Annotated in this window: 53 protein-coding genes and 1 tRNA gene (2 of these 54 only partly in view); 34 read left to right on the forward strand and 20 right to left on the reverse strand. The window is 67.6% G+C overall.

Annotation, left to right across the window (positions count from 1 at the left end; translation table 11 throughout):
- On the reverse strand, nt 1-74 hold the 5' portion of the coding sequence (locus tag J2P76_RS17150) for a glycoside hydrolase family 15 protein (protein ID WP_207408880.1). It extends 1747 nt beyond the left edge of the window; 74 of the gene's 1821 nt are visible here — the first part of the coding sequence; its start codon is at nt 72-74; its stop codon lies beyond the left edge, outside the window.
- A 5-nt stretch (nt 75-79) separates the two neighbouring features.
- Nucleotides 80-898, reverse strand: a complete 819-nt coding sequence (locus tag J2P76_RS17155) for a glucose 1-dehydrogenase (RefSeq protein ID WP_207408881.1) — start codon at nt 896-898, stop codon at nt 80-82.
- 341 nt (nt 899-1239) lie between these two features.
- On the opposite strand from J2P76_RS17155, the gene J2P76_RS17160 reads away from it, so the two are divergent.
- The 15 genes from J2P76_RS17160 (at nt 1240) to J2P76_RS17230 (ending at nt 15829) form a co-directional block, all read left to right on the forward strand.
- Nucleotides 1240-2154, forward strand: coding sequence for a helix-turn-helix domain-containing protein (locus J2P76_RS17160; protein ID WP_207408882.1), 915 nt, complete (start codon nt 1240-1242; stop codon nt 2152-2154).
- 164 nt (nt 2155-2318) lie between these two features.
- Nucleotides 2319-3290, forward strand: coding sequence for a Bug family tripartite tricarboxylate transporter substrate binding protein (locus tag J2P76_RS17165; protein WP_207408883.1), 972 nt, complete (start codon nt 2319-2321; stop codon nt 3288-3290).
- A 24-nt stretch (nt 3291-3314) separates the two neighbouring features.
- Nucleotides 3315-5000: a thiamine pyrophosphate-binding protein gene (locus J2P76_RS17170; protein ID WP_207408884.1), complete on the forward strand. Its 1686-nt coding sequence runs from the start codon at nt 3315-3317 to the stop codon at nt 4998-5000.
- 50 nt (nt 5001-5050) lie between these two features.
- Entirely contained in the window at nt 5051-6043 is a 993-nt protein-coding gene (locus J2P76_RS17175; RefSeq protein ID WP_207408885.1) for a TRAP transporter substrate-binding protein, read from the forward strand.
- Nucleotides 6044-6113: 70 nt separating this feature from the next.
- Nucleotides 6114-7394, forward strand: coding sequence for a TRAP transporter large permease (locus J2P76_RS17180; protein WP_207408886.1), 1281 nt, complete (start codon nt 6114-6116; stop codon nt 7392-7394).
- Nucleotides 7391-7909 carry a TRAP transporter small permease gene (locus J2P76_RS17185; RefSeq protein ID WP_207408887.1) on the forward strand — a complete coding sequence of 173 codons (519 nt, stop codon included), beginning with the start codon at nt 7391-7393 and terminating at the stop codon, nt 7907-7909. The genes J2P76_RS17180 and J2P76_RS17185 overlap by 4 nt, the downstream gene beginning before the upstream one ends.
- A gap of 52 nt (nt 7910-7961) precedes the next feature.
- Nucleotides 7962-8285 carry an NIPSNAP family protein gene (locus tag J2P76_RS17190; protein WP_207408888.1) on the forward strand — a complete coding sequence of 108 codons (324 nt, stop codon included), beginning with the start codon at nt 7962-7964 and terminating at the stop codon, nt 8283-8285.
- A gap of 10 nt (nt 8286-8295) precedes the next feature.
- On the forward strand, nt 8296-9150 hold the full coding sequence (locus J2P76_RS17195) for an SDR family NAD(P)-dependent oxidoreductase (RefSeq protein ID WP_242697397.1): 855 nt from the start codon (nt 8296-8298) through the stop codon (nt 9148-9150).
- Between the two features lie 111 nt (nt 9151-9261).
- Nucleotides 9262-10011: a GntR family transcriptional regulator gene (locus J2P76_RS17200; RefSeq protein ID WP_207408889.1), complete on the forward strand. Its 750-nt coding sequence runs from the start codon at nt 9262-9264 to the stop codon at nt 10009-10011.
- Complete coding sequence (locus J2P76_RS17205) at nt 10008-11222, forward strand: CaiB/BaiF CoA transferase family protein (RefSeq protein WP_207408890.1); 1215 nt, start codon at nt 10008-10010, stop codon at nt 11220-11222. Before J2P76_RS17200 ends, J2P76_RS17205 begins: the two co-directional genes overlap by 4 nt.
- 39 nt (nt 11223-11261) lie before the next feature.
- The gene (locus J2P76_RS17210; RefSeq protein ID WP_207408891.1) at nt 11262-12815 is read left to right on the forward strand and encodes an acyl-CoA carboxylase subunit beta; all 1554 of its coding nucleotides are present in this window, start codon (nt 11262-11264) and stop codon (nt 12813-12815) included.
- Nucleotides 12816-12840: 25 nt separating this feature from the next.
- Nucleotides 12841-13830, forward strand: a complete 990-nt coding sequence (locus tag J2P76_RS17215; RefSeq protein WP_207408892.1) for a Bug family tripartite tricarboxylate transporter substrate binding protein — start codon at nt 12841-12843, stop codon at nt 13828-13830.
- A gap of 42 nt (nt 13831-13872) precedes the next feature.
- The gene (locus J2P76_RS23760) at nt 13873-14094 is read left to right on the forward strand and encodes a biotin/lipoyl-binding carrier protein (protein ID WP_347565328.1); all 222 of its coding nucleotides are present in this window, start codon (nt 13873-13875) and stop codon (nt 14092-14094) included.
- A gap of 109 nt (nt 14095-14203) precedes the next feature.
- Nucleotides 14204-15091 carry a LysR family transcriptional regulator gene (locus tag J2P76_RS17225; protein ID WP_207408893.1) on the forward strand — a complete coding sequence of 296 codons (888 nt, stop codon included), beginning with the start codon at nt 14204-14206 and terminating at the stop codon, nt 15089-15091.
- A gap of 75 nt (nt 15092-15166) precedes the next feature.
- Nucleotides 15167-15829 (forward strand): GntR family transcriptional regulator, encoded by a 663-nt coding sequence (locus J2P76_RS17230; RefSeq protein WP_207408894.1) that lies wholly within the window; start codon nt 15167-15169, stop codon nt 15827-15829.
- A 32-nt stretch (nt 15830-15861) separates the two neighbouring features.
- On the opposite strand, the gene J2P76_RS17235 is transcribed toward J2P76_RS17230, so the two are convergent.
- The 3 genes from J2P76_RS17235 to J2P76_RS17245 are packed head-to-tail and all read right to left on the reverse strand — an operon-like array spanning nt 15862 to nt 18474.
- The gene (locus J2P76_RS17235; protein ID WP_207408895.1) at nt 15862-16539 is read right to left on the reverse strand and encodes an RraA family protein; all 678 of its coding nucleotides are present in this window, start codon (nt 16537-16539) and stop codon (nt 15862-15864) included.
- 31 nt (nt 16540-16570) lie between these two features.
- On the reverse strand, nt 16571-17539 hold the full coding sequence (locus J2P76_RS17240) for a Bug family tripartite tricarboxylate transporter substrate binding protein (protein ID WP_207408896.1): 969 nt from the start codon (nt 17537-17539) through the stop codon (nt 16571-16573).
- A gap of 50 nt (nt 17540-17589) precedes the next feature.
- A complete protein-coding gene (locus J2P76_RS17245) occupies nt 17590-18474 on the reverse strand; it encodes an NAD(P)-dependent oxidoreductase (RefSeq protein ID WP_207408897.1) in 885 nt (294 codons plus the stop codon).
- Between the two features lie 197 nt (nt 18475-18671).
- On the opposite strand from J2P76_RS17245, the gene J2P76_RS17250 reads away from it, so the two are divergent.
- The 5 genes from J2P76_RS17250 to J2P76_RS17270 all read left to right on the forward strand — a co-directional run bounded on the left by J2P76_RS17250 (nt 18672) and on the right by J2P76_RS17270 (nt 23423).
- A complete protein-coding gene (locus J2P76_RS17250; protein WP_207408898.1) occupies nt 18672-19649 on the forward strand; it encodes a VTT domain-containing protein in 978 nt (325 codons plus the stop codon).
- A 66-nt stretch (nt 19650-19715) separates the two neighbouring features.
- A complete protein-coding gene (locus J2P76_RS17255; RefSeq protein WP_207408899.1) occupies nt 19716-20426 on the forward strand; it encodes an HXXEE domain-containing protein in 711 nt (236 codons plus the stop codon).
- A 146-nt stretch (nt 20427-20572) separates the two neighbouring features.
- A complete protein-coding gene (locus tag J2P76_RS17260) occupies nt 20573-21565 on the forward strand; it encodes a Bug family tripartite tricarboxylate transporter substrate binding protein (protein ID WP_207408900.1) in 993 nt (330 codons plus the stop codon).
- A gap of 59 nt (nt 21566-21624) precedes the next feature.
- The gene (locus tag J2P76_RS17265; protein ID WP_207408901.1) at nt 21625-22125 is read left to right on the forward strand and encodes a GNAT family N-acetyltransferase; all 501 of its coding nucleotides are present in this window, start codon (nt 21625-21627) and stop codon (nt 22123-22125) included.
- A gap of 62 nt (nt 22126-22187) precedes the next feature.
- Nucleotides 22188-23423: an MFS transporter gene (locus J2P76_RS17270; RefSeq protein WP_207408902.1), complete on the forward strand. Its 1236-nt coding sequence runs from the start codon at nt 22188-22190 to the stop codon at nt 23421-23423.
- 105 nt (nt 23424-23528) lie between these two features.
- On the opposite strand, the gene J2P76_RS17275 is transcribed toward J2P76_RS17270, so the two are convergent.
- Nucleotides 23529-23603: transfer RNA gene (locus J2P76_RS17275), tRNA-Arg, on the reverse strand.
- Nucleotides 23604-23811: 208 nt separating this feature from the next.
- On the opposite strand from J2P76_RS17275, the gene J2P76_RS17280 reads away from it, so the two are divergent.
- A complete protein-coding gene (locus J2P76_RS17280) occupies nt 23812-24705 on the forward strand; it encodes a c-type cytochrome (protein ID WP_207408903.1) in 894 nt (297 codons plus the stop codon).
- An 84-nt stretch (nt 24706-24789) separates the two neighbouring features.
- Here the strand turns inward: J2P76_RS17280 and J2P76_RS17285 are convergent, their stop codons facing one another.
- The 4 genes from J2P76_RS17285 to J2P76_RS17300 all read right to left on the reverse strand — a co-directional run bounded on the left by J2P76_RS17285 (nt 24790) and on the right by J2P76_RS17300 (nt 29534).
- Nucleotides 24790-26313, reverse strand: a complete 1524-nt coding sequence (locus J2P76_RS17285) for a 3-hydroxyacyl-CoA dehydrogenase (RefSeq protein WP_207408904.1) — start codon at nt 26311-26313, stop codon at nt 24790-24792.
- Nucleotides 26314-26352: 39 nt separating this feature from the next.
- Nucleotides 26353-27582: a CaiB/BaiF CoA transferase family protein gene (locus J2P76_RS17290; protein WP_207408905.1), complete on the reverse strand. Its 1230-nt coding sequence runs from the start codon at nt 27580-27582 to the stop codon at nt 26353-26355.
- A gap of 134 nt (nt 27583-27716) precedes the next feature.
- Nucleotides 27717-28865 carry an acyl-CoA dehydrogenase family protein gene (locus tag J2P76_RS17295; RefSeq protein WP_207408906.1) on the reverse strand — a complete coding sequence of 383 codons (1149 nt, stop codon included), beginning with the start codon at nt 28863-28865 and terminating at the stop codon, nt 27717-27719.
- Nucleotides 28866-28913: 48 nt separating this feature from the next.
- On the reverse strand, nt 28914-29534 hold the full coding sequence (locus tag J2P76_RS17300) for a TetR/AcrR family transcriptional regulator (RefSeq protein ID WP_207408907.1): 621 nt from the start codon (nt 29532-29534) through the stop codon (nt 28914-28916).
- A gap of 151 nt (nt 29535-29685) precedes the next feature.
- On the opposite strand from J2P76_RS17300, the gene J2P76_RS17305 reads away from it, so the two are divergent.
- Both J2P76_RS17305 and J2P76_RS17310 read left to right on the forward strand, forming a co-directional pair.
- The gene (locus tag J2P76_RS17305) at nt 29686-30678 is read left to right on the forward strand and encodes an NAD(P)H-dependent flavin oxidoreductase (RefSeq protein WP_207408908.1); all 993 of its coding nucleotides are present in this window, start codon (nt 29686-29688) and stop codon (nt 30676-30678) included.
- The gene (locus J2P76_RS17310) at nt 30675-31436 is read left to right on the forward strand and encodes an enoyl-CoA hydratase-related protein (protein ID WP_207408909.1); all 762 of its coding nucleotides are present in this window, start codon (nt 30675-30677) and stop codon (nt 31434-31436) included. Before J2P76_RS17305 ends, J2P76_RS17310 begins: the two co-directional genes overlap by 4 nt.
- Before the next feature lie 126 nt (nt 31437-31562).
- Here J2P76_RS17310 and J2P76_RS17315 read toward each other — a convergent pair whose 3' ends face one another.
- Complete coding sequence (locus J2P76_RS17315) at nt 31563-32396, reverse strand: enoyl-CoA hydratase/isomerase family protein (protein WP_207408910.1); 834 nt, start codon at nt 32394-32396, stop codon at nt 31563-31565.
- A gap of 81 nt (nt 32397-32477) precedes the next feature.
- On the opposite strand from J2P76_RS17315, the gene J2P76_RS17320 reads away from it, so the two are divergent.
- From J2P76_RS17320 to J2P76_RS17330, 3 genes are all read left to right on the forward strand, one after another.
- Nucleotides 32478-33332, forward strand: coding sequence for an NAD(P)H-hydrate dehydratase (locus J2P76_RS17320; protein ID WP_207408911.1), 855 nt, complete (start codon nt 32478-32480; stop codon nt 33330-33332).
- A 96-nt stretch (nt 33333-33428) separates the two neighbouring features.
- Nucleotides 33429-33662 (forward strand): hypothetical protein, encoded by a 234-nt coding sequence (locus tag J2P76_RS17325; RefSeq protein WP_207408912.1) that lies wholly within the window; start codon nt 33429-33431, stop codon nt 33660-33662.
- Between the two features lie 270 nt (nt 33663-33932).
- Nucleotides 33933-35552, forward strand: a complete 1620-nt coding sequence (locus tag J2P76_RS17330; RefSeq protein ID WP_207408913.1) for an ABC transporter substrate-binding protein — start codon at nt 33933-33935, stop codon at nt 35550-35552.
- A 130-nt stretch (nt 35553-35682) separates the two neighbouring features.
- Here J2P76_RS17330 and J2P76_RS17335 read toward each other — a convergent pair whose 3' ends face one another.
- On the reverse strand, nt 35683-36591 hold the full coding sequence (locus J2P76_RS17335) for a LysR family transcriptional regulator (RefSeq protein WP_242697398.1): 909 nt from the start codon (nt 36589-36591) through the stop codon (nt 35683-35685).
- A 307-nt stretch (nt 36592-36898) separates the two neighbouring features.
- Here J2P76_RS17335 and J2P76_RS17340 point away from each other — a divergent pair, with 307 nt between their 5' ends.
- From J2P76_RS17340 to J2P76_RS17375, 8 genes are read left to right on the forward strand one after another with little or no spacing between them, the layout of a single operon-like run.
- A complete protein-coding gene (locus J2P76_RS17340) occupies nt 36899-37882 on the forward strand; it encodes a succinylglutamate desuccinylase/aspartoacylase domain-containing protein (RefSeq protein ID WP_207408914.1) in 984 nt (327 codons plus the stop codon).
- Nucleotides 37883-37941: 59 nt separating this feature from the next.
- Entirely contained in the window at nt 37942-39564 is a 1623-nt protein-coding gene (locus J2P76_RS17345) for an ABC transporter substrate-binding protein (RefSeq protein WP_207408915.1), read from the forward strand.
- Nucleotides 39565-39606: 42 nt separating this feature from the next.
- Nucleotides 39607-40584, forward strand: coding sequence for an ABC transporter permease subunit (locus tag J2P76_RS17350; protein WP_207408916.1), 978 nt, complete (start codon nt 39607-39609; stop codon nt 40582-40584).
- A 4-nt stretch (nt 40585-40588) separates the two neighbouring features.
- Complete coding sequence (locus J2P76_RS17355; RefSeq protein WP_207408917.1) at nt 40589-41509, forward strand: ABC transporter permease; 921 nt, start codon at nt 40589-40591, stop codon at nt 41507-41509.
- Nucleotides 41506-42489 carry an ABC transporter ATP-binding protein gene (locus J2P76_RS17360; protein WP_207408918.1) on the forward strand — a complete coding sequence of 328 codons (984 nt, stop codon included), beginning with the start codon at nt 41506-41508 and terminating at the stop codon, nt 42487-42489. The genes J2P76_RS17355 and J2P76_RS17360 overlap by 4 nt, the downstream gene beginning before the upstream one ends.
- Nucleotides 42486-43487: an ABC transporter ATP-binding protein gene (locus J2P76_RS17365; RefSeq protein ID WP_207408919.1), complete on the forward strand. Its 1002-nt coding sequence runs from the start codon at nt 42486-42488 to the stop codon at nt 43485-43487. The genes J2P76_RS17360 and J2P76_RS17365 overlap by 4 nt, the downstream gene beginning before the upstream one ends.
- A gap of 12 nt (nt 43488-43499) precedes the next feature.
- Nucleotides 43500-44402, forward strand: a complete 903-nt coding sequence (locus J2P76_RS17370) for an alpha/beta hydrolase (protein WP_207408920.1) — start codon at nt 43500-43502, stop codon at nt 44400-44402.
- Between the two features lie 35 nt (nt 44403-44437).
- Complete coding sequence (locus tag J2P76_RS17375) at nt 44438-45568, forward strand: M20 family metallopeptidase (protein ID WP_207408921.1); 1131 nt, start codon at nt 44438-44440, stop codon at nt 45566-45568.
- 79 nt (nt 45569-45647) lie between these two features.
- Here the strand turns inward: J2P76_RS17375 and J2P76_RS17380 are convergent, their stop codons facing one another.
- The 8 genes from J2P76_RS17380 to atpA form a co-directional block, all read right to left on the reverse strand.
- Nucleotides 45648-47705: a UvrD-helicase domain-containing protein gene (locus J2P76_RS17380; RefSeq protein ID WP_207408922.1), complete on the reverse strand. Its 2058-nt coding sequence runs from the start codon at nt 47703-47705 to the stop codon at nt 45648-45650.
- 3 nt (nt 47706-47708) lie between these two features.
- Nucleotides 47709-49790 (reverse strand): primosomal protein N', encoded by a 2082-nt coding sequence (locus J2P76_RS17385; RefSeq protein ID WP_207408923.1) that lies wholly within the window; start codon nt 49788-49790, stop codon nt 47709-47711.
- A gap of 351 nt (nt 49791-50141) precedes the next feature.
- Nucleotides 50142-51215, reverse strand: coding sequence for a uroporphyrinogen decarboxylase (hemE, locus tag J2P76_RS17390; RefSeq protein WP_207408924.1), 1074 nt, complete (start codon nt 51213-51215; stop codon nt 50142-50144).
- Between the two features lie 96 nt (nt 51216-51311).
- Entirely contained in the window at nt 51312-52133 is an 822-nt protein-coding gene (locus J2P76_RS17395) for a helix-turn-helix domain-containing protein (RefSeq protein ID WP_207408925.1), read from the reverse strand.
- A gap of 238 nt (nt 52134-52371) precedes the next feature.
- Nucleotides 52372-52797: a F0F1 ATP synthase subunit epsilon gene (locus J2P76_RS17400; protein WP_207408926.1), complete on the reverse strand. Its 426-nt coding sequence runs from the start codon at nt 52795-52797 to the stop codon at nt 52372-52374.
- Between the two features lie 9 nt (nt 52798-52806).
- A complete protein-coding gene (gene atpD, locus J2P76_RS17405) occupies nt 52807-54207 on the reverse strand; it encodes a F0F1 ATP synthase subunit beta (RefSeq protein WP_207408927.1) in 1401 nt (466 codons plus the stop codon).
- Nucleotides 54208-54250: 43 nt separating this feature from the next.
- A complete protein-coding gene (gene atpG / locus J2P76_RS17410) occupies nt 54251-55156 on the reverse strand; it encodes a F0F1 ATP synthase subunit gamma (RefSeq protein ID WP_207408928.1) in 906 nt (301 codons plus the stop codon).
- Nucleotides 55157-55255: 99 nt separating this feature from the next.
- A protein-coding gene (gene atpA, locus J2P76_RS17415) for a F0F1 ATP synthase subunit alpha (protein ID WP_207408929.1) crosses the window boundary here: on the reverse strand, nt 55256-56297 show its 3' portion. The gene runs 500 nt beyond the window's last position; 1042 of the gene's 1542 nt are visible here — the last part of the coding sequence; the start codon falls outside the window, past its right edge; its stop codon occupies nt 55256-55258.

A 56297-nucleotide genomic window follows, 5' to 3' on the forward strand; every position in this document is an offset into this window, starting at 1 on the left:
GAGCCGTCGCGCCCCACCAGCGCGGCCGACAGCATATTGCCGATCAATCCGTAGTCTTCAATGGGCTTGGACATCGCGCTCAGCCCGCACCGCGGAATGCGGGATAAAGCGTCATGCCGCCATCGACGAACAGCGTCGAGCCCGTGACGTAGTCGGACGCGTCGCTGGCCAGCCACGCCACTGCCCGCGCCACATCGTCCGGCTCGCCGATGCGCCCGTACGGGATCAGCTTGAGCAGCGACGCCAGGCTTTCCGGGGTGTTCCATGCCGGCGCGTTGATGGGCGTGCGGATCGCGCCCGGCGCCACCGAATTGACGCGGATTTTCATGGGCGCCAGCTCTTGCGCCAGCGACTGCATCAGCAGCGACACGCCGCCCTTGGACGCGGCGTAGTTGGCCTGGAACGCCCAGGGGATGACTTCGTGCACCGAACTGATGAAGATGATTTTGCCCGCCGCGGCGTCGGGCGGCGGCTTGGGCTGGCGATCCAGGAACGCGCGCACCGCGGCGCGCGAACACAGGAACTGCCCGGTCAGGTTGACGTCGATGACCTGCTGCCATTGCGCCAGCGTCATGTCCTGGATGGCGGCCGGCTGTTCGATGCCGGCATTGTTGACCAGGATGTCCAGGGCCTGGAAGTTGTCGCGGGCTGCGCGGAACAGCTGCTCCACGTCGGCTTCGCGGCTGATGTCGGCGGCGGCTGCAACCGCCGTGCCGCCGGCGTCGGCAATGGCCTCGACCACTTCGGCGGCGCGCCGCCGGGAGTCGGCCCCGGGGCGATGGTTGACCACCACGCGGGCGCCCGCCGCCGCCAGTTCCAGCGCGATACCGCGCCCGATGCCCGAATTGGCGCCGGTCACGATGGCGACCCGCCCCGACAAATCCACTACATGCCGCACGCCGCTCTCCTTGCGGCGCGCGGGCTGTGCTGCCGGCTCCGCAGGCGCCGCCTGTCGATAGCCAGACTCCAGCTTAGACCCGGATACGGCCCCCTACAACCCGCGCCAGGTTTCGGGTTGCTGCAAAATTTTTATGAGTGCAGGCGGGCGCAGCGGGGCAAGCAAAAAAAAGCCCCGGCAATGCCGGGGCAATCACTTCAAGACTCTGCTCAGGCCGCTCTGACCTGGTAGCGGGATCAAGTATTTCACAAATAGGAATAAATATCAATATCAATTACCATGAGATGGTACAGTTTTCGCCCCGAAGGCACGACCGCAGACCAACCTGAGCCTACGCAGACATGATCCGGGCGCCCGATGCCGGCCACGGCCACACCGCTGCTGCTGCAGACTTCCCCACGTTCGAATCGACGGACTTCGCGGGCGAAGGGTCGTTCTATTTCGACCTGGTCAGGCTGCAGAGCCGGCCGGAGATCCCGCGCGGCTTCCCGCATCGCCATGCCTACTATCACATCCTGTGGATGACGCGCGCCCAGGGCACGCACATGCTGGACTTCCAGCATCTCGACGTGCGCGACCGTTCGGTGTTCTTCCTGGCGCCCGGCCAATTGCATGCCTGGAGTTCGTCGGTGGCGCCGCAAGGCTATGTCATGAACATCAGCACGGCGTTCTTCACGCACATGTTCCCGCGCGCCGACGACATCGCCAAGTTTCCCTTCTTCCACCCCACCAGCGGCAGCCCGGTGCTGTATCTCAGCCCCGCGCAGCATGACGGCATGCTGCCGCTGCTGCAGGCCATGGAGCAGGAAATGCAGGCGCGCCAGCTGGGCCGCTACGACGTGGTGCGCTCGCACCTGCTGATCCTGCTGACCCAGTTGCGCCGCCTGTATCCCGTCGACGAACGCACGCTCACCGCGGGGCCCAGCTATCCGCTGGTCAAGCGCTTCACCCTGCTGATCGAAGAACGCTACCTGTCGTTCGGCAGCATCCGCGATTACGCCGACGCGCTGTGCGTCAGCGAGCGGCAGCTCAACGAAGCGGTCAAGCGCACCATGGGGCGCACGGCCGGCCAGCTGATCCAGGACCGCGTCGTGCTGGAAGCCAAGCGGCTGCTCATCAATACCGAGTCCGGTATTGCGGGCATCGCGTTCCAGCTCAACTTCGAGGACCCGGCCTACTTCACCCGCTTCTTCAAGAAGCACACTTCGCTGACGCCGGGCGAGTTCCGCCGCAACTACCTGAATCTGCGCGACTGACCCCGCAAAAAAGTGCAATTCAAGCACTGATCCGTCCTAACGGTTGCGCGCCCACCCTGCGTACAGTGTGCTCCATACCGGATGCGCCGCGGCCCCTGGCGGCGCCGCATCCGCACATGTGGACAACACGGCCAGCCAAGCATGGCCGGACATAGGAGACATCCATGAACCAGACCCTGGCGCGCCTGCTGCGCCCCGCGCTGGCCGGCGCGCTGGCCCTGTCGTGCGGCATGGCGGCGGCTTTCCCCGACCGGCCGGTACGCATCCTGGTGCCGTTTGCCGCGGGCGGCGCCACCGACGTCATCGCCCGCACCGTGGCCCAGGAAATGGCCGTGAAGCTGGGGCAGCCCGTCATTGTCGAGAACCGCGCCGGCGCCAACGGCAACATCGGCGCCGGCGCCGCCGCGCGCGCCGACGCGGACGGCTACACGCTGCTGATGGCCACTTCCAGCCACGCCATCAACGCCACCCTGTACCGCCACCTGGACTACAGCCTGACCAAGGACTTCACCGGCCTGTCCAACCTGGCATCGGTGCCCCTGCTGCTGGTGGTCAACCCGCAGGTGCCGGCCGGCACGGCCGCGGAAATGTCGGCCTACCTGCGCAAGAACGGCGACCGCCTGGCCTACGCGTCCGGCGGCACCGGCACCGCGGCGCACCTGGCCGGCGCGCAATTCAATTCGCTGTCGGGCGGGCACGCCACGCATGTGCCGTACAAAGGCGGCGCGCCGGCCCTGAACGACCTGATCGGCGGCCAGGTGCAGTTCATGTTCGCCAATCTGCCCGAAGTGCTGTCGCAAGTGCAGGGCGGCCGCCTGAAGCCGATCGCCGTCACCGGCCAGCAGCGGCACGCCGCGCTGCCCGACGTGCCGGCTTTTGCCGAAACACAGTTCCCCGAAATGACCGCGCGTTCCTGGTTCGGCCTGTTCGTGCGCGCCGGCACTCCGCCCGACGTGGTGCAACAGCTGTCGGACGCCATCACCGCCAGCGTGGCCGCGCCGGCCGTGCAGGACAGGCTCAAAGAGCTGGGCGCCGATCCGGTGGGCGACGGCCATGCCGCCTTCCAGCCGTACGTAGAGCAGGAAGTCGAGCGCTGGCGCGCGCTGGTGCAGGCTTCCGGCGCGTCGGTCGACTGACGCGGACAGGGGCGCGGCGCAACTATGAGCGACCATTCCTCACTCCGCACCGGCGGGCAGCTGATTGTCGATGCATTGCTGGCCCAGCGCACCGACACCGTATTCTGCGTGCCGGGCGAAAGCTACCTGGATGTACTGGACGCGCTGTATGCCCAGCAGGCCGCCATACGCGTCATCACCTGCCGGCACGAAGGCGCGGCCGCATTCATGGCCGAGGCCCACGGCAAACTGACGGGCCGCCCCGGCATCTGCCTGGTGACACGCGGCCCGGGCGCCACCAACGCCAGCATCGGCGTGCACACCGCCTTCCAGGACTCCACGCCCATGATCCTGCTGGTGGGCCAGGTAGGCCGCGACATGATCGAGCGGGAAGCCTTCCAGGAAATCGATTATCGGCGCATGTTCGGCCCGTTCGCCAAATGGGTGGCCCAGATCGATGAGGCGGCGCGCGTGCCGGAATTCATGGCGCGCGCCTTCGCCGTGGCGCAGTCGGGCCGGCCCGGTCCGGTGGTGCTGGCCCTGCCCGAAGACATGCTGACCGAATCGGCCTTTCCCGTGGAAACCGCTCAGGCGGAGATCCCGGAAGCGCATCCGGCGCCCGGTGCGATGCGGCGCCTGCACACGCTGCTTGCCGGCGCGCAGCGCCCGCTGATGCTGCTGGGCGGGCCCGGATGGGGGCCGGCCGGGCGCGAAGCCATTGCGCGCTTCGCCACCCAGCACGACCTGCCCGTGGCCTGCGCCTTCCGCCGGCAGGACTTGTTCGACAATCGCCATCCCCATTACGTGGGCGAAGTGGGCATCGGCGTGAACCCGGCGCTGGCCCGGGCCGTGCGCGATGCCGACCTGCTGATTGCCGTAGGGACGCGCCTGGGAGAAATCGTAACCAGCGGCTATACGCTGCTCGACGTGCCGGTGCCGCGCCAGCGCCTGGTGCATGTGCTGAACTCGGCCGAAGAACTGGGCCGCGTATACCAGGCTCACGTGCAAATACTGAGCAGCATGAATGCCTTTGCGCAGGCGGCGGCCGCCCTGCCTCCGGTGAACGCCGCGCCCCGCCAGGCATGGCGCGGGACACTGCGCGGCCACTATGACAGCTACGTGGCCCGCGCGCCCCGCCAGGCGCGGCTGGATCCGGCCGAGGTCATCATCGCGCTGCGCGACACCCTGGCCCCCGACGCCATTCTTACCAATGGCGCCGGCAATTACAGCGCCTGGGCGCACCGCTATTACCAGTTCTCGCGCGCGCATTGCCAGCTGGCGCCCACCAGCGGCGCCATGGGCTATGGCGTTCCGGCCGCCATCGCCGCCAAGCTGCGCCATCCGGAGCGCCAGGTCGTGTGCCTGGCGGGCGACGGCTGCTTCCTGATGACCTCGCAAGAGCTTGCCACCGTGCGCCGCCACGGACTGGCCATCGTATTCATCGTCTTCAACAACGGCATGTACGGCACCATACGCATGCACCAGGAAACCAACTATCCCGGCCGCCCCGTGGGCACCGACCTCTGCAATCCCGACTTCGTCATGTATGCCCGGTCGTTCGGACTGCATGCCGAGCGGGTCGACCACAGCGCGGCATTCGCGCCTGCGCTGCAGCGGGCGCTGGCGGCCCCTGGCGCGGCGCTGATCGAGCTCGACATCGAGCCCGAGATCCTGACGCCGCGCGCCACCCTGACCGAGCTTCGCGAGCGGGCCTTGAGAGCCGCAGCATGAGCGTGCCGCCGCGGGCGGCGCGCAATCACCACAAGAGAAAGGAGACTGAAATGCACGCAACACCCTATCGCCCCGTGGCCCGCCTGCTGGCCGCGGCGGGGCTGGCCCTGTCGGCCGTGGCCGGCGCGCAGGCCGCCACCACCCTCAAGCTGGCGCATTTCGCCGCGGAATCGCACCCGGCCCATATCGCCGCCCTGCAGTTCAAGAAAAACGTCGAAGCGCGCACCCAGGGCGAGCTGCTGATCGAGCTGTATCCCGCCAACCAGCTGGGTTCGCCCCCGGACCAGCTGGAGCAGACTTCGGTGGGTGTCATCGACATGAACCTGCCCACCCAGGGCGCCCTCGACAAATACGAAAAGGCCTTCGCCACCGTCATGACGCCGTACGCCTTCGCCAGCTATGCGGACGCGCACCGGGTGCTGGACGGCCCGTTCCATGACTGGGTGGCGCCGCGCCTGGAGAAAAAGGGCCTGGTGCTGCTGTCCACCTGGGAATACGGTTTCCGCAATGTCACCAACTCCAGGCACCCGATCAACACGCCCGCCGACATGCAGGGCCTGAAGCTGCGCACGCCGCCCGAGCTGCAGATCATCGCCGCGCTCGAGGCCGCGGGCGCATCGACCACGCAGATCGCCTTTCCCGAACTGGTGGCCGCGCTGAACCAGGGCGTGGTCGACGGGCAAGAGAACCCGATCGGCGTGATCTATCACTTCAAGCTCTATGAAGTGCAGAAGAACCTGGCCCTGACCCAGCACGTATACAACAGCATGACGCACGTCATCAGCCGCGACAGCTGGCAGAAGCTGACGCCGGACCAGCAAGCCGTGGTGCGCGAGGAAAGCCGGTCCGCCGGCCTGCTGATGCGCAAGCTGGTGGCCGAACAGGAAGCCGCCGAGATCGCCAAGATCGAAGCCGCCGGCGTCGCCGTCACACGCCCCGACATCGCCAAGTTCCGCGCGGTCATGCAGCCCGCCTATGACCGTGTGGCCGAGTACGCCGGCCAGGAAAACATGAAGACATTCCTGGACATGCTGTCGAAATGAACCCTGCGCGGCGCGCGGTGGCGGCGCCATGCCGGGTCGCCCGCCGCGCGCCGGCATCGAGAGACTTTTTATGCAAGCCATTTTCGTCGTGGGCGGGCTGCTCGCCCTCATCCTGTTCGGCGTGCCCATCGCCGTGGCGCTGGGCGTGACGGCAATCATCAGTTATTTGCTGGCGGGCGAGACGCAGGCGCTGACCATGATCGCCCAGCGCATGTTTTCCGCCTCGTCGGGCTTCACGCTGCTGGCCATTCCCTTCTTCATCCTGGCCGGCGCCCTCATGAACACGGGCGGCATCACCGACCGCATCTTCCGGTTCGCCCATGCCCTGGTCGGGCACTTCACCGGCGGCCTGGCACAGGTCAACGTCGTAGGCAGCCTGATCTTCTCGGGCATGTCGGGCACGGCCGTCGGCGACGCCGCGGGCATGGGCCAGGTCGAAATCAAGGCCATGAACGATGCCGGGTTCACCCCCAGGTTCTCGGCCGCCGTCACGGCGGCCTCGGCGACCATCGGGCCGGTATTCCCTCCCAGCGTGCCCATGGTCATCTTCGGCGGCCTGACCGGCGTGTCGGTGGTGCAATTGTTCATCGCCGGGATCGTTCCCGGCCTTTTGCTGACCGCCTCGCTGATGATCGCCATCTGGTTCATCTCGCGGCGCCGCGGCTATCCGGTCGAGCGCCGCGCCAGCCTGCGCGAGCTGCGCGAATCGTTCATGGGCGCGCTGCTGCCCATGCTGGCGCCCGTCATCATCATCGGCGGGCTGGCCAGCGGCTACTTCACGCCCACCGAGGGCGGCGTGATCGCCGTGTGCTACTGCCTGGCGCTGGGCCTGTTCGTCTACAAGGAGATCCGCGTATCCGACTTGCCCGGCGTGCTGTGGACCACGCTGCAGCACACCATCCGCGTGCTGTTCATCATTGCCGCGGCGGGATTCCTGACCTGGTTCCTGGTGCACAAGCGCATTCCCGACGCCATGATCCAGGCCATCATGTCCGTGTCGACCGTGCCCTGGGAAATCACCGCGCTGATCATCCTGGTGCTGGTCGCCATCGGCCTGTTCCTGGAGGGCGTGGCCGTCATCATCATTACCGTGCCCATTTTCATGCCCATCGTCGCCCAGATCGGCATGGACCCCGTGCAGTTCGGCATGCTGATGGTCATGTGTTCGATGATCGGCCTGCTGACGCCTCCGGTCGGCATTCTTTTGTTCGCGGTCAGCAGCGTATCCGGCGTGAAGGTCGGCGAAATCGTCGCCGAGCTGTGGCCGCTGCTGATCGCCATCGCCGTCATCACGCTGATGGTGGCCTACTGGCCGGCAGTATCGCTGTGGCTGCCAAGGAACCTGCTATGAACGAATTGCTCATCCGCCTGGACCGCATCCTGGGCCTGGCGCTCCGCGTTTTCTCCATGGCCTGCCTGGTCGCCCTGACGCTGCTGCTGGCCGCCAACATCATCAGCCGCGCAACCGGCCTGTATTCCCTGCACTGGTTCGATGAGGTCGTCACCACCCTGTTCGCCTGGCTGGTGTTCATCGGCGCCAGCGCGCTCTGGCGCGAGCGCGACCACTTCGCTATCACGCTGCTGTCCGACTACCTGGCCGGCGGGCGCGGCGAATGGCTGCAACGCCTGGTCATCGCCGTGCTGGGGCTGCTGTTCGCCGGCGTGCTGCTGGTGTACGGCAGCCTGTTCGTGTCGCGCAGTTCGGCCACCACGCCCGTGCTGGAACTGCCGCAAGCCTGGGCCTATGCCTGCCTGCCGATCGCGGGCCTGCTGATGACCGTGTACGCGCTGCGCGATATCTGGTGCGCCATCCGCGCTGCCTGGCCCGGGCCCCGGCCTGCCGCGCCCCAGGCGCACGCGCAATAAACGGCCGGCGTCCTCTGTCCGCTTCCACACACATCCAAACCGGAGAACTTCCATGCTTTACGATCTTAGAACCTACACTTGCCATCCCGGCAAAATCAAAAAGCACCTGGCGTTGTACGCCGAGCACGGCTACGAGGTGCAGCGCCGCCACCTGGGCCAGCCGCTGGCCTACATGCAGACCGAAACCGGCGACGTCAACAGCTATGTCCACATCTGGGTCTACCAGAACGCCGCCGACCGCGCGGCCAGGCGCGCCTCTTTGCAGGCCGACCCGGAATGGACCCAGTACCTGGCCCGCAGCAGCGAGGCCGGCTACCTGCTGGCGCAGCGCAATCAGCTGATGACCGACGTGCCCTTCTTCACCCCCAACCCCTGAGGCGCCGGGCATGGGCCGCGCCCGTGCCGCGCTTTCACTATCGCCACTACCGATCATGCAGAACTACCGCCAACTTTTCGACCTGACCGGAAAAATCGCCGTGGTGCTGGGCGCCGGATCCGGCATCGGACAAGCGTCCGCCCAGGCCCTGGGCGCGCTGGGCGCCCACGTGGTGTGCGCCGACCGCGACGCGGCAGCCGCCCAGGCCACCGCCGGGCAGATCGCCCAGGAGGGCTCGGCCGAATGGCTGGCCACCGACGGCGCCAGCGGCGCCGACATCAGCGCGCTGGCCTCGCACACGCTGGCCGGGCACGGCCGCGTCGATATCGCCGTCAGCACGCCCGCGCTGAATATCCGCAAACTGATCGTCGATTACACAGAAGATGAATTCGACCAGGTTGCCAACCTGAACCTGAAAGGCGCCTTCCGTTTCCTGCGCGCTTTCGGCGCGCCCATGATGAAACAGGGCAGCGGCAGCCTGGTGCTGTGCTCGTCGATGCGCGCCGTCACCATCGAACCCGGCCTGGGCATCTACGCCGCCACCAAGGCCGGCATCGCCCAGATGATCAAGGGCTTTGCCGCCGAGGCCGGCGCCTATGGCGTGCGCGTCAATGCGGTGATGCCGGGCGTGATCGAAACCCGCCTGACGGCGCCGCTGAAAGAGCGCCGTGATATTTACGATACCTACGCATCCCACACCGTGTTCAACCGCTGGGGCCAGGCCTCCGAAGTGGGGGCTGCCGTGGCCTTCCTGGCTTCGGATGCGGCCAGCTACGTCACCGGCACCTCGCTGGCCGTCGATGGCGGCTGGACGGCCATCGACGGCCCTCCCACGGGGCTGACGGCCACGCGCCCTTCTGAATAAGCAGGGCCCTGCCCCGGCCGCGCACGGCCGGGGCAGGGCCGTATCGATCGTAGTATTGTTAACAATCTTATTGTGGTCTAAGATGGGCGAAAACATCCTGCGTCCATCCCCGTGCCCAAGCCCAGCCAACTTCTTACCGACCTGGAAAACGCCGTCGCCTTCCGCCTGTTCGAAGGCCGCCAGCAGTCCCCCACCCTGACGGTGCCCGAACAGATCGCGGCCCAGGTGGGCGACGCCATCATCAAGGGCAAGCTGCTGCCCGGCCAGGCCCTGAATGAACAGCGCCTGGCCGATTCTTTCGAAGTCAGCCGCGGGCCGGTGCGCGACGCGATCCGCATCCTGGAACGCGAGGGCCTGGCCACCATCTATCCGCGCCGCGGCGCCGTGGTCACCGATCTCAGCGTGGACGAAGTGCGCGACATCTTCGAAATCCGGGTCGGCCTGCTGGAAATCGTGGCGCGCAAGATCGCCGCCCGCCACACTGCCGAATACCTGGCCACCCTGCGCGCCGGCATAGAAAAGCTGGAGGCCCTGGCACGCCTGGAAGACGACCAGGGCCGCTACGCGGAAACCTCGTATCGCCTGTCCATCCTGTCGGTGCGCAACTGCAGCAACCCGCGCCTGACCCAGATGCTGACCGCGCTGTCGCTGCAGACGCTGCGCTATTCCTACATCAGCCTGGCCCCCATCCAGCGGCGGCAGGCCTCGGCCGTGCTGTGGCGCAAGGGGCTCGATGCGCTCGAGCGCGGCGACACCAAAACCTACATCGCCATCTCGCGGCAGCGGGTCGAAGAATCCGGCGCGGCGGTGGTGCGCCGCCTGTCCGACAGCGCCCAGCAACCCATGCGGAGACGGGCATGAATGCGCCCTCGCCCGGCCCGCTGGCCGGCCTCAAAGTGGTGGAAATCTGCTCCACTATTGCCGGCCCGGCCTGCGCCCGGCTGCTGGCCGACTTCGGCGCCGAAGTCACCAAGGTCGAGCCGCTGGAAGGCGACGGCGTGCGCCAGATGGGCAAGCACGTCGACGATGTATCGCTGTACGCGGCCACCATCCTGCGCGGCAAGCGCTCGGTGTCGCTGGACCTGAAATCCGACCAGGGCCGCGCCATCACGCGCGCGCTGATCGACCGGGCCGACATCCTGGTCGAAAACAACCGCCCCGGGGTCATGGAACGCCTGGGCCTGGGCTACGACACCCTGTCGGCCAGCAACCCCGGACTGGTCATGGTGCGCATCAGCGGCTATGGCCAGGATGGCCCCTATGCCAGCCGGCCGGGCTACGGCGCCATCTGCGAAGCCTTCGGCGGCGTGCGCCACATGACCGGCGACCCCGACCGTCCCCCCGCGCGCGTGGCGCTGGCCACCACCGACTACCTGACGGCCGTGTACGCGGCGTTCGGCGCCATGATGGCCATCCATGAACGCGGCCGCACCGGGCTGGGCCAGGTCGTGGACGCGGCCCTGTACGAAACCTCGTTCAGCCAGATGGAACCCTACGTCCCGGCCTTCGAGAAACTGGGCTTCGTGCCCAAGCGCGTGGGCCCCAACCTGCCCACCATGGCGCCCAACAGCCTGTACCCCAGCGCCGACGGCGCCTGGGTGCTGATCGCCGCCAACAGCAACATCATCTTCAGCCGGCTGGCGCAGGTCATGGGGCAGCCCGAACTGCTTGCCGACCCGCGCTTTGCCACCATCCGCGCGCGCGGCGAGCGTCAGAACATGGCGGCGCTGGACGCCATCATCAGCGACTGGACGCGCCAGCACGACGCCGAGCCGCTCGAACAGTTGCTGATCGCCGAGTCGATCCCGGCCTCGCGCCTGTACACCATCGCCGACATCTACAACGACCCGCACTATGCCGAACGCGGCATGCTGGTGCGCGTGCCGCACGCCACGCTGGGCCACACCACCCAGGCCGGCGTGGTGCCCAGGCTGTCGCGCACGCCGGGCCATATCCGCCACAGCGGCCCCGACCTGGGCGCCGACACCCGGGCCGTGCTGCAAGAGCTGGGCATGCCCCTCGAAGACATCCAGGCGCTGCAGGCGCAACAACTCATCAAGACCCGCCCGTAGCGCACACGCTGTCCAGGCAGGCACCGACGGAGACCAGGCATGGAAGACTCGCGCGGCACCCCCGCCGCCCAGGATTGGGAAGCAGAACGGCAAGAGCTGGCCCGGCGGCGCGAACAGGCCGCCGCCATGGGCGGGCCGGAAGCGCTGGCCAAGCACAAGGCGCGCGGCCGCCTGAACGCGCGCGAGCGCCTTGCGCTGCTGTGCGACGCCGGATCGTTCCGCGAGCTGGGGCGCATCGCCGGCAAGGGCCGCTACGATGCCGACGGCTTCTTCCAGTCCCTGTCGCCCGTCAACGCCATCATCGGCTCCGGCCGCATCGAAGGCCGCAAGGCGATGATCTCGGCCGATGACTACACGCTGCGCGCGGGCTCGTCGGAAGCCACCATTTCCGACAAGTGGATCTACGCCGAGCGCATGGCGCTCGACCTGAAAATGCCGCTGGTAAGGTTGGTGGATACCGCCGGCGGCAGCGTCAAGCTGCTGGAGCAGCAAGGCAGCAGCAAGATTCCCGGCTATCCCACCTGGCCGGTGGTGCCGCTGCTGGACGAAGTGCCCGTCGTGGGCGTGGCGCTGGGCGCCTGCGCCGGGCTGGGCGCCATCAAGGTGCTGATGTCGCATTTCTCGGTCATGGTGCGCGACCAGGCCCAGGTATTCGCGGCCGGGCCGCCGGTGGTGAAGCAGGCCTACGGCATCGACATCGACAAGAACGCGCTGGGCGGCTACCAGGTGCACCGCCGCAGCGCGCTGGTGCACAACGAAGCCGCCAGCGAAGAAGACGCCTTCGCGCAGGCGCGGCGCTTCCTGTCGTACCTGCCGCGCCATGCCGGCCTGATGGCCGACCGCGCCGCCGCCGACGATCCGCCCGGCCGCGCCGACGACTGGCTGAAAGATGCCATCCCCAAAGACCGCCGCAAGGTCTACGATCCGCGCAAGATCCTGGCATCGGTGTTCGACCGCGACAGCGTGTTCGAAATCGGCCGCTACCAGGGCGGCTCGACCATCACCGCGCTGGCGCGCCTGCATGGCTATCCGGTGGGCGTGCTGTGCAGCGACCCGCGCGTCTCGGGCGGCGCGATGACCACCACCTCGGCCTGGAAGATCGAGCGGCACGTCAAGCTGTGCCAAACCTTCAACCTGCCCGTGGTGCACCTGGTCGACCAGCCCGGCAACGCCACCGGCCCCGAGGCCGAACTCAGCGGCACGCTGCTGGGCGCCGTGCGGGTGCTGACCACTATCGAAAAATCCACCGTGCCCTGGGTATCCATCATCATGCGGCGCGCCTTCGGCATGGCCGGCGGCCTGCATGCGCCCAAGCACTTTCCGCAGCTCAATCACCGCTTTGCCTGGCCCTCGGCGCGCTGGGGGTCGATTCCCATCGAAGGCGGAGTGGCGGCGGCGCATCGCAACGATATCGCGGCCGCCGACGACCCCGCGGCCGAACAGGCGCGGCTGGAAGCCTATTACCACCGCATCGCATCGCCGTTCCGCACCGCCGAGAAATTCGGCATGCTGGATGTGATCGATCCGCGCGAAACGCGCGACATTCTGTGCGACTGGGTGGAAGACGCCTGGGAAGTGCTGAAGGCCCGCTAGTTCACATCCGCAAGGAGACACGACGATGGAAGCTTCACTACGCAGCTTGATGGTCTGGGTGGCATTCGTGGCGGCAACTTTCGGATGGCCCGCGCACGCGCAGACATGGCAGCCGCAGCACAGCGTCGAATTCGTAGTGCCGGCCGGCCCGGGCGCGGCGCTGGACACCGCCGCGCGCGAACTGCAGCGCCTGCTGGAACAGCAAAAGATACTGGACCAGACCCTGGTCATCACCAACAGGCCCGGCGGCAGCGGCGCGGTGGGGCTGCAGACCCTGCGCGCGCACGAAGGCGATTCGCACTGGGTGGGCACATTTTCAACCGGCATGATCAGCGCCCGGGTGCTGCACCCCGATGCGCTGTCATACGCCGAAATGACGCCCATCGCCCTGCTGCTGGAAGAATCCATGCTGGTGGCGGTGCGCGCCGATTCTCCGCTGAAGAATGTGCACGACCTGGTCGCCCAGCTGAAGAAGAAGCCCGATTCGCTGTCTATCGCGGTGGCCACTTCGGTGGGCAACCACATCCACCTGGCCATCGCCAAGCCGCTGAAAAAGGCCGGCGTGGACATCACCAAGCTGGTCATCGTGCCGTACAAGTCGTCGGGCGAATCCATTACCGCCCTGCTGGGCGGGCATGTGGACGTCGTGTCGGCCTCGTCGCCCAATGTGCTGGCGCAGTACAAGGCGGGCACCATCCGCCTGCTGGCCGTTAGCACGGCCGAGCGCCTGCCGGGCCAGCTGTCGGCCGTGCCCACCTGGAAAGAACAGGGCATCGACGCGGTATCCACCTCGGTGCAGGGGGTGCTGGGGCCCGCGAACATGAGCCCGGCGCAATTGCAGTACTGGGAATCCGCCCTGGCCAAGGTGGCCGCCAGCAAGGAATGGAACGACTTTCTGAAAACCCAGCTGTGGCGCCCCCGCTTCGCCAGGCATGAAGAAATGCAGAAAGTGCTGGACGAAGAATACGCGTCCACGCGCAGCCTGCTGCTGGACCTGAAACTGGCCAAGCCCTGAAGGCCCGGCAAACCGACATCAACGCATCAAGGAGAATCCGACGTGGGACGCGCAAACGTGGTGGCCGAAGTCACCGGCACGGTATGGAAAGTCGAGGCCGCGCCCGGCGCGGCGGTGGGCCCGGACGACGTGGTCATGCTGATCGAGTCGATGAAGATGGAAATCCCCGTGCTGGCCGCCGGTTCGGGGCGCATCGCCGAGATCCTGGTGCGCGAGGGGGACACCGTCCAGGAAGGCGAGACGGTGGCGGTGCTGGACACCTGAGCGGCGAATCGCCCCTGTCTCGCGTTTCTTTCCTTCGCTGGCGGGGAATGCTAGGATTGCCGCGTGCCGGCCATGTGCCGAATAATCCGGATGATTGTTCAAAAGCACAATGAGGCTGAATTTCAACTTGCTGTCGACCTTCCTCGCCGTCGCCGAGAATTCCAGTTTCCGCGCGGCCAGCGCCCAGGTGCACTTGTCGCTGCCGGCGGTCAGCATGCAGATCAAGCAGCTCGAAGAACGCCTGGGTGTCACGCTGTTCCACCGCACCACGCGCAAAGTCGGGCTTACGCCGGAAGGCGAACAGCTGATGATCAGCGCGCGCAAGGCCATGGCCGAGCTCGATGTCGCGTTCGAGCGCATCCAGCGCGTTGCCGACCTGCACCAGGGCAACCTGTCTTTCGCCTGCGTGCCCACCGTGGCGGGCACCAGGCTGCCCGCCCTGCTGACCCGCTTCGCGCATGAGTTTCCCCGCATCACGGTGAAAGTCCGCGAGGTCGCCCAGCCCGGCCTGCTGGCCGCCGTGCGCAAGCGCGAAGTCGACTTCGGCATCGGCGTCGGCCTGCAAGCCGACCCGGCAAGCGAGTTCGAGTCTCAAGCGCTGTTCGACGACGACTATGTAGCCGTATTTCCCGCCGGCCACCCGTTTTCGGACAAGCGCGCCATTTCCCTGCGGGAGCTGTCCAGAACGCGCCTGCTGGCGCTGGGCGCGTCGCAGTTCCGCCAGCACCTGCTCGACGCCGCGCAGCATGAAAAGCTGGCGCTCGACCTGAGCTATGAATTCACCCATGTGAACACCGTCATCGCCATGATCGAAGCCGGCCTGGGAATCGGCATCTTGCCGGCCGTGGCCATTCCACAGCGCGCGTCGCTGCGGATGTCGCGGGTCATCCGCCCTTCGATGAAGCGCACCATCGCCATCATCAGAATCAAGGGCCACTCCCTGTCCCCCGCAGCGTTGCAGTTCGTCGACATGTGCGGGGCGCTGGCGGGGCCATGACGGGCATTGAGCCAACGGCCCGCCCACGTCATAATCGCCACATCGATAATGAACAACGCGGGATCAAGGCACTCCATGGCTAGCGCGCGCGACCTGGTATACGCGGAACTGCGCCGGCGCCTGATGTCGGGCGCCTTCTTGCCCGGCCAGCGGCTGCGCGAAGAACACATCGCCACCGAACTGGCCGTCAGCCGCACGCCGGTGCGCAGCGCCATCGAGCGCCTGGTCGAAGACGGCCTGGTGGCGCGCGAGGGGCGGCGCGGCGCGGTGGTCATGGGCTGGCTCGACCGCGACATCAACGAGGCCTTCGAGCTGCGCCTGCTGCTCGAACCCTACGCCGCGCGGGCCGCCGCCAGCCGCGCCAGCGCCGGCCAGATCGACGAGCTCGAGCAAATCAACGAAAACATGCTGCGCGCGGTGCATTCCGACGACGCCGGGCACGTCGCGCAAGTCCAGCACTGCAACAACCGCTTCCACCATGCCCTGCTGGCGGCGGCGCAGTCGGCGCGCGTGCGCTCGCTGGTGGAAAACCTGCTCGACATGCCGATCATCATCGGCTCGTTCTACTTCTACAGCCGCGACGACATGCTGCGCAGCGTCGAGCAGCACCGGCAGATCATCGCCGCCCTGCGCGCGCGCGACCCCGACTTCGCCGAAACCGCCATGCGTTTCCACCTGTCGGCCACGCACCGGCTGTTTCGCAACCAGCGCAAGCCCGCACCCGCGACAGGCGCCTGACCATCCAGGCGCCCGCGGCGGGCCGGCCGCGTTCAGGCCGCGTCGACGGCGCAGCCCTGCGCGCGCAGGCGCGCATCCACCCACGAAGTGTCCAGCTTGCCCGCGGCGATCTGCGCCAGGGTCTGCTCTTCGGCCGCATGCTTGGCCGCGGCCTGCCGGTACAGTTCCTCGGCCTGCTCGTAGGGCACGCACAGCAGCCCGTCTTCGTCGCCCAGGATCAGGTCGCCCGGCGCGATGGCCATGCCGTCCAGCGCCACCGTGCAGTTGATCTCGCCCGGCCCGTCTTTGTAGGGGCCGCGGTGCGTGATGCCCGCGGCGTACACCGGGAAGGCATTGCGGCCGATGGTGCCGGAATCGCGGATGGCGCCGTTGATGACAATGCCGGCGATGCCGCGCGAAGCGGCGTACGAGGTCATGATCTCGCCGATGATGGCGTTGGTGAGATCACCGCCGGCATCCACCACGATCACGTCGCCGGGCGCGGCCAGGTCCAATGCCTTGTGCACCATCAGGTTGTCGCCGGGGCGGCAGCGCACCGTCAGCGCGGGGCCGGCCATCAGCGCGCCGTTGTGCATGGGGCGCAGCCGCGCCCCGCCGGCCGCCATGCGCGACATGCAGTCGCTGACATTGGCCACCGGAATGCGGCGAAACTGCTCGACCAGTTCAGCGCTGACCGCGCGCTTGCGGGTATGAATCTCGAAGCCGATCATGACGGCGCTCCTGAAGTAGTAAATAAAAAGGTTATTGCTTGGGGATGCCTGCTTCCTGCACCACTTTGCCGAACACATCGTGGTCGATGCGGTGGCGTTTGTCCAGGTCTTGCGGCGTGCCCTTCATGACGCTGTAGCCGGCCTGCTGCAGCTTCTGCACCAGCGCGGGCTGGCCCAGGGCGCGGTTCACCGCGGCATTCAGCGTGGCAATGATATCGTCCGGCGTCTGGCCGGGCGCCATCAGGCCCCACCAGATGGTCTGGTCGATCGTCTTGAAGCCGCTTTCCACGAACGTGGGCACGTCCGGCAGCGCGGGCGAGCGCTCGTCGGCCACCACCGCCAGCGCGCGCACCTTGCCGGCACGGATCTGCGGCAGCAGCGAGGCCGCCGAACCGGTGTACATGTCGATGCGGCCGCTCATCAGGTCGGGAAACGCTTGCGACCAGCCGCGATATGGCACGTGCATCAGCTCCATGCCCGCGGCTTTGCGCCACAGGTGGCCGATCAGGTCGCCGCTGCCGCCGATGCCGGGAATGCCCAGCGACACCTGCCCCGGCCTGGCCTTCGCCGCCTGCACGACGTCGTCCACCGTCTTGAAAGGCGAATCCGGCAGCACCACGAACACGCTGGGCGAAGAGGCCACCAGCCCCACCGGCTTGAAGTCCTTGAAAGTGTCGTAGCTCAGCTTCTTGTACAGCCAGGGGTTGAGGACGATGTTGTCGGTCTGCGCCATGACCAGCGTATGCCCGTCGGGGCGCGCCCGCGCGGTGGCGTCCAGCGCCAGGTTGCCGCCGGCGCCGGGCTTGTTCTCGACCACGATATTCCAGCCCGTGTCCTGGCCGATGGCGGTGGCCATCATGCGGGTCAGCGTGTCGGTGCCTCCGCCCGGCGGGAACGGCGAGATGAACGTGACGGGCGCGCCGTCCAGGCCGGCCGCCACGGCGGCCGCCGAGCACGACACCAGCACCGCGGCGGCCATGATTCTTTTCAGGACTTGCATTGTCTTCCTCGCATAGGGGGGTGGGAATGCCGCGGCGCCGCGGCGGAAATCTAGTGTTGCCGCGCCAGCGGCGTCAGCCAGGCCAGCCGCGCCGGCACCGTGTCGGGCACATCGAGCGGCGCCCCGCCGCGCGCCGCGCGCGCCGTCTCGATGCCTTGCGCCGTGCGCGCGAACAGGCGTTCCACGCCGTCCAGCACCAGCGGCTGCAGGCCCGCCAGCGCCAGCTGCTCGCGCGCCTCGCGCACTTCGGCCAGGCGGCGCGGCGCATGCAGCACATGCGAACGCACGAAAGAATCCAGGAAGGCCGTCAACGGCGTGCGGTCCATGTCGCCCAGCACGCCATACAGCGCCTCGCGCAGGCCCAGCTGCTCGGCCGCCACCAGGCATTCCACCGCCAGGCTTTCCATGCCCTTGGTAAGAATGCTGCGCAGCAGCTTGAGCTGCACCGCGTCGCCGGCCTGCCCGGCGATGGCCTGGGCGGGAATGCCGCAGCCCTGCGCGAATTCCACGATGGCGGGCGCCGCGGTGCCGGCGCACAGCAGCGGGGTGCGCGCGCCCAGCAGGGCAATGGCCCCCATGATGGCCACATCGGCGAACGGCACGCCATGGCCGGCCGCCACCGCTGCCGCGGCGCGCATGTCGGCCGCGCTGGCGGTCGTGAAATCGGCATACAACGCATCGCCGCGCATATGCGGAAGGGCCTGCTCGGCCACGGCCCGCGCGGCATGCCCGTACACCGCCGACACCACCAGATCGGCTTCGGCCAGCCAGGGGCCGGGGGCCGCGTGTAGCGCCGCGCCATGGGCCTGCGCCCGCGCCTGCATGTCCGGATCCTGGCGCAGCTCGCAAATGGCGGGCAAGGCATAGCCGGCGGCGCGCCAGGCCTGAGCGTAGCAATGGCCGACCTCGCCGCAGCCGAGTAGAGCAATTCTCATGTGGATAAGTACATTGAAAATACAAAACGGTATATAACCATGCCTAACACACCCAAATCATGCGGGTTATCCCTTAATTTTTAAAACAACTAAAGTACATTCAACCCGGCACGCGGCCCGCCCGGGCGCCCCGGTCCGGCAGACGCCGCCGCCGGGCCTAGAATGCGGTTTTCGCACGCACGACACACCCTCTTCTCATGCATGACATCCAGACCCTGCTGGCGCTCTATGGCGGGTGGCTCGTTTTCCTGAATGTGCTGGTCGAACAGGCCGGCCTGCCGGTGCCCGCCTATCCGATGCTGATCGCCGCGGGCGCGCTGGCAGGCGGCGCCGGCGGCTGGCTGGCGGCCTGGCTGCTGGCGTCGCTGGCCTGCCTGCTGGCCGACAGCGCCTGGTACATGGCCGGCCGGCACTACGGCGGGCAGCTGCTGGAACTGGTGTGCAAGGTTTCGCTGTCGCAGGATTCCTGCATCCGCCAGACCCAGAAGCTGTACCTGCGCGTGGGCGTGCGCTCGCTGCTGGTGTGCAAATTCATGCCGGGCGCGGGCGCGCTGTCCACCGCCATGGCCGGGCTGACCGGCACGCCATACCGGCGCTTCGTGGTCTACGACCTGGCCGGCTCGCTGATCTGGGCCGGCTCGGCGCTGCTGCTGGGCGCGCTGTTCAGCGACGTGGTGGGCGACGTGCTGGCGCTGCTGGCCACGTACGGGCCGCCGGGCCTGGCGCTGCTGGCCTTCCTGCTGCTGGCGTATGTGCTGATGCGCGGCCTGCGGCGCTGGGTGCTGGTACGCCGCCTGCGCCGCATTCCGCGCCTGCAGCCCGAAGAACTGCTGCGCTGGCAGGCCGCGGGCCGCGCCCCGGTCGTGCTCGATGTGCGGCCCGGCACCGACGCCGCCCTGCCGCGCATTCCCGGCGCCATCGCGGTGGACCTGGCCGCGCCGCTGGCCGAGCTGCCGCTGGCCGAACAGCCCGCCGGGATCGTGGTCTATTGCGCCTGCCCCAACGAAATCTCGGCCGCCCGCCTGGCCGCGCGCCTGCGCGCGGCGGGCTACACCGACATCTGGGCGCTGCAGGGCGGCTACGACGCGTGGGCGCGGCTAGCCGGAAACGGCCAGGCCGCAGATGGCGCCCGGGCCGGCGCCAGCCTTGAGGCGGCAAAAGGCCAGGCGGCCTGATCAGCGCGCGGCGGCCACACTGCCGTTCGCTGAGGCTGCCTTGTATTCAACCCCGGGGAGACGGCCATGGGCGATTTTTCCTTCGGTACCGATTGGCCATGGGTCGGCGCAATCGCCGGCCTGATTCTTCTATATCTACTCTTTTTTTCGACCAGGCTGCAGGCAGACCCATCGCAGTCACGATGGCATGACCGGACGTGGCTGGCATGGATGGCGTCCTTTAGCTACTTTGCCCACAACATCGAGGAATATGGCGTCGACTTGTCGGGGCGCGCTTATGCATTCCCGGCCAGCATGATGCGCGTGCTTGCAGGCATGGGCCAGGCGCCTTCCAATGAGTTTTATCTTGCCGTCAACTTGAGCCTGGTCTGGGTTGGCTTGCCCATTGCAGCCATGTTGAGCAGGCGGCATCCACTGATCGGACTGGCCGGATACGCGGTCATGGCCATCAATTTTCTGACACATGCCGGAGCGTATATCGCTGGCGGCTACAACCCGGGCCTTTTTACGGCGGCCGTCCTGTTCCTGCCCCTGACCTTATGGGCCACCTACGCGCTTTTTGGCCCGGGCAAGCTGTCTTACAAGGGATTCGGCGTCGTAATCCTTGCCGGCGTTGTTGCGCATGCCGTTTTAATGGGCTCGGTTCAGCTTCTGGTTCGTGGACTGATCTCCGGCAACGTTGCGGCCATTATTCAGGTCATGAATACGATTTTGTTGATGCTTGTACTTTGGGCTGGCGAGCGCATATTGGAAGCGCGGCTTTATCGGCGCGATTGACACCTGGCCGCGCCGCTTGTTGCGCCAAACAGAACATATTCCACCGTACGAAACCCTGTTGTACAGGAAGGAACAAGCCCGTAGAGTGCCCGTCCAGCACTATCACCTTGGACCGGTGATAGACGACAACAGCGACAGGAGACAACATGCCCCACTCTCGGCTCAATCGGCGTCAATTCATCTCGCGTTCCGCGGGCGCGCTGGCACTGGCACTTTCCCTATCCGCCGCGGGCGCGGCGCAGGCCGCCTATCCCGAGCGCGCCATCACGCTGGTGGTGCCTTATGCACCGGGTGGAGCCGCGGACGCCCTGGCCCGGGTGCTGGCCCAGCACATGGGCGACAAGCTCGACGCCAGCATCGTGGTGGAAAACCGCCCCGGCGCCAGCGGCACCATCGGCGCGGCCTACGTGGCCAAAGCCGCGCCCGACGGCTACACCATGCTTTACGACGCCACGCCCTATTCCATCAACCCGCATCTGTTTCCCAAGATGCCCTTTCCCGCCGGCGCGCTGCAGCCGCTGGCGCTGGTATCGCTGGCGCCCAACATCCTGATCGTCAAGGCCGATTCGCCCTACAAGAACCTGCAGGGGCTGATCGCCGAAGCCAAGGCACACCCGGGCAAGCTGAATTTCGCGTCGGGCGGCAGCGGCACGGTGCAGCGCCTGGCCAGCGAACTGTTCCGGCAGGACCTGAAGCTGGACATGGTGCACGTGCCCTACAAAAGCGGCGGCCCGGCGATCACCGACGTGATGGGCGGCCAGGTGGATTTCATGTTCAGCACCATCGCGGCGTCGTCGCCGCTGGTGGATGCCGGGAAGCTGCGCGCGCTGGCCATCTCATCACCCAAGCGCGCGCCGCAGCTGCCTGATGTTCCGACCGTGAACGAAACCGTCATACCCGGGTATGAAGTGTACGAATGGAACGGCGTGTTCCTGCCGTCCGGCGTGCCCGGGCCGATCGCGGCGAAGCTGCACCAGGCCCTGGTGGACGCGCTGCACGACAGCGACGTGCAGAAGCGCTTCAACGATGTGGGCGCCAGGCCCGTGGGCTCCACGCAGGCCGAATTCGCGGATTATCTGAAGAAGGAAGACGCGAAGTGGGCGGCGGTGATCCGCCAGGGCAATATCCGGCCCGATTGAGGCTGGCGCCTGCGGAGCCGGCAGAGGGGCGCCGGCTTCCTCATTATTAAAATAGGCGCATGACGCACCCGCTCTCCCCTGTTTTCAGACAAGCCACCCCCGCGGACACCGATCGCTGCTACCAGATCGAAATCGCCGCCTACGAAGGCGACGAGGCCGCAACGCGCGAGAAAATCGCCACCCGCATCGCCCAGTACCCCGAAGGGTTCCTGGTCATGGAACTGGGCGGGCAGGTGGCGGGCTTCATCAACAGCGGCTGCGCGCACCAGGTCGTGATGTCTGACGAAGCCTTCAAAGAACTGGTGGGCCACGACGCCGGCGCGCCGAATGTCGTCATCATGTCGGTGGTGCTGGACCCGGCCTTCCAGGGCCAGGGCTGGTCCACCCCGTTGATGCGCGAATTCATCGGGCGCATGCGCGCCATGCGCAAGCAGTCCATCCACCTGATGTGCAAAGAGCGCCATGTCGAGCTGTACAAGCGCTTTGGCTATCGCTATGTGCGGCCGTCCGCCTCCGATCACGGCGGGATGTCATGGCATGAAATGGTCATAGAGGTGTAACCTCGCGGGCATGCTCTGGGCGCAGTACTGCCAGCGCCACGATTCTTCTGCCGAGGTATCTCTTGTCCAACGCCGCAACCGCGTCTTTAAGTGATTCCGCCCTTGAACTATCGCCGCGCGAACAGCGCGGCAACATCGCCAGGCTGACCATCGCCCAGGCGCTGGCCGGCGCGAACTCGGTGGTGGTCTACGCCACCGGGGCCATCGTCGGCGACATGCTCGCCCCGAACAAGGCCCTGGCCACCCTGCCCATTTCCATTTTCGTGGTCGGCATGGCCGCCTGCATCCTGCCCATGGGCGCCATCGCCCGCCGCCACGGCAGGCGCGCGGCATTCCTTGCCGGCACCGCATGCGGCGTGCTGGTCGGGCTGCTGGCGGCCGCGGCGGTCGTCATCGGCTCGTTCTGGCTGTTCTGCCTGGCCACCTTCTTTGGCGGCGCCTATGCGGCCGTCGTGCTGTCGTTCCGCTTCGCCGCGGCCGACGGCGTGTCCGCCCCGCTGCGCGCCCGCGCCCTGTCATTCGTGATGGGCGGCGGCGTGGTCGCGGGAATTGTCGGGCCCACGCTGGTCACCTACACCATGTATCTCTGGTCGCCGCACATGTTCGCCGCCACCTTCCTGGTGCAGGCCGTGGTCGCGGCGATATCCGCGGCGGTGCTGCTGGGGGTGCGGCTGCCCACGCCCACCGCCGCGCAGGTTGCCAGCGGACGGCCGATGTCCGTCATTGCCCGGCAGCCGCTGTTCGTCACGGCGGTGATCTGCGGGGCGGTGTCGTACATGCTGATGAACTTCCTGATGACCGCGGCCCCGCTGGCCATGCACCTGTGCGGGCATTCCCAGGAAAACGCCAACCTGGGCCTGCAGTGGCACGTCATCGCCATGTATGCGCCCAGCTTCTTCACCGGGCGGATCATCACCCGCTACGGCGCCGGCAAAATCGTCACGGCCGGCCTGCTGCTGACCGGCATATCGGCCGCGGTCGGCCTGACCGGCATCGACGTGGCCCATTTCTGGGTAACCCTGATCCTGCTGGGCCTGGGCTGGAACTTCGGCTTCGTGGGCGCCTCGGCCCTGGTGCTGGAATGCCACCGCCCGGAAGAAAAAACCCGCGTGCAATCGCTGAACGACTTTATCGTGTTCGGCACCATGGCCATCGGGTCTTTCGCTTCCGGGGGCCTGCTGGCGGCCTACGACTGGGACACCGTGCTGTGGGTATCGTTCGCGCCACTATTCATTGCCGGCGTTGCTCTCGCGGCAACAGCATGGCCCGACAAGAGAAAGGCAAGATGCAGCGACTAGTTGCTCAACACGACTTTGTGAAGGTCACCACAAGTCAAAAGCCGTGCCTGGATTAGGCGACTTGGCCCACTGTGGACCCAAGCCGCCTCTAAACCATTGGTATTCTGGCGCGCCCGACAGGAATCGAACCTGTATCAAGAGCTTCGGAAACTCTCATTCTATCCATTGAACTACGGGCGCAAAGAGGCAGTATTGTACCCAAGTTTTGGCGTGATGCGGCGGCGCGGCATGCAATTCGGACCACCGCCCTCGTCCCCGTCCTACAGGCCGTTATATAATCCAGCGTTTGCATGCGGGGCGGGGCTGCTTTTCGGCCGAGCCTTGCGCTGTAGTTATTCGTCTGTTGCCGCCGCCAGGCGCCCCGGTACCCGATTTGCAGGATTTGGTTATGAGCAACGAGCAGGAACACAACGAAGAACACGCCTCGCCCATCAAGACCCCCAAACAGCTGATCGTCACGGTCGTGCTGTCCTTCCTGATCCCGATCATCGTCATCATCATGCTGGTGAACATGGTTACCTCGGGCACGAAGGTCGGCGCGGGATCCGACACGCTGACCGAAGAAGCCGTGGCCCATCGCATCGCGCCGGTGGCCGGCTTCGAACTGGTCGACGCCAACGCGCCCAAGGTCTTCAAGACCGGCGAACAAGTCTTCCAGGCCGTCTGTACGGCCTGCCATACCGCGGGTGTGGCAGGCGCGCCCAAGGTCGGCGACAAGGCCGCCTGGGCTCCGTTCATCAAGACCGGCTTCGAATCCATGCTGAACGTGGCGCTGCACGGCAAGGGCGCGATGCCCGCCAAGGGCGGCAACCCGGCCCTGAGCGACTACGAAGTGGCGCGCGCGGTGGTCTACATGGCCAACCAATCGGGCGCGTCTTTCGAAGAGCCCGCCGCGCCCGCCCCGGAAGGCGAAGCCGCCAAGGCCGAGGCGCCCAAGCAGGCCGCCGCGCCGGCTCCGGCTCCCGCGGCGGCGCCGGCTGCCGCCCCCAAGGCCGAGGCCGCCGCTCCGGCCGAAGCTCCCAAGGCTGAAGCCGCCGTCAACCCGGCCGGCGAAAAACTGTACAAATCCACCTGCTTCGCCTGCCACGGCACCGGCGTTGCCGGCGCCCCGAAGTTCGGCGACAAGGCTTCGTGGGCCCCCTACATCGCGACCGGCATCGACGCCATGGTGAAAGTCGCCATGACGGGCAAGGGCGCCATGCCGCCCAAGGGCGGCGCCGCCAACGCGTCTGAAGAAGACATCCGCGCCGCGGTCGAATACATGGTGAACGCGGCCAAGTAAGCCGCCCCGCCCGGCCCATAAAAAAACCCGTGCAGAAATGCTGCACGGGTTTTTTCTTGGGCCGCGCCGGCCGCCGATACCTGCCTATGCCGCCGGTTCGGCCAGCAGCGACAGCCCCAGCTGCACGCGGCGCTGCAGCCACAGGCTGGGGCGATAGCGCATGTCGCCCGTCACGCGGTGCAGATTGCGCAGGATTTCCAGGATGCGGGCGCCGCCCAGCGCATCGCCCATGGCCAGCGGACCGGCGGGATAGCCCAGGCCCAGCGTGACCGCGCGGTCGATGTCCGACGGCGTGGCGATGCCCTGCTGGGCGATCTCGCTGGCCACGTTCACAATGGCGGCCACGATGCGCTGAGCAACAAAGCCCGGCGAGTCCTGGATGATGCTGACCGCCGTGCCGTCTGCCGCCAGCAGCGCATGGGCGGCATCGCGCCAGGGCGCCTGGGTGGCGGGCGACAGCATCAGCGTGCGCCGCTTGCCGGCTTCCAGGCGGTGCAGCGTATCCAGGCCGACGGTGCGGGCGGCGTCCAGCCCCTGCTGGTAGGCGCAGGTGGACACGTCTTCGCCGTACGGCGTCACCACGATCAGCGCCTGTTCGGGCGGCTCGGCGGTGTCGGCAATGCTGGCATCCAGCGATTCCAGCAAGGCCTGGGCGCGCGCATGGCCGTCTTCGTGCGCGGGGCTGATCCAGACCCGCAGGCCGGCCTGCGCCGCGGGCACGGCCGGTTCGGCCGGCACCTGCTTCTGGTTGTCGGGATAGGCATAGAAGCCTTCGCCCGCCTTGCGGCCGATCAGGCCGCCGGCCAGGCGCACCGTGGTGATGGGCGACGGGCGAAAGCGCGGCTCATCGAAGAACTGGCGGTAGATCGATTCCATGACCGGGTGCGAGACGTCGAGCGCGGTCAGGTCCATGAGCTCGAACGGCCCCATGCGAAAACCCGCCTGTTCGCGCATGATGGCGTCGATCTGGGCGAACGAGGCCACCGACTCCTGCGCCACGCGCAGGCCTTCGATGTTCATGCCGCGGCCGGCGTGGTTGACGATGAAGCCGGGCATGTCCTTGGCGCGCACGGGCGTGTGCCCCATGCGGCGCGCCAGCGCGGCCAGCGCGTCGCCGGCGGCCGGGTCGCTGCGCAGCCCGTCGATGACCTCCACGACTTTCATCAGGGCCACCGGGTTGAAGAAATGGAAGCCGGCCACGCGCTGCGGGCGCTGGCAGGCCGCGGCGATGGCGGTAATGGACAGCGACGAGGTGTTCGACGCCAGAATGCAGTCGGGGCCGACAATGGCCTCGAGCTTGGCGAACAGGTCGCGCTTGATGTCCAGGCGTTCGACGATGGCTTCGATGACCAGCTGGCAGCCCGCCAGCTCTTCCAGTGTGGCGGCGGGCTGCACGCGTTCCAGGGCCGCCTGCGCGTCGGCCGCGCTCAGCTTGCCTTTCTGGGACAGCTTGTCCCACAGCTGCCGCAGCGATTCGCGCGCCGAGGCGACGGCGTCGGCGCTGGTGTCGTAAAGCCGCACCTGCACGCCGGCCTGGGCGGCGATCTGCGCAATGCCGCGCCCCATGGCGCCCGCGCCCACCACGGCGATGGTCTGGATGTCAGTCATCGAATGTGCTCCTTGTTCATGTCTGTCTGGCCACGCAGGCTACGCGCGCGGCTGCGCCAGCGCCTGGATTTCCTCGTCCGACAGGCCCAGCCGTTCGGCCAGCACCTGGCGGGTGTGTTCGCCCAGCAGGGGCGCCGGACGGCGATACTGCACCGGGCTGCCCGACAGCTTCAGCGGGCTGGCCGCGATCGGCACCGTGCCCGCCGTGGGGTGCGGCAATTCGCGCCGCATTTCGCGCGCCTGCACCTGCGGATCCTGGTAGACCTGGTCCAGCGTATTGATGGGGCCCGCCGGCACGCCGGCCGATTCGAGCTCGGCCAGCCAATGGTCGCGTTCGCCGGCGGCCATGCGCTCGGCCAGCAGCGGCACCAGGGCGTCGCGGTTCTGCACGCGCTGCGGGTTGGTGGCAAAGCGCGGGTCGCCGGACAGCTCGGGCAGGCCGATGACGCGGCAATAGTTGCGGAACTGGCTGTCGTTGCCCACCGCCACGATCAAATGGCCGTCACTGGCGGCGAACACCTGGTACGGCACCAGGTTCTGGTGCGCGTTGCCGGCGCGCCGCGGCGCCTGGCCCGAGGTCATGTAGTTCAGGTTCTGATTGGCCATCATGGCCACCTGGCAGTCGAGCAGCGCCATGTCGATGTGCTGGCCCAGCCCGCTGCGGCCGCGTTCGTGCAGGGCCGCCAGGATGCCCACCGTGGAATACATGCCGGTCATCAGGTCGGCCACCGCCACGCCGGCTTTCTGCGGACCGCCGCCGGGCAGGTCGTCGCGTTCGCCGGTGATGCTCATCAGCCCGCCCATGCCCTGGATCATGAAGTCGTAGCCCGGCCGGCTGGCATAGGGGCCGGTCTGGCCGAAGCCGGTGATCGAGCAGTAGATCAGGCCGGGGTTGTCGGCCTTCAGGCTGTCGTAGTCCAGGCCGTACTTGAGCAGGCCGCCGACCTTGAAGTTCTCGACCAGGATGTCGCTCTGGCGCGCCAGTTCACGCACCAGTTCGGCGCCGCGCGGCGAGGCGATGTCCAGCGCCACCGAATACTTGTTGCGGTTGGCGCTCAGGTAGTAGGCGGCTTCGGTGGTGTCGGCGCCGGCGGCGTCTTTCAGATAGGGCGGGCCCCAGGCGCGCGTGTCATCGCCGGCGCCGGGACGTTCGATCTTGATGACTTCGGCGCCCAGGTCGGCCAGGTTCTGGGTGCACCAGGGGCCGGCCAGCACGCGGGTCAGGTCCAGCACGCGGATGCCGGTCAGGGGAGCGGGTCGTTGCGACATAGTGGGCAGTGAATGAATGCGGTGGCGACAGGGAACTCTGGATATTAGCCCCAGGCGCGGCGATGGCGTATTCCGTTTTCCGAACGTTCTTGTGCGCGCCGCGCACAACGCGGCGCGCGGCGCGCGGCGCGGCCCTACGAATACGCCTTGATGGTTTCGCGCGCGATCACCAGCTGCTGGATCTGCGAAGTGCCTTCGTAAATGCGGAACAGGCGCACGTCGCGGTAGAAGCGCTCGACCGCGTATTCGGATATGTATCCGGCGCCGCCGTGGATCTGCACCGCGCGGTCGGCCACGCGCCCCACCATTTCGGTGGCGTACAGCTTGCAGCAGGCCGCCTCGAGGGTGGTGTTCTCGCCGCGGTCGCGCTTGCGGGCGGCGTCCAGCACCATCGAGCGCGCGGCATACAGTTCGGCCTGGCTGTCGGCGATCATGGCCTGCACCAGCTGGAATTCGGCGATGGGCTGGCCGAACTGTCTGCGCTCGGTGGCGTACTTGACGGCATCGCGCACCAGCCGCTCGGCGATGCCCACGCACAATGCCGAGATATGCAGCCGGCCCTTGTCCAGCACGCGCATGGCGGTGCGAAAGCCGTTGCCCTCTTCGCCGCCCAGCAGCGCCGTCGCCGGCACGCGGCAGTTGTCGAACACCACGTCGCAGGTCAGCGCGCCGGCCTGGCCCATTTTCTTGTCGGGCTTGCCCAGCGTCAGGCCCGGCGTGCCGGCGTCGACCAGAAAGCACGAGATCGAACTCGCCTTGCGTTCGGGCGCGGTGCGCGCCATGACCGAGAACAGGCCGGCCACCGGCGCATTGGTGATGAAACGCTTGGTGCCGTTGAGCACGTAGTGGTCGCCGTCGCGCACGGCGCTGGTGCGCAGCGACATGGCGTCCGAACCGGCATCGGGCTCGGTCAGGGCGAACGAGCCGATCAGCTCGCCGCTGGCCAGTTTGGGCAGATAGTGGCTGCGCTGCGGGTCGGTGCCGGCCAGCACGATGGACTGCGAGCCGATGCCGATATTGGTGCCCGCCAGCGAACGGAAGGCCGGCGAGGTCTGGCCCAGCTCGAACACCACCCGCACTTCTTCTTCCATGGTCAGGCCCAGGCCGCCGTAGTCGGGCGAGATCGACAGGCCGAACAGCCCCAGTTCGCGCATCTCGGCCACGATGTCCGGCGGGATTTCGCCGGTGTGGGCCAGCGCCTCTTCGGCCGGCACCAGCCGGTCGGTAACGAAGCGGCGCACCGCATCCAGCAGCAGGGTCAGGGTTTCGGTATCAAGAGCCATGATGGGAACCTGTAGAACGAAATGAAAATGAAGAGGCGGCGCCGGGCGCTAGACGGCCAGGCCGCCTGCCAGCAGGTCGAAATAGCCGGCCGCGATGGCTTCGGCCGTCTGGGCGCCGCCGGGCTGGTACCAGCGCGCCATCCAGTTCAGCATCGACAGCACCGCGCGCCCGGTGGCCGACACATCCAGCGCGCGGAACTCGCCGCTGGCGATGCCGTCGGCAAGAATGCCGCGCAGCATGCGCTCGTAGCCGTCGCGCAGGCGGGCGGCGTCGTCGCGTTCGGGGATGGCCATGCCGGAATAGCCCACCAGCATGGTGACGAACTGCGGGTGATGCACTTCGAAGTAGCGGGCATGGGCCAGCATGAACTGGCGCAGCCGCCCGGATGCCGTGTCGGCCTGCGCCACCGCCTGCGAAACGGCCGCGGTCAGGCCGCCCACCACTTCCAGAATGATGGCGTCGTAGATGTCCTGCTTGGTGGTGTAGTAGTGGTAGATGGCGGCCTTGGATACGCCCAGCGCCGCGGCCAGGTCGGCCACCGAGCTGTTTTCGTAGCCGCTGCGGGCAAACAGGCGCGCCGCTTCTTCCAGGATGCGTTCGCGCGGCGCCTGCAGCGTGGGCGGGCGGCCGGCGCGGGGCCGCTTGGCGGGAACGGGGCTATCGGGCATGGCGGGGCTCGGGGCCTGGTGGGCATGTGCGGCGCGCCCTGCATTGACAGGCCGGCGGCGCATGCCGTTAAATGGTAGACAATTAATTACCGGACATCCGGTAGTTAATTATACGCACGCCTTTCGCCCACTTTCAACTTCCCGCCTCTTCATGAACGCACGCGACGCTACCCAGCCCCAAGCCCTGGTCAACCAGCTCTATGCGCAAATGACACTGCCGGTCATTTGTTCGCCCATGTTCATCGTGTCCAACCCCAAGCTGGTGGTGGCGCAGTGCGCCAGCGGCGTCATGGGCTCGTTTCCCGCCCTGAACGCCCGCCCCCAGACCCTGCTGGACGACTGGCTGTCCGAAGTGGCAGAAGGCCTGGCCGCCCGCCGGCAGGCCGACCCGGCCGCCGTGGTGGCTCCGTTCGCGGTCAATCAGATCATCCACCAGTCGAACGATCGCCTCGAGCACGACCTGAGCCTGTGCGGCAAGCACCGCGTGCCGTTCATCATTACCAGCCTGCGCGCGCCCGGCGACCTGGTCGCCGGCATCCACGCCTGGGGCGGCAAGGTGTTCCACGACGTGACCACCGTGCGCCATGCCGAAAAAGCCCTGGAAGCGGGGGTCGACGGCCTGATCCTGGTGTGCGCGGGGGCCGGCGGCCACGCGGGCACGCTCAGCCCGTTCGCCCTGCTGTCCGAAGTGCGGCGCTTCTACGACGGCCCGCTCATCCTGTCGGGCGCCATCACCTCGGGCTCGGGCATCCTGGCGGCGCTGGCCATGGGCGCCGATTTCGCCTACATGGGCACGCGCTTCATCGCCAGCGCCGAGGCCAACGCCTCCGAGGGCTACAAACAGGCCATCGTCGATGCCAGCGCGTCCGATATTCTGTACACCCCGTTCTTCACCGGCATTCCGGGCAACTACCTGAAAGCCAGCATCGCCGCGGCCGGGCTCGATCCGGCCAACCTGCCCGCCCCCGATGCCGGCGCGTCGAATTTCGGCTCGACGCGCGTCAAGCCCTGGAAAGACATCTGGGGCGCCGGGCAGGGCGTGGGCGGCATCGACAGCGTGCGCCCGGCCGCCGATATCGTCGCCACCCTGCGCCAGGAATACGCCCAGGCGCAGGCGCGGCTGGCCGGCAAGGCCTGCGCATGAGCACGCCGGCCACCCTGCCCGACAGCCTGCGGGCCGAGCGCGACGGCGCGATCCTGACCCTGACCATCAACCGCCCGCAGCGGCGCAACGCGCTGGACGTCGCCACCTACCTGGCGCTGGCGCAGCAGCTGCGCCAGGCCACCGAAGACGCCACCCTGTCGGCGGTGATCCTGACCGGCGCCGGCGAACACTTCACCGCGGGCAACGACCTGCGCGATTTCCAGGCCGACCGCCCCGAGGGCGACAGCGCCGGCATGACCTTCCTGCGCGCCCTGATCGCCACCGACCTGCCGGTGATTGCCGCGGTGGAAGGCTATGCCGTGGGCATCGGCGTCACGCTGCTGCAGCACTGCGATTTCGTCTACGCGGCGCGCACGGCCACGCTGCGCATTCCGTTCGTGGCGCTGGGCCTGTGCCCCGAAGGAGCGTCCAGCCTGGTCCTGCCGCGCCTGGCCGGCGCGCGCAAGGCGGCCCAATGGCTGCTGCAGGGCAAGGCGTTCGGGGCCGAAGAAGCCGTGCAGGCCGGCCTGGCCACCGCGGTGGCCGAGCCGGGCCAGGCGCTGGCCGCCGCCCGCGCCACGGCGGCCGAGCTGGCGGCCCAGCCCCGCAGCGCGCTGCGCCTGACCAAAACCATGCTGAAGCGGGCCGATCGCGAAGCCGTCAACGAAACCCTGGACTTCGAGGCCGCGCAATTCCGCGCGCGCCTGAAAACCCAGGAAGCGCAGGATGCCTTCGCGCGCTTCCTGAACAAGAAGTGAAGGCAATTGCCTCCCGGTGTCAGGCTCCGCAGGTGCCTGACACCATTGCGTGCCAAGACTGTCTCAGCCGCAGGATGTCAGGCACCTGCGGAGCCTGACACCTGGCAGCAAGCCTGCCCGCCGCGCTCAAAAAGGCGAGTCCGGCTTGAAATCGGGCGGCCGCCGCTCACGCAGCGACTGGATGCCCTCGCGCACGTCGGGTCCGGCGAAGCCCATGAATTCCAGCGCCAGCGAAGCGTCGAAGCTGGGGCCGGCCAGCCGCAGCCAGTTGTTCAGCGCGTACTTGGTCCAGCGGATGGCCGTCTGCGATCCGTTGGCCAGCTTGCCCGCCACCTCGAATGCCTTGGCGATCAGTTCGGCTTCGTCCACGCACAGCGATACCAGGCCGATGCGCTCGGCTTCTTCGCCGCTGACGGCTTCGCACAGCAGCAGGTAATACTTGGCCTTGGCCATGCCGCACAGCAGCGGCCACACGATGGCCGCATGGTCGCCCGCCGCCACGCCCAGGCGGGTGTGGCCGTCGATGATGCGGGCATCGCGCGCGGCGATCGACACGTCGGCCAGCAGGCCGGCCACCAGCCCCGCCCCCACGGCGGCGCCGTGCATGGCCGACACGATCGGCTTATTGCAGTTGATCACGTTGTAGACCAGGTCGCGCGCTTCGCGCCATACCCGCGCGCGCACCTGGAAGTCGTCGGCCATCTGCTGCACCAGTTCCAGGTCGCCGCCGCCGGAAAACCCCTTGCCTTCGCCGCGGATCACCACCACGCGCGTGTCCGGGTCGGTGTCCACGTCGCGCCAGATATCGGCCAGCTCGCGGTGCAACCGCTCGTCGGCGGTGGACAGCTTGCCCGGCACTCCGCCCCTGGCGCCCATGATGAGCTCCAGGATGCCCTGCGGATGGCGGCGCAGCTTCAGGGCTTGATAGTGCGCATAATGGTCGAGCGATGGTTCGGACATGGTCTGCTCCCGGAAGTGATGCTCAGGCTTTCCGGGCACTATAGTGGATAGCCTTGCCAGCCCGCAGCCCGGAAACCCGCCATGTCCGCCGCCCCCGCGCCCGCCCCCATTCTCCGCCAGGATCTGCCGGCCCTGTTCGCGCCGCGCCCGGCCGATGCCCACAAGGGCACCTTCGGCACCGTGGCGGTGGTGGGCGGCGGCGCCGGGATGGCCGGAGCCGCCCTGCTGGCCGCGCGCGCGGCCCTGAAAACCGGCGCCGGCAAGGTGCTGGTGGGCTTTGCCCAGGCCTCATGCCCGCTGGCGTGCGATCTTCTGCAGCCTGAATTGATGTTGCGCGATGCCGCCAGCCTGTACCAGGCCGGCCTGCCGGTCGATGCCTGGGTGGCCGGTTGCGGGCTGGGCACCGGCGGCCAGGCGCGGGCCGCGCTGGACGCGCTGTTCGCCCGCCGCGGCGGCGCGCCGCTGGTGCTGGACGCCGACGGCCTGAATCTGCTGGCCGCCGGCGCGCTGCCCGCCTGGGGCCCGGGGCCCGTGATCCTGACGCCGCATCCGGCCGAGGCCGCGCGGCTGCTGGGCACGGACGCCCAGGCCGTGCAGGCCGACCGCCCGGCGGCGGCCCGCGCGCTGGCCAGCCGCCATGGCGCCTGGGTGGTGCTCAAGGGTGCCGGCACCCTGGTGTGCCGGCCCGACGGCCTGTGCCGCCGCAATATCACCGGCAATGCCGGGCTGGCAACGGCCGGCACCGGCGATGTCCTGGCCGGGATGCTGGGCAGCCTGCTCGCCCAGGGCATGGCGCTGGACCAGGCGGTGGCGGGCGCCGTCTGGCTGCATGGGGCGGCCGCCGACGCCCGGGTGGCGGCGGGCATCGGCCCCATCGGTTTGACGGCCGGCGAGCTGGCCGACGCCGCCCGACAGTTGCGAAATGGCCACGGATAACCGCCGTTACAACTTATCCACAGATTCATGTTGCATTGCACTTAGGGTTATCCCTATAATGGTTTACCCCATGACGAAACGGACTGGAGAGAAACCATGAGCGAACTGACCCTGAACACCAATGCCCGCCTGACCGATGCGCTGGAACGCGACCTGCTTCGCGGCGCGATGGAAAGCCAACCGAATGCCCAACCCCTGGTGCTGCTGAAGCAGGCCGGTGCCGCGATCGCCCGCGCTGTCGGCGCCTTCGCCGACTACGTCGCCGAAGTGCACGAAGCCATGAATCGCGCCCGCGCCGCCAGCGCCCGCTACGCCGGTTCGCAGTGGTAATTGCCCTCCGGCTTGCCGCCCTACCCTGAAAAGGGCCGGGCGGCAAAGCTATACGCGTCTTGCGCGTGCCCAAGGCGCCGCACCCCGAAGCGGGGCGCGGCGCCTTGTTGTTTCTGGCCGCCAGGCCATCTTGCTGCGGCGCAATACCTAACTGTGCGCATTGACAACGCACGAAGCGGCTTCCGATAATCGCCCCCTTGTCACGATTGATTGCATCTGACGGCACCCTGCCGGCAGCCACGCAATCCATCCCGTCGACCCGGAGCCTTCATGAAATTGCGTACTTCCCTGGCCCTGCTGGCGGCCAGCGCCGGCCTGGCCGCCGCCCCCGCCGTCCTGGCCCAGTCCCTGACCATCGCCCTGTCGTCCGAACCGACCTCTGCCGACCCGCACTATCACAAGCAGACGCAGAACGACGCGTTCGCCGCCCATGTCTACGACTCGCTGATCTACCGCGGCCCCGACATGAAGCTCAAGCCGGGCCTGGCCACGTCATGGAAGAACCTGGACGACCTGACCTGGGAGCTGAAGCTGCGCGAAGGCGTGAAGTTCTCGAACGGCGAGCCCTTCACCTCGCAGGACGTGCTGTTCTCGGTGTGCCGCACCCTGAACAACAAGACCAACATCTCGCAGTCGTACATGACGGTGACCAAGCTGCTGACCGACGTGCAGACGCCCGACGCGCACACGGTCATCCTGAAAACCGCCGAGCCCTTCCCGCTGATGCCGGCCGAACTGGCGCGGCAGCTGCCCATCATCTGGAACGGCATCGTCGAGCACGGCCCGCTGAAGTTCGCCCCCAAGGAAGGCTGCGGCGTGACCGGCCCGTGGCCCACGGTGGCCGATTTCAACAACGGCAAAGACGCCATCGGCACCGGCCCGTACAAGCTGAAATCGTACGTGAAGGGCACCGGCATCGAGCTCGAGCGCAACGAAGGCTACTGGGGCGACAAGCCGCAATGGAAAACGGTGAAATTCGTGCCCGTGCCCAACGCCGGCCCGCGCCTGACCGGCCTGCTGTCGGGCGACTTCGACGTCATCGAGAACCCGGCCGCGCGCGACTTGCCGCGCCTGAAGGAAAACGGCAATTTCGGCTACGTGGCCACGCCCTCGACCCGCCTGGTCTTCTTCCAGCCCGACGTGGGCCGCAACCCCAGCCCGTTCGTCAAGAGCCCCGACGGCAAGAACCCGCTGCAGGACCTGCGCGTGCGCCGTGCCATCAACATGGCCATCGACCGCAAGACCATCAATGCGCGCATCATGGACGGCCTGGCGACCCCGGCCTACCAGTACATGCCCGACGGCATGTTCGGCGCGCTGCCCAAGGCGCCCGAGATCAAGTACGACCCGGAAGGTGCCAAGAAGCTGCTGGCCGAGGCCGGCTACCCCGATGGCTTCGAACTGACCCTGTCGTCCACCAACAACCGCTACGTGAACGACGGCCAGGTGACGCAGGCCGTGGCCCAGTACCTGTCGCGCATCGGCATCAAGACCCACGTCGACGCAATGACCGCCTCGATCTACTTCCCCAAGCGCGCCAAGCGCGAGTTCAGCTTCGCCATGGGCGGCTGGCCGGCCGAAACCGGCGAAGCGTCGGCGCTGTTCCAGCTGTGGGTCGCCTCGACCGACTCGGCCCGCAGCCTGGGCACCAGCAACTACGGCGGCTTCTCGAACGCCGAGTTCGACAAGGTGTACGAGCAGGCCATCGTGACGGTCGACCCGGAAAAGCGCGAGAAGCTGCTGCAGCAGTCCACGCAGATCGCCCTGGACAACCTGCCGCTGATTCCGCTGCACTTCGAAAGCAGCATCTGGGCGTTCCGCAAGGGCCTCACCTACGAAGGCCGGCGCGACCAGTACACGCTGGCCATGTCGGTGCATTCGGCGAAGTAAGCGCCGCCGGGCAGATCGGGGCAAGGTGTCCGACTCCCGGCAGGGTGTCGGACACCGAAGTGTGCGCAGGCCGCCTCAACAGAACGGTGTCTGACACCCTGCGGGAGTCAGACACCTTTTCTTTTTCCGTCTACGGCAAAGTCGCCTCGACTTCGTCGATGCGCGCCTTCAGGTGTTCGATGAAGCGCGCCACGCCGGGCGGCAGCAGCCGCCCTTCCATGGTCTGGATCTGCAGATTGCGCGATTGCAGTTCGGCACTGACCACGGGCCGCGCCACCAGGCCGTCCTGCGCCAGGCGCCAGGCCACCGAAATATAGCCGGCGAACATCACGGCGTTGGAATGGCGCACGAAGCCATGCAGCGCCGGTGAATAATTCGAGATCAGCGCCGCCTGCAGCTGCATGTCTTCCAGCGCGCAGGTGCGGTTGAGCAGGCGCCGCGCCGTGCTTTTGTCGTCGGTCAGCGCCAGCGGATAGGCCAGCACGTCTTCCAGGCACAGGCGGCTGCGTCCGGCCAGCGGGTGGGTGGCCGCCATCACCGCATAGACCGGCGCGCGCCAGGAGTGCAGCACCGCCACGCCCTGGGCCGGCTCGACGTTGAACGACACCGACACGTCGATATCGCCGCTGGCGATCTGCCGCATGGACTCGGGAGGCGTCAGCACGTGCAGCGAGAACCGCGTGCGCGGGTGCTGCTGCCGGAAATCCACCATGGCCACCGGCAGGAAGCCCTGCGCGGGCCCTTCCGACGCCCCCACCCGGATCTCGTCATGCGGCGTGCCTTGCAGGCCGGCGATCTGCCTCAGCACTTCATCCGATTCCAGCAGGGTGCGCCGCGCATGCGCCAGCAGCAGCCGCCCGGCCTGGCTCAGGGCCATGCCGCGCGGCGCCCGCTCGAACAGCGGCGCGCCCACCTCTTCCTCCAGGCGGGCGATCTGGCGGCTGATGGCCGATACCGCCACGTGCAACTGCTTCGAGGCGCCGCTCAGACTGCCGGCCTGGGCCACCGCCACGAAGTACTTCAGCGAAATTCCATGCATGGTGTCGTACCCATCCCGTGGGGCCGGCCGGGGGCATGGCCCATTGCGTTGCTTTGCCAAAAAGGCAAATAGTGTCTCAAATATTCTAATTGCCGAGAAAGCTGACCCGCTCCTAGAATCTGCCTCAAGATAAGAATCGGCATCGCGCCAGCCTCGCAGCTGGCGGCTCGCCCAGGGGGAAATGTGTTCCTGGCTGCCAAACGGCCCGCCGTCGCCCGGCGGCCCCGCCTCCTGCGCGCGCTGCGCTGCGTGCCGCCGCGCCCTGCGCCGCCGGCGTGCCGATGTGTCCCTTGTTTGTGGAGCGCCCATGTCTACGCCTGATGCCGCAGCCCCGCTGCGCCCGTTTGAACTCGCCTGTCCGGATTTGTCGGCCGAGCGCCTGGGCAACACCGACACGCCGGGCGTGTGGCACTTCGATTCGGGCGCGCCGGGCAGGCACGTGATGCTGACGGCGCTGATCCACGGCAACGAACTGTGCGGCGCCTGGGCCCTGAAAACACTGCTGGCCAGCGGACTGCGGCCGCGCCATGGCGCGCTGACACTGGCGTTCTGCAACCTGGCGGCCTTCGACCGCTTCGACCCCGCCAACTACCTGCCGGCGCGCTTTGTCGACGAAGACATGAACCGGGTCTGGAGCGACGACAAGCTGGCCGACCCGTCCTCCCAGGAACGCCGGCGCGCCGCCGCGCTGCGGCCCTGGGTGGCCCGGGCCGACTGGCTGATGGACTTCCATTCGATGAGCAATTCCGACGTGCCGCTGCAGCTCACCGGCCTGCAGCCACGCAACATCGAACTGGCGCTGCAGCTGGGCACGCCGGCCAACATCATCGCCGACGCCGGCCATGCCGCCGGCGTGCGCATGCGCGACTACGGCCGCTTCGGCGCCGGCGGCGGCGACGGCACGCGCTCGCTGCTGATCGAATGCGGCTTTCACGGCGCGCCGCAGGCGCGCGACGTGGCGATAGACCAGATGGCCCGCTTCCTGGTGGCTGCCGGCACGTTCGCGCGCGACGACCTGCCCGCCGATTGGTTCGCGCCCGATGCGCCGCGCCAGCAGGCGCTGCGCGTCACGCATGCCATTGCCGCCCAGAGCGCCGACGTGCGCTTCGCGCAACGCTGGCGCGGGCTGGAACAGCTGCCGCGGGCCGGCACGCTGCTGGGCTGGAATGCCGGCGAACCCTTCGTCACCCCGTACGACGACTGCGTGCTGATCATGCCGTCGCTGGCCAATGTGCGCCCGGGCGTGACCGTGCTGCGCCTGGCCCAGCCCATCGCCCAGGCCGGCGGCTGAGCCTCCCTGATTTCGCGGTACCGACAACGAAAGCCCTACGCTCCCAGGAGAAAACATCCATGCACGCTTCCTGCATCCGCGCGGCGGCCCTGGCCGCGCTGTTCGGCCTGGCCGCCGGCGCGCACGCCCAGTCGCTGAAAATCGCGCTGGCATCCGAGCCCACGGCCATGGACCCGCACTACCACCAGGCCACGCCCAACAACGCGATGGCTTCGCAGATCTTCGAGACCCTGGTGGCGCAGGACGCCAAGATGAGCCTGATCCCCGGACTGGCCACGTCGTGGAAAGCGCTGGACGACACCACCTGGGAATTCAAGCTGCGCGAAGGCGTGAAGTTCTCGAACGGCCAGCCCCTGACCCCGCAGGACGTGATCTTCACCTTCTGCCGCGTGATGAACAATGAAGAATCCATCGCCGGTTCGTATGCCGCGGTGGTGCAGAAATTCGCCAGCGTCGAAGCCACCGATGCCCACACGCTGCGCATCAAGACACTCAAGCCCTACCCGCTGCTGGCCAACGACCTGACCCGCACCGGCATTCTGTGGAGCGGCATCGTCGAGCACGGCCCCATCAGCTTCGACCTGGACAAGAAGTGCGGCGTAACCGGCCCCTGGCCCAGGGTGGCCGACTTCAATAGCGGCAAGAACACCATCGGCACCGGCCCCTACAAGTTCAAATCGTATGTGAAAGGCACCGGCATCGAGCTGGAACGCAACGACGGCTACTGGGGCAGCAAGCCCGAATGGCGCGACGTCGCCTTCGTGCCGGTGCCCAATGCCGGCCCGCGTCTGACCGGCCTGCTGGCCGGCGACTTCGACGTGATCGAAAGCCCCGCCGCCCGCGACGTGCAGCGCATCAAGAGCACGCCGGGCTTCGGCTATGTGGTCACGCCCTCGGTGCGCGTGGTGTACTTCCAGTTCGACGTAGGCCGCGACGCCACCCCGCTGGTCAAGGCGCCCAACGGCAAGAACCCGCTGCAGGACGTGCGCGTGCGGCGCGCCATCAGCATGGCCATCGACCGCAAGACCATCGTGGCGCGCATCATGGACGGCATGGCCACGCCGGCCAACCAGTTCCTGCCCGACGGCATGTTCGGCACCCTGCCGCATCCGCCGGAACTGAAATACGACCCCGCCGGCGCCAAAAAACTGCTGGCCGAGGCCGGCTACCCCGATGGCTTCGAAATGACGCTGTCGTCCACCAACGACCGCTACATCAATGACGGCCAGATCACCCAGGCCGTGGCGCAGTACCTGTCGCGCGTGGGCATCAAGGCGCATGTCGACGCCATGACCCGCTCGGTGTACTTCCCCAAGCGCGCCAAGCGCGAATTCAGCTTCGCCATGGGCGGCTGGTCGTCGGAAACCGGCGAGGCCTCGTCGTTCCTGCAGTACTGGGTAACCTCGTACGCTCCCGAACTGGGCATGGGCACCAGCAACTACGGCCGCTACTCCAACCCCGAGCTGGACAAGATCTTCCGCCAGGCCGTCACCACGGTGGACGACGCCAAGCGGGAAAAACTGCTGCAGCAGGCCCTGACCATCGCCCTGGCCGACCTGCCCAGCATCCCGCTGCATTTCGAAAGCAGCATCTGGGCGTTCCGCAAGGGGCTGACCTACGAAGGCCGCGCGGACCAGTACACTCTCGCCTCGTCAGTCAAATCGGTCAAATCGGCCCCATAGGGCCGGCCGGTTGTTTTCGCAAGACCCCAAGGAACGCACAACGTGGTTTTGTTTACCCTGCGCAGGCTGATCCAGAGCCTGTTCGTGATGCTGGCCGTATCGGTCGTGGTGTTTTTCGCGGTATATGCCGTGGGCGACCCGATCGAGCTGCTGGTCAGCCCCGAGGCAACGGTGGAGGCCCGCGCGGCCACCATCGCCCGCCTGGGGCTCGACCAGCCCATCTGGCAGCAGTATTTCACCTTCCTGTGGCGCGCCCTGCACGGCGACCTCGGCACGTCTTTCGTGCACGGCATCCCGGCCATCGAGCTGATCGTGCAGCGCATTCCCGCCACGTTCGAACTGGTGGTGGTGGCCATCACCCTGACCTGTCTGATCGGCATTCCGCTCGGGCTGGTGGCCGGCCTGTACCGCGACCGCGTGCTGGGCCGGGGCATCATGGCGACCTCGGTGCTGGGCTTCTCGCTGCCCAATTTCTGGCAGGGCATGATGCTGATCCTGCTGTTCGCCGTGTGGCTGGGCTGGCTGCCCGCCTCGGGGCGCGGCGACACGGTCAGCGTGCTGGGCGTGCCGCTATCGATCCTGACCGCCGATGGCTGGTCGCACGTGATCATGCCGGCGGTCAATCTGGCGCTGGCCAACATCGCCCTGGTGCTGCGCCTGACCGCCACCGGCGTGGCCGAGGCCCAGTCGCAGGAATACGTGAAATTCGCGCGCGCCAAGGGCGTGCGTCCCGGGCGCATCGTGCGCCGGCACATCCTGCGCAATATCCTGATTCCGGTCGTCACGGTGGTGGGCATGGAATTCGGCAGCCTGATCGCCTATTCCACCATCACCGAAACCGTGTTCGCCTGGCCCGGCATGGGCAAGCTGCTGATCGACAGCGTCTACCAGCTGGACCGTCCGGTGGTGGTGGCCTACGTGATGCTGGTGACGCTGATCTTCGTGATCGTCAATTTCATCGTCGATATTCTCTATGCCGCGCTCGACCCGCGCGTGCAGCTTGTCGCTCCCGCCCAGTAACGCCATGGCTCATTCTTCCTCCAACGGCCGCACGCGCACCATCCAGCCACTGGCTGAAACCCCGCGCCGCGCCGCCATCCTGAAAAAACTGCGCAGCCGCCCCACCGTGACGGGTTCGGCCATCGCGCTGGCCATCCTGATCGTGGTGGTGCTGGCCGCCCCGTTCTTCGCGCCGCAGAACCCCTACGACCTCGCCAACCTCAATCTGCTCGACGGCCGCCTGCCGCCGGGAGCCGCCTCGATGGACGGCAAGGTGTACCTGCTGGGCACCGACGACCAGGGCCGCGACATGTTCAGCGCCATTCTGTATGGCCTGCGCATCAGCCTGATGGTGGGCCTGTCGGCCGTGGGGCTGGCCACCGCCATCGGCAGCATGGCCGGGCTGGTGGCCGCCTATGTCGGCGGTTTTGTCGACACCGTGCTGATGCGCATTGTCGATTTCATCCTGGGGTTCCCCACCATCCTGGTGGCGCTGGTGCTGCTGGCCATGATGGGCCGCGGCGTCGACAAGGTGATCCTGGCGCTGGTGGTGGTGCAATGGGCGCACTACGCGCGCATCATGCGCGGCCGCGCGCTGCAGGAACGCCGCAAAGAATACGTCGAGGCGGCCGCCAACCTGGGCTTTCCCGCCTGGCGCATCATGCTGTTCCACCTGCTGCCCAACTGCCTGGGGCCGGTGATGGTGTTCGCCACCATCCAGATCGCCACCGCCATCGCGCTGGAAGCCACGCTGTCGTTCCTGGGAGTGGGCGTGCCCATTACCGAGCCGTCGCTGGGCCTGCTGATCGCCAACGGCTTCCAGTACCTGCTGTCGGGCGACTACTGGATCAGCATGTTCCCGGGCGTGGCCCTGCTGCTGCTGATCCTTACCATCAACATCGTGGGCGACCGCCTGCGCGAAGCCCTGGACCCGCGACGAGCATGAGCGACGTAATCCTGCAGGTGCGCGGGCTGCGCACCGCCTTCCACACCGAAGCCGGCGCCTGGCCGGCGGTCGACGGCGTCGACCTCACTGTGCGCCGCGGCGAGATCCTGGGCCTGGTCGGCGAATCCGGTTCGGGCAAATCGGTTACCGGCTTTTCGCTGCTGGGCCTGATCGACCCGCCGGGCGAAGTCGTGTCCGGCGAGATCCTGTTCAAGGGACAAGACCTGCGCAAGCTCGACGAAGAAGGCATGCGCCGCCTGCGCGGCAACCGCATCGCCATGATCTTCCAGGACCCGCTGATGACGCTGAACCCGGTGCTGCGCATCGGCGAACAGATGATGGAAGCCATCCTCACGCACGAAAACGTGCCGGCCGCCCAGGCGCGCGAGCGCTGCCGCGAGGCCCTGGCCATGGTGGGCATTCCCGCCCCCGAAAAGCGCCTGGACAGCTATCCGCACGAATTCTCGGGCGGCATGCGCCAGCGGGTGGCGATCGCCATCGCCATGCTGAACAATCCCGACCTGATCATCTGCGACGAGCCCACCACGGCGCTGGACGTGACCATCCAGGGGCAGATCCTGTACCGCATGCAGGAAATCTGCCGCAAGCACGATACCGCCCTCATCTGGATCACCCACGACCTGGGCGTGGTGGCCGAGCTGGCCGACCACGTGGCCGTGATGTATGCCGGGCGCATCGTCGAGGCCGGCCCGGTCGAGCAGGTGCTCGACGCGCCGCGCCATCCGTATACCCGCGGCCTGCTCGACTCGATGCCCGGCAATACCGCGCCCGGCGCGCGCCTGCACCAGATCGAGGGCATGGCCCCCAGCCTGGCGGGGCGGCCCGCCGGCTGTGCGTTCCGCCCGCGCTGCCCCAGCGCCATCACACGCTGCGCCGAACAGGCTCCTGCCGCCGTGCAGGAAGGCCCGCGCAGTTTCCGCTGCTACGTACCGATCGCCCGCGAGACCGCTACCGCATGACCCCGCAAGACACGCCCGTTATCGAGCTGCGCAACGTCCACAAGCGTTTCGAGCATCATCCCGACCTGGCCCAGCGCATACTGGCGCTGGCCGGCAAGCCCATCGACCGCCGCACGGTGCACGCCGTCAACGGCGTCGACCTGACCATCCAGCGCGGCGAAGTGCTGGGCCTGGTCGGCGAATCCGGCTGCGGCAAATCCACGCTGGGGCGCGTGGTGGCCGGCCTGCATCGCCAGACCGAAGGCGAACTGCTGTACCAGGGCCGCCCTGCCGCCAGCCTGCGCGGCGCCGACCTGCTGGCCTACACGCTGGGCGTGCAGATGATCTTCCAGGATCCGCAGGCTTCGCTCAACCCGCGCCAGCGCCTGCGCCAGATCCTGGGCGAGGCGCTGAAGGTGCACAAGCTGGCGCCGCGCGCCGAGATCCCCGCGCGCATCGACCGCGCCCTGTCCGAAGTGGGCCTCGACCCCGAATACCGCGACCGCTTTCCGCACCAGATATCCGGCGGCCAGCGCCAGCGCATCGGCATTGCCCGCGCGCTGATGGTGTCGCCCAAGTTCCTGGTGTGCGACGAGCCGGTGGCCGCGCTCGACGTGTCGATCCAGGCGCAGGTGATCAACCTGTTCATGGACCTGCGCGAGCAGCACGGTTTCACGTATTTGTTCATCAGCCACGACCTGGGCGTGGTCAAGCACATTTCCGACCGCGTGGCCATCATGTACTTGGGCAAGATCGTCGAGCGCGCGCCGGCCGCCGAGATCTTCACGCGCGCCAACCACCCGTACACCCAGGCCCTGCTGGCCGAAGTGCCCGACGTCAGCCGGCGCGGCCGCAATTTCACGCCCATCCAGGGCGAGATCCCGTCGCCGCTGAATCCGCCGCCGGGCTGCACCTTCCACCCGCGCTGTCCGCACGCCATGGCGCGCTGCCGCGAGCAGACGCCCGCGCTGAAAGAAATCGCGCCCGGCCACTGGTCGGCCTGCCACCTCAACCCCTAGATCCGCCCCGCCATGAAAGCAGAGATGTCCAATGCCGACCGCATCGCCCAGGAACTGGGCCATGCCGGCCGCAACGCCATTGCCTATGTCGACGACGACCGCAATGCCGACCGCCCGTTCACGCTGCAGACCTACCGCCCCTACGGCTACACGCCCGACCGCCCGGTGGTGATGGTGCAGCACGGCGTGCTGCGCAACGGCGACGACTACCGCGACTTCTGGATCCCGGCCGCCGACAGGCACAACGTGCTGATCGTGGCGCCCACGTTCTCGAACGACATCTGGCCCGGCGTCGAAAGCTACAACAACGGCCGCGTCTTCAGCGCCGGCGGCAACCCGCGCCACATCGACGGCTGGACCTACGCGCTGGTGGCCAAGGTGTTCGCCGACCTGCGCGCCGCGGGCGTCACCGAGGCCGCGCAGGCCCACCTGTTCGGCCATTCGGCCGGCGGCCAGTTCGTGCACCGCCTGATGAGCAGCCAGCCGCACGCGCCGTTCTGCGCGGTGGCCGCCGCCAACCCGGGCTGGTACACCCTGCCCACCTTCGAACACCGCTACCCCGAAGGCCTGGACGGCGTGGGCCTGACCGAAGACCACCTGGTGCGCCTGCTGGCCTACCCCATGACCATCCTGGCCGGCGATCAGGACATCGCCACCGACGACCCCAACCTGCCGTCCGACGCCGCCGCGCTGCGCCAGGGGCCGCACCGCTATGCGCGCGCCCACAACTATTTCGAGGCCGGCCAGCGCGAAGCGCAGCGCCGCGGCGTGCCGTTCGGCTGGACGCTGCAGACCGTGCCCGGCATCGGCCACGACGGGCGCGCCATGTCGGCGGCTTGCGCCAGCCTGTGGTTCGAAGGCAAACTGCCCAGCGACGCCGAACTGGCCCGGCTGGCAGGCCAGCAGGTCGCCTGATCCCCATCGTCCACCGCCCACCTGGAACGCGAAGCATGTCATCCCTGCCCTCCACCGAAGCACTCGTCGCCGGCATCCAATCGTGGGTGCGCTGCGAATCGCCATCCAACTCGCCGCAAGGCGTGGCCGCCATGGCCGCCCTGGTCGAGACGCAGGCGCGCGCCGCCGGCCTGACGGTCGAAGTCACGCCGCTGGGGCCGGACACGGGCCCGCTGCTGTACGCCACCAACCGCGCGGCCGGCGACACGCGTCCCGGCATTCTGGTGCTGGCGCACCTGGATACGGTGCATCCCATCGGCACGCTGCAGGACAACCCCTGCCGCATCGAAGGCGACCGCCTGTACGGCCCCGGCAGCTACGACATGAAGGGCGGCATCTATCTGGCGCTGGCCGCCCTGTCCACGCTGGCGCAGCCCGGCAGCACGCGCCTGCCGGTGGATTTCCTGATGGTGCCCGACGAAGAGATCGGCAGCCATGCCTCGCGCGCCTCGATCGAACGCTACGCGGCCAACGCCAAGTACGGCCTGGTGTGCGAGCCGGCCCGCCCCAACGGCGGCAAGTGCGTCACCGCCCGCAAGGGCACCGGCATGCTGCGCCTGAACGTCAAGGGCCGTCCGGCCCACGCCGGCATGCAGCACGAAAAAGGCCGCAGCGCCATTCGAGAAATGGCCCATCAGGTGCTGGCGCTGGAAGCCATGACCGACTACGAGCGCGGCGTAACCGTCAGCGTGGGCACCATCGCCGGCGGCACGGTCACCAACACGGTGCCGGCGCAATGCCGCTGCGTGGTCGATTTCCGCGTGCCCGACATGGGCGCGGCCGAAGACGTGCTGCGCCGCATGCGCAACCTGTGCGCGGTGGGGCCGGATGTGGAACTGGACATCGACGTCGAACTCAACCGGCCGCCCATGGTGCGCAGCGACGCGGCCGCCGCGCTGCTGGCGCTGGCGCAGGAATACGCGCGGGAAGCCGGCTTCGCACTGGAAGAAGCCCCCATGACGGGCGGCGGCAGCGACGCCAACTTCACCTCGGCCATGGGCGTGCCCACGCTGGACGGCCTGGGCGCCGACGGCGACGGCGCGCACACCCTGCACGAGTACATCCTGGTGTCCACCCTGCAAACCCGCGCGAAGTTCTGGGAACTGCTGCTGCGCGAACTGGCATAAGGCGGGCCCGCCGCGCGCGGCCGCCCAGGAACATCACGGTGTCAGGCACCTGCGGAGCCTGACACCTGGCGCGCGGGCATTATTTCTTCAGCAGCGCCTTCAGCATGCCCAGGCGCTCTTTGGGGCTCATGGCGCGGGTGGCCTCGTCTTCCTGCACGGGGATGTCGCCCAGCCCCATCTCTTCGATGAAGCGCGAAGGCTCGCGCACCATGTCTTCGCGGGCGCGGCGCCGCTTCTTGCACCAGCTCAGGTTCAGGCTGCGCTGCGCGCGCGTGATGCCCACGTACATCAGCCGCCGCTCTTCCTGGATGCGGGTGGCCAGGTTCTCGGCCGCGCGCGCCGGGTCGCCGTCTTCGTCATCCTTGCCCAGGTGCGGCAGCAGGCCCTCTTCCACGCCGGCCAGGTACACGTGCGGATACTCCAGCCCCTTGGACGCGTGCAGCGTCGACAGCTTGACCGCGTCGGGCTCTTCTTCTTCGCCGCGTTCCAGCATGGTGATCAGCGCCACGTGCTGCACCAGGTCGAACAATGACATGCCGTCTTCCTCGGCCTTGCGCTTGAGCCAGCCGGTGAGCTCCAGCACGTTTTCCCAGCGCGTCTGGGCCGGCTTTTCTTCCAGTGTGTCGTACAGGTAGCGCTCGTACTGGATGGCCCCCAGCATGTCGTCCAGGATGGCGCCGGCCGGCTCGGCCGAGCCCTGGCCGTCGGTGCGGCCACGCCCCGCGCGCCACTGGATGCGGCGGATGAACTCGGCAAAGGTGCGCAGCGAATCCAGCTGGCGCGGCTGCAGCAGGCTTTCCAGGCCGGTTTCGGCCACTGCGGCCAGCAGCGACACCTCGCGCTGCGCGGCATACTGCCCCAGCACCTGCAGCGTGGCCTGGCCGATGCCGCGCTTGGGCGTGGTGGCGGCGCGGATGAAGGCCGGGTCGTCGTCGTCATTGGCGATCAGGCGCAGGTACGACAGAATATCGCGCACCTCGGCCTTGTCAAAGAAACTTTGTCCGCCGGCGATGGTGTACGGAATCTTCAGGTTGCGCAGCGCCTGTTCCAGAATGCGCGACTGATGATTGCCGCGATACAGAATGGCGAAGTCTTTCCATTGCGCCTGCCGCTCGAACCGGGCCGCCGAGATTTTCATGGCGATCGACTGGGCTTCGTGCTCGTCGTTTTCCATCGGCGACACCAGAATGGGTTCGCCCACGCCCAGGTCCGACCACAGTTTCTTTTCGAACAGCTTGGGGTTTTTTTCGATGACCGTGTTGGCCGCCGCCAGGATGCGCTGCACCGAGCGGTAATTCTGTTCCAGCTTGATCAGCTTGAGCTGCGGATAATCGGTGGTGAGCTTGGCCAGGTTCTCGATGGTGGCGCCGCGCCAGGCGTAGATAGCCTGGTCGTCGTCGCCCACCGCGGTGAACATCGCGCGGTCGCCGCACAGCAGCTGCACCAGCCGGTACTGGCACACGTTGGTATCCTGGTATTCATCCACCAGCAGGTAGCGCACACGGTTCTGCCAGCGGGTGCGCACCGCTTCGTTGCTTTCCAGCAGCTGCGCCGGTATGCGGATCAGGTCGTCGAAGTCCACGGCCTGGTAGGCCGCCAGGGTGGCGCTGTAGCTGCGGTACACATTGGCCGCCTCGACCTCGCCGGGCGTGGCGGCGGTGCGCGCCGCGTCGTCGGGGCCAAGCAGCGCGTTCTTCCACAGCGAAATAATCGACTGCACCGCGCGCAGCCGGCCGCGGTCGGTGGTGGCCAGAAGCTCCTGGATGATCGCCATGGCGTCGTCCGCATCCAGGATGGAAAACTGCGGCTTCAGCCCCGCCTGGCGCGCTTCTTCGCGCAGCAGCCTGACGCCCAGCGAATGGAAGGTGCTGATGGTCAGGCCCTTGGCCAGCTTGCGGTCGACCAGCGTCTTGACGCGCTCGTCCATCTCGCGCGCCGCCTTGTTGGTGAAAGTCAGCGCCACGATATTGCGGCCCATGTAGCCGCATTCGCGCAGCAGGTAGGCGATTTTCTGCGTAATGACGCGCGTCTTGCCGCTGCCCGCGCCGGCCAGCACCAGGCACGGGCCGTCCAGGTACAGCACGGCTTCTTTCTGGGCGGGGTTCAGGCCGTGGCCTATGGGTGCGCTGTCGGACATGGGTCAGATTTCAAGGGGGTCCACTTCCAGCTGCCAGCGCACGCGCGCCTCGGCCGCCATGGCGGGCAGGTACACCGACCACGCGGCCAGGAACGCCTGCAGGGCGGGCCGGCTGGTGCTTTCCAGCAGCAGTTGCGCGCGCTCGATATTGGCCACGCGCACCACGCGCAGCGGCACCGGATCGTACAGGGTCAGCGCGGCAATGCCGGGAAAATCGCTGTCGGCGGCCAGCGCACGCGCCTGCTGCAGAAACGCCAGCGCCTGGGCCAGCTCGCGCGCTTCGGAAGTCAGCAGCGCCTGATAGGCAAACGGCGGCAGGCCGGTGGTCTCGCGTTCTTCGAGCGCGTGGCGCGCAAAGCCGGCGTAATCGTGGCGCAGCAAGGCCTGGTACACAGGCTGCTCGGGGTAGCCCGTCTGGATCAGCACTTCGCCGCCGCCGCTGTGGCGGCCGGCCCGCCCCGCCACCTGCATCAGCTGGGCGAACAGGCGCTCGGGCGCGCGAAAGTCATGCGCGAACAGCATCGAATCGGCATTGAGCACGCCCACCAGGCCCAGGCGCGCGAAATCGTGCCCCTTGGCCACCATCTGGGTGCCGACCAGGATATCGACCTCGCCCGCATGCACGGCCGCGAACAGGGTTTGCGCGCTGCCCTTCAGGCGCGTGCTGTCGGCATCGATGCGCGAGATGCGCGCCTGGGGAAACAGCTCGGCCAGGTGCTCTTCGACCCGCTGCGTGCCGCGGCCCATGGGCTCCAGGTCCTGGTCGCCGCATTCGGGGCAGGCGCGCGGCACCGGCGCCTGGTAGCCGCAGTGGTGACAGTGCAGCCGATGGCCGCGGCCGCTGGTTCGATGCAGCACCGTAAAGGCCGAGCAGCGCGGGCAGTGGCTGACCCAGGCGCACGACGCGCAGTGCAGCACCGGCGCGTAGCCGCGGCGGTTCAGAAACACCAGCGACTGCTCGCCGCGTTCCAGCCGCTGGCCGATGGCGTCGGTCAGTTGCGGCGACATGCCCTGGCGCATGGCCAGGCGCCGCGTGTCGATCAGCCGCACCGCCGGCAGGCTGCTGGCCCGCGCGCGGCCCGGCAGCGCCAGCCGCAGGTAATGGCCGCGCGATGCGTGGTGCCAGCTTTCCAGCGAGGGCGTGGCCGAGCCCAGCACCACCGGAATGTCCAGGTCGCGCGCGCGCCACACGGCCAGGTCGCGCGCCGAATAGCGCAGACCGTCCTGCTGCTTGTACGAGGCATCGTGCTCTTCGTCGATCACGATCAGGCCCAGCTCGGCCAGCGGCGCGAAAATCGCCATGCGCGTGCCCAGCAGCATGCGCGCCTGGCCCCGCTGCGCGCGCACCCACGCCTGCAGGCGCTCGCCGTCGGACAGGCCGCTGTGCATGACGGCCAGGCCATCCGCGCCCAGCACCGATTCCAGGCGGGCGCGCAGCGCGCCTTCGAGCTGCGGCGTCAGGTTGATTTCGGGCACCAGCAACAGCACCTGCCGCCCCGCCGCCAGCACGCGCTGCGCGGCGCGCAGGTAGACCTCGGTCTTGCCGCTGCCGGTAACGCCGTGCAGCAGCACCGGCTTGAAACCGGCCAGGCCGGCAACGGCCTCGACGGCCGCCTGCTGGTCGGCGTTGAGTTCGGGCGCCTGGTCGGGCGGCGTGGGCGCGGCCGCCGCCTTGGGCTTGCGCGCCTCCAGCCGCGCCACCGGCCCCTGCCCCGAACGCTTGCCCTGGTAGGCCGACGGTTTGCGCAGCGGCGGCGGCATGGCCGGCAGCATCACCTCGCCCAGCGGCCGCTGGTAGTAGTCGGCCGCAAAGCGCGCCAGCCGCAGCCAGTCGGCCGGCAAAGGCGGCAAATCCTGCAGTACCTGCTCGACATCGCGCACCTGGGCGGCATCGACCGACGGCTGCCCTGGATTGTCGACCACCACGCCCACCAGCTTGCGCCGGCCGAACGGCACGATGACGCGCGTGCCCACGGGCACGACGGCCTGGGCGCGGTAGTCGAACAGGCCGGCCAGCGGAACGTCCAGCGCCACACGCACCCAGATGTCCGCATGCAAGCCGCTGCCGCCGGGCGCGTCAGGCATGGGAAACGAAAACGGAAAGCATGGCGAAAGACTTTTGCAAGTTAAAGTGAATTCTTGGTTTTGCAGCTAACAGATTGTCAGGCCGGAGTGAAACGCTGAATTCACAGCAGCCTGTGGATAACTTTGGGGAAAAACATGCAACAACCTTGGCACATGTCAATATGAATAGCGCAGCAGCATATGCCGGCATGCCACCACACGATTATTTCCTTTTTATATTCATATACTTATAAACGCTTTCCAGAACCGCTGCCAGCTAATTCGGGTTATCCCGAGTTGTCTCGCTGCTGTGCACAAGTGTGGTCAAGGAACACGCTGGCAGAGCCTTCCAGCGCGCTAGCGGCCACTTACTCAGGCGTGCATGGCGCGGCTGTACGTGTGCACTTCGTCGACCAGCTCCGCCACGACTTCGGGCGGTGTGTACTGCGAAATGCCGTGTCCCAGGTTGAACACATGGCCGCCCTTGCCCACCGGGCCGAACGCATCCAGGGTACGCCGGGCCTCGGCGCGGATGGCCGCGCCGCCGCCGAACAGGGTCATCGGGTCCAGGTTACCCTGCAGCGCCACGGCGTCGCCGGTGCGCTGGCGCGCCTGGCCCAGGTTCACCGTCCAGTCCAGCCCCACGGCGTCGCAGCCGCAGCCGGCGATGGATTCGAGCCACTGCCCGCCTCCCTTGGTGAACACGATGACGGGCACGCGCCGGCCCTGGTGTTCGCGGACAAGCCCGTCCACCACCTTGCGCGTGTAGGCCAGCGAAAACTGCTGGAACAGGCCATCGGCCAGTACGCCGCCCCAGCTGTCGAACAGCATGACCGCCTGGGCGCCGGCCTGGATCTGCGCGTTCAGGTAGCGCAGCGTGGCCTGCGCGTTGATATCGAGAATACGGTGCAGCAGATCGGGCCGGGCGTACAGCATGGTCTTGATGAGCCGATAGTCGTCGCTGCCGCGGCCTTCGACCATGTAGCAGGCAATGGTCCAGGGGCTGCCGGCGAAGCCGATCAGCGGCACCTTGCCGTCGAGTTCGCGGCGAATGACGGCCACGGCGTCGAAGACATAGCGCAGCGATTCCATGTCGGGCACCGCCAGGCGGGCCACGTCGTCTTCAGTGCGCAATGGCCGCGCAAAGCGCGGGCCCTCGCCGGGAGCGAAATCGAGCCCCAGGCCCATGGCATGCGGCACGGTAAGAATGTCGGAAAACAGGATGGCCGCATCCAGGTCGTAGCGCGCCAGGGGCTGCAGCGTGACTTCGGCGGCATAGTCGGGGTTTTGCGCCAACCCCATGAACGAGCCGGCGCGCGCGCGCGTGGCGTTGTATTCGGGCAGATAGCGTCCGGCCTGGCGCATCAGCCAGATGGGGGTATAAGGGACGGGCTCGCGCAGCAACGCGCGCAAGAACACGTCGTTCTTCAGGGGAGCAGCGGACACGACTATCCTTTAAAATCGGAAGCCGTGATTTTACCCTTCGCTGAAGGCGCCGGCCGCGATGCGGGACAAGCCGCGCGCGGGCCAGGAACGGCGCGGCTAGCCCGGTGCGCCGGGACGGCCGTCGGCGCCCTGGCGATAGGGCGCGGCGTCGATGCGGTGCTTGCGCATCAGCGCCCAGAATGCGCGCCGGTGCTTGCTGGATGCCCGCGCCGCCCGGGCCACGTTGCCGGCGTGGCGCGACAGCGCGCGGCGCAGGTATTCGCGTTCGAAGCCGGCCACCACGCGCGCCTTGGCCTGGCGGAAGGGCTCGTCGTCCTGGATGGCTTCCTGGGCGTGCAGCGCGGCCAGGGCGGATTCGAGGCGGGCCCGCGTGGCGGCCCGGCGCGAGGCGGTGCGGGCGCCGTAAAGCGGCGCCGGTTCGCGGACGGCGTAAGTGGCACTGGGAACGCGGGGGGCTCCGGCAGCGCTGCCCGGGGTGCCGGGCGGCACGGGCATGGCGGCGGGCTGCACGGCGCGGCGCAGGCGTATCAGGCGAGCCCGTAGTTCGTCGGTGCAGGCCGGAGCCCGGATGAAATCGGCGGCGCCCAGCGCCAGCAGGTCGAGGATGGCGGGCGCGGTGATGTCGAACACCAGCGCCACCAGGGGCGTGCGCGGCCCGCCGCCGGCATTGGCTAGCACCGTGCGCACCCATGACAGCGACGCCGGCGCCACGGGCACCAGGCAGCCGTCGAAGCGCCGCAGCGCCAGGCGCGCCCGCGCCAGCAGGCGGGTATCGGGCGCGCCCGGCGCCAGCGCGGACAGTTCCTGGGCATGCAGCCGCAGGCGGCCCTGCTGGCCCTGCTGGCGGCCAACCCAGTCTTGGACCCAGGCCTCATGGCCGGGTGTCATCAGTACGGCGCAATCGAGTGTTTCACGCAAGACAGGCTCCTTGAAACATACGCAAAAAAAGCAAGCGTACGCGCCAGGTCTGCAGGGCGATATTCGCAGTTGCCACACTGCGGGTTATACGTAAAACGGGTATCAACAGGTTGATGCGACGCGCGCCATGCGCTACTTCAGGCTAGGTAGCCGCGCGCAAAAACGGAAAAGGGCGGCCGTAATGGCCGCCCTTTTTCGCCCTGGCGGCGCCGCGCATGGCGCGGCGCCCGGTGGCGCCTTAGTGCGTGTTGCGCGTCTGGCGCAGCTTGCGGGCTGCGATGGCCTGTGCGGCCAACATGGCGAGCTCGGCTTCGACAACCGCGATGTCGGCCTTGTCCTTGGCGTTGCGCAAGGCCTCTTCGGCTTTCTCGCGCGCCTCCACGGCGCGGGCTTCGTCCAGGTCGGCGGCACGGATGGCCGTATCGGCCAGCACGGTGACCATGCCCGGCTGCACTTCCAGGATGCCCCCGGCGACGAAGATGTTTTCCTCGCCTCCATCGGTACGGACGATCTTGACCGTCCCGGGGCGTATGCGCGAAATCAGCGGGGTGTGCCCGGGCAGGATGCCCAGCTCGCCCGCTTCGCCAGGCAGCGTCACGAACTTCGCCTCACCGGCGAAGATCGCTTCTTCAGCGCTGACGACATCCACTTGCAGGGTAGCCATGTGAGCTCCTTATTGCAGTTTCTTGGCCTTCTCGAAGGCTTCGTCGATGGTGCCGACCATGTAGAACGCCTGTTCGGGCAGCGCGTCGCACTCGCCTTCGACAATCATCTTGAAACCGCGGATGGTCTCGGCCAGCGGCACGTACTTGCCGGGCGAACCGGTAAACACTTCGGCCACGTGGAACGGCTGGGACAGGAAGCGCTGGATCTTGCGCGCGCGGGCCACGGCCTGCTTGTCGTCGGGCGACAGTTCGTCCATGCCCAGAATGGCGATGATGTCGCGCAGTTCTTTGTAGCGCTGCAGCGTCTGCTGCACGCCGCGGGCCACTTCGTAGTGCTCTTCGCCCACGACTTGCGGGTCGAGCTGGCGGCTGGACGAGTCCAGCGGATCCACGGCCGGGTAGATACCCAGGGCGGCGATGTCGCGCGACAGCACCACGGTGGAGTCCAAGTGCTGGAAGGTGGTGGCGGGCGACGGGTCGGTCAGGTCGTCGGCGGGCACGTACACGGCCTGGATCGACGTGATGGAGCCGGTCTTGGTGGACGTGATGCGCTCTTGCAGCTTGCCCATTTCTTCGGCCAGCGTGGGCTGGTAGCCCACCGCCGACGGCATGCGGCCCAGCAGCGCCGACACTTCGGTACCGGCCAGGGTGTAGCGGTAGATGTTGTCGACGAAGAACAGGATGTCACGGCCTTCGTCACGGAACTTCTCGGCCATGGTCAGGCCGGTCAGGGCCACGCGCAGGCGGTTGCCCGGGGGCTCGTTCATCTGGCCGAACACCATGGCGACCTTGTCCAGCACCTTCGACTCTTCCATTTCGTGGTAGAAGTCGTTGCCTTCGCGGGTACGCTCGCCCACGCCGGCGAACACCGACAGGCCGCTGTGCTGCTTGGCGATGTTGTTGATCAGTTCCATCATGTTGACGGTCTTGCCCACGCCGGCGCCGCCGAACAGGCCGACCTTGCCGCCCTTGGCGAACGGGCACACCAGGTCGATAACCTTGATGCCGGTTTCCAGCAGCTCGACCGACGGCGACAGTTCGTCGAAGCGGGGAGCGTCCTGGTGGATGGCGCGCTTTTCTTCGTGCTCGATGGCGCCGGCTTCGTCGATGGGACGACCCAGCACGTCCATGATGCGGCCCAGCGTGCCGGTGCCCACGGGCACCGAGATGGGCGCGCCGGTGCCGGCGACTTTCATGCCGCGGCGCAGGCCGTCGCTGGAACCCAGCGCGATGGTACGCACCACGCCGTCACCCAGCTGCTGCTGCACTTCCAGCGTGAGGCCCTTTTCGGCGAACGGCGAGGTGTCGTCGGCCAGGGTAAGGGCTTCGTAGATCTTGGGCATTTGATCGCGGGGGAACTGAATATCCACCACGGCGCCGATGCACTGAACGATGGTTCCGTTGCTCATGTCGATTCCTTGCTTGATAGCATTTTGACGGGATGCAGGCTGCTCAGACGGCGGCCGCGCCCCCTACGATTTCCGAAATTTCCTTGGTGATCGCCGCCTGGCGGGTCTTGTTGTAGACCAGCTGCAGATCGCCGATGACCTTCTTGGCGTTGTCCGATGCCGCCTTCATGGCAACCATGCGGGCCGACTGTTCCGAGGCCATGTTCTCGGCCACGGCCTGGTACAGCAGGCCTTCGACGTAGCGCTGCAGCAGGTCGTCGATCACGCTCTTGGCGTCGGGCTCGTAGATGTAGTCCCAGCCGTAGTTCGACTTGACCTCGGCAGTTTCCGCCAGGGCCTCGGCGCCCGTCTGGAAGGGGTCATCCAAACCGCTGGCGAGCGGCAGCAGACGCAGGAACACGGGCTCTTGCTTCATGGTGTTGATGAAGCGGGTGGACGCCACGTACAGCGCATCGATCTCGCCGCTCAGGTAGGCGTCGAGCTGGACCTTGATGGCGCCCAGCAGGCGGTCGAGGTCGGGCTTGTCGCCCAGCTGCACTTCTTGCGAGACCAGATTGGCGCCGATACGGGTCAGCAGGCCCAGGCCCTTGTTGCCGAACGCCGTCGTCTGCACGCGGATGCCGCGCTGCTCGAATTCTTTGAGCTTGGCCAGCGTCACGCGGCTGACGTTGGTGTTCAGGCCGCCGCACAGCCCCTTGTCGGTGGTAACCAGCACCACGCCCACTGCCTTGGCGTCGCGTTCGGTCAGGTACGGATGGCGGTATTCGGGGTTGGCCTGCATCAGGTGCGCGGCAATCTCGCGCACCTTGGTGGCGTACGGACGACCCGCGCGCATCCGTTCCTGCGCCTTGCGCATTTTGGATGCAGCGACCATTTCCATCGCCTTGGTGATCTTGCGCGTGTTTTGCACGCTCTTGATCTTGGTTCGGATTTCCTTGATTCCGGGCATTGCGCTTTCCTGTTGTAACGGCTTGGCGGGATGCGGCCGGGGCTCGCCCCGCCCTACCGTAGGGCAGGCCCGAGGCCCGCCGCTACGCCAGACATTGCCTTAAAAAGCACCGTGCTTCTTGAAATCCTGGATGGCGGCAGCCAGTTCGGCTTCGTCGTCCTTGGACAGTTCCTTGGTGTCTTCGACACGCTGGATCAGGCCGGCATGCTTGGCCTTGAGTTGATCCTTCAGCGATTTTTCGAAGGCCAGGACCTGCGCCACGTCCACGTCATCCAGGTAACCGTTGTTGACCGTGTACAGCGTGACGGCCAGTTCCCACACTTGCAGCGGCTGGTATTGCGGCTGCTTGAGCAGTTCGACCACGCGCTTGCCGCGTTCGAGCTGGCGACGGGTGGCGTCGTCGAGGTCGGAGGCGAACTGCGCGAAGGCGGCCAGTTCACGGTACTGGGCCAGGTCGGTACGGATACCGCCCGACAGCTTCTTGATGACCTTGGTCTGGGCCGCACCGCCCACCCGCGACACCGAGATACCGGCGTTGATGGCGGGGCGCACGCCGGCGTTGAACAGGTCGGTTTCCAGGAAGATCTGGCCGTCGGTGATCGAGATCACGTTGGTGGGCACGAAGGCCGACACGTCGCCTGCCTGGGTTTCGATGATCGGCAGCGCGGTCAGCGAGCCGGTCTTGCCCTTGACGGCGCCGTTGGTGAACTTCTCGACGTATTCTTCGTTGACGCGCGCGGCGCGCTCGAGCAGGCGCGAGTGCAGGTAGAACACGTCGCCGGGGTAGGCTTCGCGGCCGGGCGGACGGCGCAGCAGCAGCGAGACCTGGCGGTAGGCCCAGGCTTGCTTGGTCAGGTCGTCATAGATGATCAGGGCGTCTTCGCCGCGGTCGCGGAAGTATTCGCCCATGGTGCAGCCGGCGTAGGCGGCCAGGTACTGCATGGCGGCCGAATCGGAAGCCGAGGCGGCCACGACGATGGTGTATTCCATGGCGCCGTGCTCTTCGAGCTTGCGCACCACGTTGTTGATGGTCGACGCCTTCTGGCCGATGGCGACGTACACGCAGGTGACGCCCTTGCCCTTCTGGCTGATGATGGTGTCGACGGCAACGGCGGTTTTACCGGTTTGGCGGTCGCCGATG

Source organism: Bordetella petrii, assembly GCF_017356245.1.
Classification (GTDB): domain Bacteria; phylum Pseudomonadota; class Gammaproteobacteria; order Burkholderiales; family Burkholderiaceae_B; genus Bordetella_A; species Bordetella_A petrii_D.

Excerpts from the sequence above, each read along its gene's own strand:
- J2P76_RS17225 (WP_207408893.1), top strand. The coding sequence starts at position 14,204 with ATGAGGCTGAATTTCAACTTGCTGTCGACCTTCCTCGCCGTCGCCGAG.
- J2P76_RS17370 (WP_207408920.1), top strand. The coding sequence starts at position 43,500 with ATGAAAGCAGAGATGTCCAATGCCGACCGCATCGCCCAGGAACTGGGC.
- J2P76_RS17320 (WP_207408911.1), top strand. The coding sequence starts at position 32,478 with ATGTCCGCCGCCCCCGCGCCCGCCCCCATTCTCCGCCAGGATCTGCCG.
- J2P76_RS17250 (WP_207408898.1), top strand. The coding sequence starts at position 18,672 with ATGCATGACATCCAGACCCTGCTGGCGCTCTATGGCGGGTGGCTCGTT.
- atpD (WP_207408927.1), bottom strand. The coding sequence starts at position 54,207 with ATGAGCAACGGAACCATCGTTCAGTGCATCGGCGCCGTGGTGGATATT.
- J2P76_RS17285 (WP_207408904.1), bottom strand. The coding sequence starts at position 26,313 with ATGACTGACATCCAGACCATCGCCGTGGTGGGCGCGGGCGCCATGGGG.
- J2P76_RS17260 (WP_207408900.1), top strand. The coding sequence starts at position 20,573 with ATGCCCCACTCTCGGCTCAATCGGCGTCAATTCATCTCGCGTTCCGCG.
- J2P76_RS17400 (WP_207408926.1), bottom strand. The coding sequence starts at position 52,797 with ATGGCTACCCTGCAAGTGGATGTCGTCAGCGCTGAAGAAGCGATCTTC.
- J2P76_RS17340 (WP_207408914.1), top strand. The coding sequence starts at position 36,899 with ATGTCTACGCCTGATGCCGCAGCCCCGCTGCGCCCGTTTGAACTCGCC.
- atpG (WP_207408928.1), bottom strand. The coding sequence starts at position 55,156 with ATGCCCGGAATCAAGGAAATCCGAACCAAGATCAAGAGCGTGCAAAAC.
- J2P76_RS17375 (WP_207408921.1), top strand. The coding sequence starts at position 44,438 with ATGTCATCCCTGCCCTCCACCGAAGCACTCGTCGCCGGCATCCAATCG.
- J2P76_RS17160 (WP_207408882.1), top strand. The coding sequence starts at position 1,240 with ATGATCCGGGCGCCCGATGCCGGCCACGGCCACACCGCTGCTGCTGCA.
- J2P76_RS17355 (WP_207408917.1), top strand. The coding sequence starts at position 40,589 with ATGGCTCATTCTTCCTCCAACGGCCGCACGCGCACCATCCAGCCACTG.
- J2P76_RS17365 (WP_207408919.1), top strand. The coding sequence starts at position 42,486 with ATGACCCCGCAAGACACGCCCGTTATCGAGCTGCGCAACGTCCACAAG.
- J2P76_RS17170 (WP_207408884.1), top strand. The coding sequence starts at position 3,315 with ATGAGCGACCATTCCTCACTCCGCACCGGCGGGCAGCTGATTGTCGAT.
- J2P76_RS17235 (WP_207408895.1), bottom strand. The coding sequence starts at position 16,539 with ATGATCGGCTTCGAGATTCATACCCGCAAGCGCGCGGTCAGCGCTGAA.
- J2P76_RS17325 (WP_207408912.1), top strand. The coding sequence starts at position 33,429 with ATGAGCGAACTGACCCTGAACACCAATGCCCGCCTGACCGATGCGCTG.
- J2P76_RS17360 (WP_207408918.1), top strand. The coding sequence starts at position 41,506 with ATGAGCGACGTAATCCTGCAGGTGCGCGGGCTGCGCACCGCCTTCCAC.
- J2P76_RS17290 (WP_207408905.1), bottom strand. The coding sequence starts at position 27,582 with ATGTCGCAACGACCCGCTCCCCTGACCGGCATCCGCGTGCTGGACCTG.
- J2P76_RS17380 (WP_207408922.1), bottom strand. The coding sequence starts at position 47,705 with ATGTCCGACAGCGCACCCATAGGCCACGGCCTGAACCCCGCCCAGAAA.
- J2P76_RS17385 (WP_207408923.1), bottom strand. The coding sequence starts at position 49,790 with ATGCCTGACGCGCCCGGCGGCAGCGGCTTGCATGCGGACATCTGGGTG.
- J2P76_RS17335 (WP_242697398.1), bottom strand. The coding sequence starts at position 36,591 with ATGCATGGAATTTCGCTGAAGTACTTCGTGGCGGTGGCCCAGGCCGGC.
- J2P76_RS17315 (WP_207408910.1), bottom strand. The coding sequence starts at position 32,396 with ATGTCCGAACCATCGCTCGACCATTATGCGCACTATCAAGCCCTGAAG.
- J2P76_RS17300 (WP_207408907.1), bottom strand. The coding sequence starts at position 29,534 with ATGCCCGATAGCCCCGTTCCCGCCAAGCGGCCCCGCGCCGGCCGCCCG.
- J2P76_RS17255 (WP_207408899.1), top strand. The coding sequence starts at position 19,716 with ATGGGCGATTTTTCCTTCGGTACCGATTGGCCATGGGTCGGCGCAATC.
- J2P76_RS17345 (WP_207408915.1), top strand. The coding sequence starts at position 37,942 with ATGCACGCTTCCTGCATCCGCGCGGCGGCCCTGGCCGCGCTGTTCGGC.
- J2P76_RS17205 (WP_207408890.1), top strand. The coding sequence starts at position 10,008 with ATGAATGCGCCCTCGCCCGGCCCGCTGGCCGGCCTCAAAGTGGTGGAA.
- J2P76_RS17175 (WP_207408885.1), top strand. The coding sequence starts at position 5,051 with ATGCACGCAACACCCTATCGCCCCGTGGCCCGCCTGCTGGCCGCGGCG.
- J2P76_RS17305 (WP_207408908.1), top strand. The coding sequence starts at position 29,686 with ATGAACGCACGCGACGCTACCCAGCCCCAAGCCCTGGTCAACCAGCTC.
- J2P76_RS17230 (WP_207408894.1), top strand. The coding sequence starts at position 15,167 with ATGGCTAGCGCGCGCGACCTGGTATACGCGGAACTGCGCCGGCGCCTG.
- J2P76_RS17295 (WP_207408906.1), bottom strand. The coding sequence starts at position 28,865 with ATGGCTCTTGATACCGAAACCCTGACCCTGCTGCTGGATGCGGTGCGC.
- J2P76_RS17195 (WP_242697397.1), top strand. The coding sequence starts at position 8,296 with ATGGGCCGCGCCCGTGCCGCGCTTTCACTATCGCCACTACCGATCATG.
- J2P76_RS17265 (WP_207408901.1), top strand. The coding sequence starts at position 21,625 with ATGACGCACCCGCTCTCCCCTGTTTTCAGACAAGCCACCCCCGCGGAC.
- J2P76_RS17185 (WP_207408887.1), top strand. The coding sequence starts at position 7,391 with ATGAACGAATTGCTCATCCGCCTGGACCGCATCCTGGGCCTGGCGCTC.
- J2P76_RS17190 (WP_207408888.1), top strand. The coding sequence starts at position 7,962 with ATGCTTTACGATCTTAGAACCTACACTTGCCATCCCGGCAAAATCAAA.
- J2P76_RS17215 (WP_207408892.1), top strand. The coding sequence starts at position 12,841 with ATGGAAGCTTCACTACGCAGCTTGATGGTCTGGGTGGCATTCGTGGCG.
- J2P76_RS17330 (WP_207408913.1), top strand. The coding sequence starts at position 33,933 with ATGAAATTGCGTACTTCCCTGGCCCTGCTGGCGGCCAGCGCCGGCCTG.
- J2P76_RS17310 (WP_207408909.1), top strand. The coding sequence starts at position 30,675 with ATGAGCACGCCGGCCACCCTGCCCGACAGCCTGCGGGCCGAGCGCGAC.
- J2P76_RS17210 (WP_207408891.1), top strand. The coding sequence starts at position 11,262 with ATGGAAGACTCGCGCGGCACCCCCGCCGCCCAGGATTGGGAAGCAGAA.
- J2P76_RS17180 (WP_207408886.1), top strand. The coding sequence starts at position 6,114 with ATGCAAGCCATTTTCGTCGTGGGCGGGCTGCTCGCCCTCATCCTGTTC.
- J2P76_RS17165 (WP_207408883.1), top strand. The coding sequence starts at position 2,319 with ATGAACCAGACCCTGGCGCGCCTGCTGCGCCCCGCGCTGGCCGGCGCG.
- J2P76_RS17240 (WP_207408896.1), bottom strand. The coding sequence starts at position 17,539 with ATGCAAGTCCTGAAAAGAATCATGGCCGCCGCGGTGCTGGTGTCGTGC.
- J2P76_RS17245 (WP_207408897.1), bottom strand. The coding sequence starts at position 18,474 with ATGAGAATTGCTCTACTCGGCTGCGGCGAGGTCGGCCATTGCTACGCT.
- J2P76_RS17280 (WP_207408903.1), top strand. The coding sequence starts at position 23,812 with ATGAGCAACGAGCAGGAACACAACGAAGAACACGCCTCGCCCATCAAG.